The sequence below is a fragment of the Nitrospirota bacterium genome (assembly GCA_016180645.1).
In the GTDB taxonomy this organism is placed as follows: domain Bacteria; phylum JACPQY01; class JACPQY01; order JACPQY01; family JACPQY01; genus JACPAV01.
Genome location: JACPAV010000011.1, coordinates 1 through 57,380, shown reverse-complemented (window position 1 = coordinate 57,380; position 57,380 = coordinate 1). Strand labels below are relative to the sequence as shown.

The window sequence follows — 57,380 nt, the reverse complement described above, 5'->3', positions numbered from 1 at the left end:
TTCCTACAAGACGCAGGACGGCCATCTGGCGATGGTGGCCTTTACGGAAGAGCAGTGGCGCGGCGTCGTGCGGGCCTTGGGGGATCCGGAGCTCGGGGGCCCCGATTTTGAAAATATCGTCCAGCGCATTCGAAACTGGAAACGGGGCGTCGGCCTGGCGGCCAAATGGTTCGAAAGCCGGACGACCCGCGATGCGGTAGAGGCCCTTCGGAAGGAGGGGGTGCCGTGTACTCCGGTCATGGATTTCGACGAAGTGAACCAGGACGTGCAGCTTCAGAGTCGGGATATGCTCCAAGAGGTGTCTCATTCCCGTCTCGGGACGATCCGCATTCCGGGGAATCCCCTCAAGCTGGAGAAGACGCCGCCGTCCGTGGGCCGTGCTCACCCGGATCTGGGCCAGGATACCGGTTCGATTCTGTCCTCCCTCCTTGGCCTTTCCGAGGACGAGATCGCCTCGCTTCGAAGCGAAGGCGTGATTTAGAACTCGCCCGAGAGTGAATAAGCGCTTGCACGTTATTGTGCGCGGCCGGGTTCAGGGGGTCAATTTCCGATGGGCCACGTTGCGTGAGGCGCAGGCCCAGAATCTCACCGGATGGGTGAAGAACAAGGAGGACGGCAGCGTGGAGATCCTGGCCGAAGGGGCGGAGGAGGCGCTCGCCTTGTTTCGAGATTGGTGCCGGAAGGGGCCGCCGGCGGCAAGAGTCGCGTCTTGCGAAATCCGGGAGGAACCATACGCCGGCATCTTCCCGTCGTTCGAGATCCGGTACGACGAGCGAATGTAGGAATGTGATCATGGGGTCATGGAGGAATGGAAACATGTGATCATGGAATCATGGATTCATGTGGGAAGAGCGATGACTACATGACGACATGAACACATGATGACGTGACGCGATGACTCCATAAATACATCTCCACATGGTTACATTCCGCCGAGGGGCTGATCTCCAGCGTTTTCTTGAGGGGCTCGATCCTTTCCGGATCAGGCTCGGGCTGGGTCCTACCCGCCGAGCCTTGGAAAGGCTTGGAAACCCTCATTCCCGGCTGAAGGTGTTCCATGTAGCCGGTACGAATGGAAAAGGGTCAACCTGTGCGCTGCTCTCTTCCATTCTCCGCGCGGCAGGCTATCGAGTGGGGCTCTACACCTCGCCCCATTTCCTGGACGTCCGGGAGCGCATCCGCGTGGACGGCGCCATGATTCGCGGGAGCGTGTTTGCCCAAATGGGGGAGCGCGTGAGGAACGCGCTTCGAAGGCCCTCTCCGTTTGAGCTGACGCATTTTGAATTTCTCACCGTCGCGGCCTTCCTCTATTTCGATTCGGAGGAAGTGGACTTTGCCGTGATTGAGACGGGAATGGGCGGGCGTTTGGATGCCACCAACGTGGTCCAACCCTGCGTCTCCGTTCTGACTCCGATCGGACTGGACCACACCGAATGGCTTGGCCGTTCGCTGGAGGCCGTGGCCGCCGAGAAGGCGATGATCATCAAGCCAGGGGCTCCCGCCGTGGCAGCGGAACCGCGCGTGCCGTTCCGTCGGCGGTCGGCGGCGTGTAGCGTTCCGCTCATGGTCCCGCGGGAGGGACGGGAGTGGCGATACGAAGGGGGTTCATCTCTGACTTTTCGTGGCAGGCGACTGCGAAGCGTTTTCTCCGGCCGATCCTTCGCGGGAAACGTGGTGCTGGCCGTGTCGGCATTGGAAGCGGCCGATCTGCATCTTCCCTGGGAGACGATCCAGCGAGGTCTCTCCCGGTGCTGCTGGCCCGGCAGAGGCCAGTGGGTGCGGAGGCGCGGTAGACCCTGGCTCCTGGATGTGGCCCATAATCCACACGCCGTGCGGGCGCTCCGGGAGGTCTTTCAATCCCGATACCCTCAAAAGGCGCCGGTGGTGGTGCTCTCTCTGCTTCGCACCAAGGATGCGGCAGGTGTTCTGGCCGCTCTGCGGCCGTGGGCGGGCTCGCTGGTACTCACCAGGGCGACCGACGCCGAACGCGCGCATGAGCCGAACACGTTGCGTGCCTTGGCCTCCGATCTGGGTATTCCGGCGGTTGTCGAACCGGATTCCACCCGTGCCTTTGATCGAAGTGGGCTGATCGCACCGGCGAAAGATCCGGTCATTGTGACCGGCTCGCACACGCTCGTGGCGCGGGCCTATCGCCATTTTCGAATACCCGTTCCCATCTTTGTTTGACCCCCTGAGGGTCGTATGCTACATTCCCGCGCCGCCCATGAGAATCCAAACCATGAGTCATTCGAGTTATCCCCGGGTTGGGGATTCCGTGCGCCTTCAAGGCCTTCGACGGACCCACGAGCAGTGGGAGAGGGGGATCAAGACGGTCGAGGACCTTCGAGCCTCCCAGGACTTGGCGGTATTGGAAGCCATCATGGAGCAGGACAAGACGGGACTGGACTTGGCCACGGATGGTCTCATTCGTTGGACAGATCCCATTTCGCACCTATTGAGAGATAGGGACGGCATTGAGGTCAACGGCCTCCTCCGGTACTTTGATACCAACTTCTACATCCGACAGCCGATCCTGAATTCGCGAACCATCAGCGGCGCGTCGCGTCTCAAAGAGGAATACGTGTATGCTCGCTCCCTCACGCACACCCCCGTGAAGCCCGTGGTGATGGGTCCGTTGACGTTGGCTCATCATTCCATCTGGAAGTCCCCCACGTTTGAGAACATCGAAGACGCGGCCGAGATTCTTGCGAAACCCGTAGCCGCGGAGGTCCGCGCCCTGGCGGATGCCGGGGCCGAGTGGATCCAGGTGGAAGAGCCGTCCCTGGCAAAAAAGGACGTGGACATCCGCCGGTACAAAGCCCTGTTCAAACCGATCGTCTCCGCGAAGGGAAAAGCCAAAATCATTTTCGCCGTGTATTTCGGAAACTGCGCTTCTCTCTGGGGGGCGCTCCAGGAGCTCGATGTGGATGTGCTCTGTGTGGATTTTTGCTACAGCCCGAGGCTGGTTCAGGAAATCAAGAGCACGGGGTGCCCGAAAGGCCTGGCCGCGGGGCTCCTGGATGGGCGAAACACCCGACTGGAAAATCCGCGGAAGATCGCCGACCTGTTGAGTGAGATCGCGGCGAAGGTGCGCTCCGGTCCGCTGTTCCTGACCACGTCCTGTGGACTTGAGTTCCTGCCGCGGGACCGGGCCGAGCAGAAGCTGAACCTGATGAACGAGGTTCGAACCCTGCTGAAGGGGACCGACTGATGCCTCCCGAAAAGCTCAAGAAGCTGGGGATTGAGCTGCCCCTCCTGCCCACGACCTCCGTCGGAAGTTTCCCCCGCCCCGAGGAACTCAAGAAAATCAAATCGAAGGCGCTCAAAGGCGAGGTTGACTCCAAGCAGGTGGAGGAAAAGGAGCAGCAGGCCACCGCCGACTGGATCAAGAAGCAAGAGGAGATAGGGATCGACGTACTGGTGGATGGTGAGCAGTACCGCGGGGACATGGTGGCCTACTTCGCCGAGCACCTGCGTGGCATGGAGAAGGGCGGACTCGTGCGGTCCTACGGGAACCGCTACTACCACAAGCCGGTGATTACGGGCGAGGTCCGCTGGGAGAAACCGATTACCGTGGGCTGGTGGAAATTCGCCCAGGGCCTCACGGCCAAGCCGGTGAAGGGGATGCTCACCGGGCCCTACACCCTGACCGATTGGTCCTTCGATGAATATTATCCAAGCCGCCGCGACGCCGCCATGGCGTTTGCGCGCGAGATCCGGAAAGAAGTCGAGGAGCTCATCCGGGGGGGGGCGAAGATCATCCAGATCGACGAGCCGGCGCTCTCCGCGCGCCCCGAGGAGCTCCCGATGGCCATTGAAGCCATGCACGTGGTGACGGACGGCCTACCGGCCTATTTTATCACCCACGTCTGCTACGGAGCATTCGAATTCATCTACCCTGGGCTCCTCAACGTGCCGGTGGACAACTTCGATCTGGAGATGACGAACAGCGGGTTCGACCTGATCGGCATGTTCCGGCGGAATCCATTCTCGAAGGATCTCTCGTTCGGCGTGGTGGAATCCCATTCGCACCGGATCGATCCGGAGGAGGCTGTCTTTAGCCGGATCAAGGCCGCCGTGGAGTCGGTACCGGCCGCGCAAGTCTGGTGCGACCCCGATTGCGGACTCAAGACCCGCACCACGGAGGAAGCGATCGGAAAACTGCAAGTCCTGGTCGCGGCCGCGAAGCGCGCCCGCCGGGAACTGAACCTCACTCCCAGAAAAGAGGGAGGACGTCAATAAACGCGAATGCGCTTCTCCTTGAGGGTCTGGACGGCGGTGTTGATCTTGTCCACCCGGAGGATCAGGGTGTCCCGCTTCCCGTCCGGGGCGACGGCGACGTAGGCATAATCGATGTTCACGCCGGCCTCCGCGAAAATCTTGGCGATCTTCGAAAGCGCTCCGGGCTTGTTAGGCACTTCCACTTCGACCACCTCCTTGATTCCGACCGGAAAGCGGTCCTTCAAGGCATCGTGGGCGGCGTCCAGATCGTCCACCACAAGCCGGAGAAGCGAAATATGTTCGGTCTCGGCGACGCACATGCCGCGGATGTTGATACCTTCGGCCGCGCAGATGTCCGCCACCTCGGCGAGCTGGCCCGGCACGTTCTTGAGGATGAGACTGATTTCCTTCATCGCCCCCTTCGCCTGGCTTCAGGGAAGATGATGGGAGGTCTGATGGAGTTTTTTCATCGGGCGCGCAACATTGACTTTTGCATGGTAGATGAAGGGTCGAGCGAAATCAATCGGATCGCCGGCGATGGATTCCGGCAAGCGAGGTAAATGTGAAAGTACGCGTAGATCGAGCTTTATGCATCGGGGCCGCCAATTGCGTCGGCATTGCGCCGGCCGTCTTCAAAATGGACAAGGAAAACAAGGCCATCGTACTGGACCCCAAGGGAGCCGATGACGATACCGTTCTCAATGCGGCCGAGGCCTGTCCCACTCAGGCCATTGTGCTCGAAGACGATACGGGGAACCAAATCTACCCGTAGACACCGAACTCCACAGGCTCAACTTTCCGTCCCGGGCGAAAGACGCCCACGCTACCCGTCGAGGTGACCCGACGGCCGCCGGATTTCTAGTTCATCCGCTCCAGAATGGTGGCGATGCCCTGCCCGAACCCGATGCACATGGTGGACAGCCCATACCGCGCGTTTCGCCGCTCCATCTCGTGAAGGAGGGTGGTCAGGAGCCGGGCGCCGCTGCAACCCAGCGGATGTCCGAGCGCGACCGCGCCGCCGTTTACGTTGACCTTCTTCATGTCCGGCTGAAGCTCCTTTTCCCAGGCGAGCACAACGGAGGCGAAGGCTTCGTTGATCTCCACCAAGTCGATGTCTTTCATGGCCAGGCCGGCCTTCTTGAGCGCTTTTTGCGTGGCCGGAATCGGGCCGGTCAGCATGACCACCGGATCGACGCCCGCGAGCGTCATCGAAATGAAACGGGCGCGGGGCTTCAGACCGAGCTCCTTGGCTTTTCGCTTCGACATGATGAGGAGGGCCGCAGCGCCGTCGCTGATCTGGCTCGAGTTGGCCGCCGTGACCACTCCCTCGGGCAGGAACGACGGCTTGAGCGACCCCATCTTTTCGAGTGACGCGTCCTTTCGGAATCCTTCGTCCATGCTCACCGTCTGCTTCTGGTCCGTCGGCTGGCCGTTGGGGTCCATGAGAGGCGCCTCGACGGGGAGAATCTCACGCTTGTAGTAGCCGTTCTCCGTGGCCTGCGCGGCCTTCACGTGGCTCTGGTAGGAAAACTCGTCGATCGCCTTGCGATTCAACTTCCAGCGTTGCGCGATGTATTCGGCCGAAATGCCCTGTGGAACGAGCTTGTGATCGAACCGCTCGGAAAGCCGCGAACTGATCGGGATACCATAGTCCGCCACCATCCCGTCCGATCCCATCGGAATGCGGGACATGCTCTCGACGCCGGCGGCCATCATGCACTCGTGCACTCCCGACATCACGGCCATCGCGGCGAAATTCGCCGCTTGCTGGCTGGAACCGCACTGCCGGTTCACGCTTGTACCCGTCACCTCCAGAGGGAAGCCGGCGATGAGGGCCGCATTCCGGGCGATATTAAATCCCTGTTCCCCGATCTGGGTCACGCACCCCATGATGACGTCCTCAATTAACGCCGGATCCACCCCGGATCGGCGGACCGTTTCCTTCATGACATCGGCCACGAGATTGTCGGGGCGGACCCCCCAGAGTTTGCCCTTCTTCTTGCCGATAGGCGTTCGTACAGCTTCAACGATGACCGCTTCTTCCATAGTTTGACCTCCGAGACGGATCGTATCGGCACCAACGCAGTGTGTCAAACTATCTGGGGTATCGAGTTCCAGGTGGGTGACGGCACGGGCGCCCATTGGTCATGGATGGCTTGGGGTGTTGACAAAAAAGCGGCAAGTTGGTACATCTGGCATAGAGACATCACAAGTGAGAAGAGGAGATCCCACAATGCGGGAAGAGTTCAAGCAGTCGTGCGGAGCTAACCTCTTGCTACAAGGAGGAAATCCATGAGCGTAAGTCAGCAGGTCATTGCGGATGTACTAGGGCTTGATCGTACCACGGTCAACAAGGTCCTGAATGGGCACCCGTCCATGATCACCAGCAAGAGTACGGTCGAGAACGTCATCCGCGTAGCCCGCGAAATGGGCTACGATTTTGGGCGTCTGAGGAAGAAATACAAGCGAAAGTTCGAACGGAAACTCGTTCGGGCCAAGGCGGAGATGGAGGTGCTCTTGACCGAGAACGGCCAGGCGTACGATCGCGGCTGGTGCACGATCAACAATCTGACTCCGGACGGCGCCTTGATCTCGAACGTATGGGCGGTGAAGGGAGGCTTTCCTCTCCAGCCGTTCACGCTGAAACTGAAGATCATGGAAACCGATCTCAAAGGGGTGGAGGGTCGATTCGAAATCATCCGGTTCCGCTCGAACGGCGCCATCTCCATCGGTCTGCGGGCGGTCGAAATCAGCGATGAAGACCAGAAGCGGATCAAGGAGCACCTGAAGATTTGAGGTCGGATCGTTTTTCGAAGGGAGGTCACATGAAAGGGCTGAAACTCGCGGGGTCGGTTGGTTTGGGCCTGGCTCTTCTGGCAGGCGGTGTGTCTGCGTCTTGGGCCGAGGCTTGGCCGTCTCTGGGAAAATCGCCCACGAGGGATTCCCTTTCATCGCAGCCTCTCGGTGATTCGCTCTCGGAAGAGTGGAAAGCGGCCCTCAAGGCCACACCGCTGTCTTCGATTTCGTCCGACGGCACTCGAGCGTATGTCGGAACGGACAAAGGACTGGTCGTGGCCGTCGAGCTGGCCACGGGGAAACCGACATGGGCCTTCCAAGCCGGGGACCGGGTTCATTCGACTCCAGCGGTGGCCGACGGGAAGGTCTTCTTCGGCTCGTACGATCGACACTTGTATGCCCTGGAGGCCACGAGTGGAAAACTTCTGTGGAAGACGGCCTCCGGCGGGAACGAAATGAGCTCACCCGTCGTCGCAAACGGCGTGGTGTACATGGGATCGGGATTCCCGAACCAGAAAGTCCTCGCCGTGAGCCTGTCCGGCAAGATCCTGTGGCAGTACGACTTGGGTCAGATGAGCTACAGCTCACCGGCCTTGAGCGGGTCGACGCTCATCATCGCGGCGAACAACGGGTTCCTCACAGGGCTGGATGCGGCCGATGGCCGTTTCCTTTGGAAGAAGCAGACGAAGGGGAGCGTCATGATGGCCTCCCCCTCGGCGAGTTCGCTGGGCACGGTTCTCTTTGCCCCCGGCGGTGAAGATCCCAACGTGTATGCCGTTTCCGTCGAAGGCAAAGGCCTCTGGACGAAACCGCTCGTCGCCCTGGCCAAAGCGGCGCCGACCCGCACGGTGACGATCGACTCTATTCCGGCTTGCGACGATCCCATGGAGAACCAGCGATCGGGCGGTGACTGCGAAAGGGAGAAAGCGAAACGGGCGAAGTCCGGCGCCCCTGCGCGCGCCCCCGCACGGGCCGAAGGGCCCACATCGATTCTGGTGTCCAACCTGGCCATTTCCGGCGACTGGGCATACGCCCTGGTGACGGCTGGGTTGCAGAAACTTTACGCCCTCGATCTGTCCGACGGCTCCGTTCGATGGAGCGTGGATGCCGGGATCCCCAGCACGCCCGCATTTATTTCGAGTCCCGTGGTGGCGGGTGGCCGAGTGTACGTCGGCACCGGGAACGGCGAAGTGGTGGTCGTGAATGCCAACAGCGGAGCGACCGTGCAGAAACTCTCGCTCGACGGCCCGATCAACTCCGCCCCCGCGGTAGCGTCGGGGCGCCTTCTGGTGGCAACGGAAGCCGGCAGCCTATACTCGCTGAAATAGATCTTCCGTAGCCCTCAGCATCACTCCGACCTGCGGGTTCGGGCCTCGGCCGTCTCGGCCACCGGCGCTTGCAGACTCCTCACAGAGGCGCTATGCAGGGGGGCAGAAAGGAATCCACGCGATGGGTACGAACGGTCTCCGCGCAAGAACCCCCTTGGTGATGTACACGGAAATCCCCGGCGCCAAGCTCGAACGTCGGGGCAAAGTGAGGGACATGTACGATGCGGGGAGCCATGTTCTGATGGTGGCCAGCGACCGCATTTCGGCCTTCGACGTGGTTCTCCCGACGGGAATTCCGGACAAGGGATTCGTCCTCACGCAGATCAGTCGGTTCTGGTTCGGGCAGAGCCGCGAACTCATCTCCAATCACCTGGTCTCCACGGAGGTCAAGGATTTCCCGCCCCCGTTTCAATCGCGGTCCGAATCCCTTTCGGGCCGGAGCATGCTGGTGCGCCGGGCGGCGCCGCTCCCCGTGGAATGCGTCGTTCGCGGCTATCTGGCCGGATCCGGTTGGGGAGAGTACACGAAACGGGGGGCCGTCTGCGGCGTGCCGTTGCCGAAAGGCCTGGCGGAGTCGCAGAAACTGGAGAAGCCCATTTTCACGCCGTCCACCAAGGCGGAGAAGGGGCACGACATCAACATCACGTTTGACGAGGCGGTGAAAATCCTGGGCGACCGCAAACTGGCGGAACGGCTGCGGGACGTCAGCATCGAGATCTACACCCACGCCTGTGAGGTTGCGGAGAAGGGCGGAGTGATCATCGCGGATACGAAATTCGAATTCGGCCTCCTCGATGGAAAGGTCATTCTGATCGACGAAGTGATCACGCCGGATTCGTCGAGGTTCTGGCCGAAGTCCGAATATGAACCGGGACGGAGCCAGCGGAGTTTCGACAAGCAGTTCGTGAGGGATTACCTGCTCTCGCTCAAGTGGGACAAGACGCCCCCGGGACCTCCTCTTCCTCCGGAGATCGTGACGAGGACGAGAGAGAAATATCTCGAAGCCTATCGCCTGTTGACCGGCGACTCTCTCTGATCCGCCGACATCCTGCGTCCGAAGACGCGGGCTAAAGCCCGCGCCTACCAGCCTACGTCCTCTCCAATCCCCGGTAGCCGCAGGCTTCATGCCTGCGCTCGAAGACGCAGCCGTGAGCGCTACTCGTCGACCGCCTTCTTCCGCATCCGGTTCAGCAATTCCTTGAATGAATCTTCCGCAATGATCTGGTTGAACTGACCGCGGAATCCCTCGATCATGCCGGCTTCATCGATGACGAGGTCGTAGATCTTCCAGCCGTTGCCGTTTCGATAAAGCCTGTAGACCACCTCCACGTCCACCTGCTCGTTCGAGGGCCGGACATGCGCCTTGACCTCCGCATTGGTACCGTTGACCGTGGGAGTGCCGTACCGGATATTGTCCAGCTTGAAGAGATCAACCTTCCGGTCGGTCACGGAAGCGCGCTCCACGAGGGTCCTGAAGAGCTTCAGAAATTCGCGGCGATCCGCCTCCGGTTGTTTGCTCCAATGCTTCTCGACCGCCAGGCGCCCCATCCGTTCCGTGTCCAGAATCGAGCGGATTCGGGCCTTCAGCAGTTCTTTGTCTTCCGGCGTTCCACGATAGGAAGGTGCATGGACGACCTCCTTGATCTGCTGTTCCCAGTAGCGGATGGTGCCAAGGGGGTCGTCGTCTGCCGTCGCCGTCTGCCCGACCACGAGCGGTATGGCCATCCCAATTGCTGCAAGCAGTTTACGGCTGATCGAATAGAAGGTTCGTTTGTGCAACATAATCGAGACGGGCAAGAGAAGTATAGTACAGGTAGGCTGCCTGGGTGAAGTCCTTCTTCGCATTGAGGTACGCCTGGAAAGCATCGAGCACATCCCGGATCTTGATGAGGCCCAACGTGTAGTTGTTGATCGCGGTGCTCAGCCAGCCCCGGGCGATGCGTACCGCCCGGATGTTGTTCTCCCGTTTTTGCGAGGCTTCCTGGTACTGATAGTAGGCGCGGGTGATATCCGCCTCGGCGAGATCGCGCAAGGTTAGTAAGATGGCTTGGGACTTGGCGCGATCGTGACGCGCCTGGCGGACACGGTCTCGGATCAGCAAGAGATTCAGGGATTGGTTTATTCCCATGGACGCCACGAATCGGCGCACATTGGCCGGATCGCTCAGGTAAGGGTTTCCGATGTCGAATCGATTCGGCGCATATCCGAGCGTGAACCGGCCCGCCAGAAAAAGCTGCGGGAAGAACTCGCTCCGGGCGTTGGTGACCTGGGCCTCTTTCACGCTGAGACCCGACTCGGCCATTTTGAGGTCGGGTCGTCGCGCCGGCGCATCCTTCCATAGATCCTCCAGAGCCGGTAGAGACGGTTCGATGGAGGGAAACTCGTGAGCCACGTCCACCTCCGCTCCGACCGCAATCCGAAGCCCCGCCTTCGCCTGTTCGATGCCGAGGGAGGCCTCGGCCCTCCGGTTTTGCAGCTCGACCTCGAATAGTTTCAGCCGCTGCGTGTCTTCCTGCGAGATCTCGCCTTTTTCCACGAGATGCTGGACCCGGTCCTGGATCTTCCGAAGTTCGGACTCCGTTTCATCCACGATCGCGGAGCCTTGATGGGCGGCAATGAGTGCGAAATAGATCTGGGATACACGCCAGATGATTTCGCGGGACCGAAAGCGTGTCTCGTATTCCGCGGCGGCGACGCCTCCGCGGGCCATGGCCTCCAGGCTTCGGAGCTTGCCGAAGGTGAATAAAGGCTGCGTGGCGGTGATCTCGACGTAGTGTCCGGGACCGATTTCGAACTTTTCAAGTTGGCCGGACTCCGAGGATAGAGCGCGGAGTTCCTCCTCGATCGGCTCGAGCGCCGATAAATTCTCCGGGAGGTCCAATGTTCCCGGATGCATGTCCGGTACGGGGGTCAGTGTATAGCGGACATCGAAGCGAGGAACGAATTTGGCGTGCCGTGCCTCATCGAGCTGGGACCGGCGGAATCCCAATAGTTCCTGACCCTCGGCCAGGACGGGGCTTCGGGTCAGGGCACGCTGAATCACTTCTTTGTAGTCGAGGAGGGTCGGCGTCTCCTGTGCGAAGACCGGGGATGAGCACGGGATGCAGAGAGCGGCGAGCAGGAGGAGCGCTCTCGTGGTCATGCGGGGCGGAGGGTCGAAAAGGACATCGCGGGATTATCGCCGCCCGGAGGGATTTCGCAAGCGAAGCGGAGGGCCTTCCGAGTATAATTGGCCGGTGCTGAGGTCCACACTCTCCGTCAGCGTAGCGACGTTGATCAGTCGCCTGCTCGGCCTCGTTCGCGATGCGGTCATCGCCGCCTTCTTCCCCGTGGGCGCAACCGATGCCTTTTTTGTCGCGTTCCGGTTGCCGAACATGTTCCGGGCGGTCCTCGCGGAGGGCGCGACGCAGGCAGCCACCATCCCGGTCCTCAAGGAACTCCAATTGCAGTCGCGGGAGACCGTCGGGCGCTTTCTGGGCGCCCTGGTCACGTTGGCGGTCCCCTGCGTTGCGGGGTTCACCCTGCTCGGCGTGGCATTCGCACCGCAACTCGTGGATGCCCTCGCCTTCGGTTTCCGGGCCGATCCGGAGAAGCACGCGCTCGCGGTGCATCTGACTCGCTATCTGTTCCCTTTCATTCTGCTGATCACGTTCGTTTCCCTCGTGATGGGGGTGCTGAATACGTACAACCGATTTTTCGTTTCCGCCGTCACGCCGGCCGTGCTCAACGTGGGAATGATCTTGGGAGCTCTTCTGCTTTCCCGGTACACGGCCCTGCCGGTGGACGGTTTGGCCTGGGGTGTTCTCATAGGAGGGGTGGCCCAACTGGTGATGGTTCTAACGGAAGCGAGGGCGATTCGCGTGCCGTTTCAGGCCGCCTGGCAACCGGGCCATCCCGGCGTTCGCCGAGTCGGCACCCTGATGGCGTCCGCGGTGATCGGGAGCACGGTCTACCAACTCCAGGTACTGGTGAACACGCAACTGGGATCGACGCTCGGTACCGGAGCTGTTTCCGCCCTTTACTATGCCGATCGTCTGGTGCAATTCCCCCTGGCCCTGATTGCCATTTCGATGGCTACGGCGTCCCTCCCCATGCTCGCCGAACTGGCGGCCAGAAAGGATCATGCGGGGCTGGGGGAGCTGCTGGATCGGAGCCTCCTGGCCTCTCTCTTCCTGATGATTCCTGCGGCCGTCGGCCTAATCGTGCTGCGGGAGGAGATCGTTCAACTGGTCTACCAGCGGCGGCAGTTCGGCCCGGACATGGCGGCCGGCACGGCGGGAGCGCTCGGCGTGTATGCACTGGGTCTCTGGGCATTCGCATCGACCCGGATCTCATCGCAGGTCTTCTACGCCGTGCAGAAACCCCGGATACCGGTTGCGGCCGCGGCGGCCTCGCTCCTGGTCACCGCTGCCGTCGGCTGGTCGGCGAAGAGCCGGTGGGGGGTGCAGGGCGTGGCCTTCGGCACGGTGGCCGGCTCCGTCGTCAACCTGGCCATTCTTTCACTCGCGAGACGCCGGCTTGTGGGCGCCCCGCGGTCGAGAGCGGTGTTTTGGAGTGAGCTGGTGAAGGTGGCAATTGCTTCAATTGCGATGGTGACCGTCTTGGTGGGAGCCGAGCCGAGATTGGAACCTGTGCTGGGTCTGGCGCCAAGGGTGCTTGCCCTGATTTTCCTCGGGGCCGCCACGTTCGGGCTGGTCGTGTGGTTCGCGGGGAGCCGGACGGCGCGGTCGTTTGCCGAACGGATCAGGCGCGCGTAGGGATGGGCACGAAGTGGTGATCATTGTGGGGCTGGGCAATCCCGGCCGGAAGTATCACCACACGCGACACAACGTCGGATTTCGCGTTGTGGATCACCTCGCGGCCGGCGGGCGAAAATTCAAGAAGAACGCAAACGGGGATCTGGATTTGTCCCTGGAGTGGGAAGGCAGGAAGCTTCTTCTCCTGAAGCCGCAGACTTACATGAATCTGAGCGGGGAGGCCGTAGCCGGCGTGCTTCAGCGGGGGCGGGACCGCGTGATCGCCGTCTGCGATGACCTGAACCTTCCGCTCGGCAACATTCGTGTCCGGAAAGACGGCAGCGACGGGGGCCACAAGGGCTTGAGATCGTTGATCGAACATCTCGGGACGGATGAATTTGTTCGCGTCCGGGTTGGCATCGGGCGTCCTGATCCCGGGCAGGACGTGGTCGACTTCGTTTTGAAACCGCCTAAGGATGGCGAGGATTCGGTGTTTGAGGCCGTGGTCCAGACCGCGGCGGAGGCGGTCCGCCTGATCCTGGCCGATGGTGTCGATGCGGCGATGAACCGCTTCAACCGGCGCGCGACGCAGTGATCCCATAGGGATTCCACTCGTCGTCCCGGTACCGGCTCCCACGAAGTGCCTTTCACCGTCTCCGAAAAGGGCCGCAACGAAGCGGAGGGGACCAATCCTCCAGAACACGGATCGCCTTCTCGCATTTCACGCGATAGGATTCTTGGGAGTCGCCGGGCGACGACAGCCCAGGTGCGGGCGAGGGAGCGGAGGGGGGGGGTCGCGGCCAAAGTTCGTTCCAGGCGGACGATCGAAGCGCGATAGGAAGGTATGTGGAGACTTGCATTCTCCACGGCAGGCTCGAGGGGGCCGTCCAGGATGAAATGGGCCGGGCGGCACTGGAGTGCGGAAAAGCCGGTTCTCCTGAGGAGGCGAAGGAGTTCGCGCTCTTCGTAGTAGCGCGCAAAAAAGGAACCGGGGACGTGGCATCGGCCGGCCTGGAGCACCGTGTCGATTTGATCCAGCGAGAGGTGGCCATCGGAGAGGGCGCCGCCGAGTCGCGTTTCCACGGAAAGAAAGAGCAGTCCCCTTGGGCGAAGGATCCGTCGGATTTCTCGAAGGGCGCGCTCGGCCGATGACACGTACGAAGGTGTTTCAATCGCCAGGACGGCATCGAACGCCCCGTTGCGGAATGGAAGGCTTTCCGCCCGGGCTTGACTCAGGTGAGGCCGGACATCCCGAACCCCCATGCCGTGCCTGCCGGCCGCTCTCAAGTGACCGAAGTCGAAATCGATTCCTGCGACCTTGCAGCCGGAGCGCATGAGAGGGATAAGAAACCGCCCGACCCCGCATCCCACATCCAAGACTCGTGTTCCACGCCGAAGCCGGCGGTAATAGGGAAAGAAGGCTGCCTCGTAAATACGCCTCTGCAGCAGGCGCCGAATACGCAGGGGCGACCGCGGGTTCAGGTAATCCATGAGGAGAGGGTGGCGTTTCCAAGCGCGTTTAGCGAAAGCGGCGTTGCTGAAACAGGGGTCGCCCGGAAAAGAGCATCGAGAGGGCGTATGTTTCATCGGTGTGCAAGTATACACCGACGACAGGACGGTTGAGGGAGCGGGAGCCAAGGTCTGATGCGACGTCAGAAACCGCTCGTGGTGAGCCTGTCGAACCGCGACGGATCGAAAGAAGACTGTTTCCGGGTTGCTTACGCGGCAGGTGCGCCGAAGGTCTGGTCGATCAACTTGCGGATATCTTCCAGCAGCTTGTCAAGTTTCTGACGAGTGGGGTCCCTCACTTCACCCAGCTTGTCGAGCTTGTCTGCGCTTCTTGAGAATGCGCTCTCGATCAATTGCTGGATCTGACTCCTTAAATCATCACTGGGCTTCAGAGTCGCATTTCGTATCTGTTCGAAGGCTTTATTGATTTTCCCCAGCAATCCATCGACGGTATCCGCGCCGTTTGGATCACCGAGGGCGTCCCCTGTTTGCAGTTGGACCTGCGAGAATTCCAGATGGATCTCTTCGTAGGTGACGTAGAAAGCCGTGCCTTGGCCTACCTCCTGGCGAAGCGACTCGAGGGGATCCGCCGCGCCATCCGTTTCAACAGTCTCACCGGGCAACTCGAAAAGCTTGTCCGCAAGTTCCCTGAGATTTCGACCCTCAAGGACCTGCTGCTCGTCGATCTGACCGTTTTGGATGTAGCCGTAGCTGAGCCGCTGGTAGCTGAAGCTGAGTTGCTGTGCGGAAAGGATGCCCTCCATAACTCCACTGATGGTATTCGGCGACCGGCGAAGGGACTTGAGTGCCTACGGGGAGGAGCGATATCCGGTAGCCGCACCCCCGTGCCACGGATGGTACGGGGCCATGAGATGTTGCCGTGCCACGGATGGCACGGCATGTAACATGGCCTTTACGGGTGCGTGTTGTAATTCTTGGTAGGCGCGGGCTTTAGCCCGCGTCTTGACCGCAGGCTGAAGCCTGCGGCTACCTACAACTTCTCGTGCGTCTTGAAGTATTCCTTGAAGATTTTATAGGTCTGTTCCAAAAGAACCCAGTACCGCCGGATCAGGATCTGGCAGAGCGTTTCCCAGAATTTCGAGGCGGCGAGAGGGTCGTGCTTAAGGACGGTCAGAATGTCATGCTTGTGAAGTTGGCCCACCTGGGTGTCTTCCATCGCCCGAACCCTGGCCGAGGTGATGAAATTGTCGATAAAGCTCATCTCCCCGAACGCCTCGGCGGGACCCAGCTCGGCCATCTTGACTTCTTTGTCCCGGACCGTCATGAGAATTTCCACCCGGCCCTTTGCGATGACGAACAGCGAATCGTTCAGGATTTCCTTCTCAAGCACGAGTTCGCCTTCCTTAAATGTCTTGACTTCCACCTTGGCGGCGATTTCTTCAACCGTCTTGGGTGGAAGGTTGATGAAGACGTTCGTGTGGCCGAGCAGTTGAATCATTCCGTCAACCTAGCACAGCGTACGGACCGACTCAATCCTGGGCTTACCAAGCGGATCGTAGGACAAACTCCGACGGTGATCCGGCCGATCTCCATTCCGCCAGTGTCCGTCGTGCAGGTGAATCAACTCCGCCTCGAACGACCGGCTCGAGAGGTTCAAGGAGGGCGGCCTCGGCGGGCGCGAGCTCCATCATGCCGCCTCGCGCCAACTCGAGGAGTTCCTGCGGTCGCATTCGACGGGATCCCGGCCGATCGGCGAAATTCAACAGTCGATTTCGGATGCGAGGTGAGTAGAGCAGCCCCTTGAAGAACGCTACGGTTGCGATTCCGAGCGGGTCCGGCAGGGCATCGATGAATCGGAGCTCGATCTGGGGTTTGACCCGCACATCCGGGTACAAGCTGGTGAGGTGGAGATCCCAGTCGCCGAGGGTGGGACGATGGGGTCGGCCGGTTTGAATCCATTCCCTGAATGTATGGCGGTGGGTCCGGGGAGGACACCAATCACAGAAGATGACCGGGACGTCAAGGGCATACTCGACGTAATCGCGAAGTCCGTGAGCGGAATTCAGCATGAATGCCGGCAAACCGCATCGGGCCGGGTCGGTGTCCCTCCAAATGCCCGAGCGGAAGGAAGACATTTGAGTGAAACGACCTTTCCAGATGGGAGAGTTCGAAAACATTCCGGCCGACCAGCGACTGAGATGGGCCGCCGCTCTCAGGATATCCGATCCCTCGACTTCATCGGCATAGTCGAGGTTCACTTGAATGGAGGCTGTTGCTTTCATCATCCAGTGTCCCAACCGACCGGTGCGGGTGAGATGATCGGCCAAAGCGCGATACCGGGATTTCGGCACGATGGGTAGGTTGTTTGAGCGGCGAAGCGTGGGATGAACTCCTACGGAGAGGAAAAAGAGGTCGATCCCTCGTTTCGCCTCGAGAAGATCCGCCTTGACGGTGGTGTACTCATCGAACAGAGAAAGCAGGCTGGCATAGGGAGCGCTTGAATACTCGACTTGGCCACCCGGTTCGAGACCAATGATGACTTCACCTTTTCGCACCGCAAGGGCATGCCCATCAACATCCACGGGATCCCAGTGAAAGTGCTTCTCCAGACGTTGGAGCAGGGCCGAGGCTCCATGGGGGGCGTCGAATGGGACGGCTTGGCCTCGATGGTCCGCTGTGAGCCACTCGAACTCGCATCCAAGCCGCTTCGGTCGGGAGCCGGTGGCCGCCTTCCGGAAACAGTCGTGCAGTTGATCGGGACTGCGGAGGACGACATTCCGCAGCGGTTGCCGCCTGAGAGTTGTCATGAGAGACTTTCCACGGGAAAAAGCATGTCGCGGATTATCACATTGACCACCGATTTTGGGTATCGGGATTGGTTTGTCGGTTCGATGAAGGGTGTCATCAAATCCATTGCGCCGGCGGCAGATATTGTCGATGTGACGCACGAGATTTCTCCGGGCGATATCCGCGCGGCGTCTTTCGTTCTTGCCGCGGCAATGCCCTATTTCCCCAAGGGAACGATCCACGTTGCCGTGGTCGATCCCGGCGTGGGGTCCGGGCGCCGCGCGATCGCTGTGCGGGGGCAACGGTACACCCTGGTGGGACCGGACAACGGCATCTTGACCATGCCGATGCAGACCGATGGCCCGTGCACGGCCGTCGAATTGACCGATCGGAAATTCTTTCTGTCCGATGGGAGCTCGACATTTCATGGGCGTGATGTCTTCGCGCCGGTGGCGGCTCATCTCTCCCGGGGAGTCTCTCTGGCCCGAATGGGAAAGCCGATGAGCCGGGTCCATCGAGTAGCTGTCCACCGGCCGGTATGGAGGAACGGAATATGGAGCGGCGAAATCGTCTACATCGACCGGTTCGGGAATGCGATTACCAACCTCGAAGGCCGCAAAGCTGGGGGGAAGGACGTGCAGGCGAGGGTTGGGCGCATGCGTGCTGATGGCCTGGTCCCTACATACGACGCCGGCAAGAGAGGGCAGCCCATTGCCCTGGTCAACTCGTTGGGACTGATCGAAATGGCTCTACGGGGGGGAAATGCGGCGAAGCGCTTTCGGATAAGGCCCGGGCAGGCCGTGACGCTCATCCCGAAGCGAGCTATCTGAGTCGGCCCTGCCTGAGAAGCCGAAAGAAATGTCCCCAGGCAAAGATGAGAGGAAACCGCTTCTGCAGCGCGGTGAGTTCAATCCGTTCTCCCTGGCTTCGTTCGATCTTGTCCACCAGGTATCGGGTCCACCCTCGGAAAAGCAGAATGTACTTCACGAGTCGCCACTTCCCATTCCGCCGTGACCGCCGGATCAATTCCTCGGCGAGTATCCGGAACGATTCAACCTGGGGAGTTGGCTGCCATCGGCGTCCATCGGATTTCACGAGTCCGGCGTCGCGGAGTTCTTCCAGCACGACGGCATAGGCCTGACGATAGAATTCGGCCTCCGCGTTGAAGATGGCTTTCACTTTGCCCGCCTCTGTCATCCGAAATTCCGCGCGGTAACTGACATTCAGTGTGGCCGCGGAGAACTCGTCCAATTCGAAAGGGCCGTCAAAGGACGGCAGGGCGAGCGCGGCATTGAGGACCATCGAGCGGGCACACGCCTGGGTCACATGGGCGAGGGCGGCGACTCCGGAGGCATGGATGACCGCGATTCGCTTGGATAGACGGCCGGCGATGGCGAGGTCGCGGGTATCGTAGTCCGTCGCCTTCTCAAAATCATCGGCTGCCAGAACGTAGTATTTGCAGGGCAGCGGGGTGCCGCTCGTGGTGGGGATTGACCCGGAAAGGGCATTGGGGGGAAGAAAAGGATAGAGAATGCGCTGGCCCCAGGTGCGATTCGCGTTCGTTCTTTCCTTGGCCACCACAATGAAGTCAGGAAAGCTGGTAGGTTTGCGCAGGGACGGGGACAAATAGGAGCCGTAGAGCACGACGGCAAGAAGGCCTTCTCCGTAGAGGCCGTGGAAATAGCCCACGAACCGTTGCTTCCATTCGTCCGGAACCTGGGTGAAGGTTGAGTTGAGCAGGTCGGTTAGTTCGGAGGCTGGAGTGGGAAGAGTAGGGATCATGCTAGCGGCACGAACGCACAGGGTTCGACAGGCCCTTCGGCAAGCTCAGGACCTCATGAGGCCCTGAGTCAATCGAAGGGCTCACCACGAACGGCACCTCGTCCGTTCCTCCTGAGCTTGTCGAAGGACGAACGGACACGGGTTCAGAAAAGTGTGTTCTGGCCCTTTTGGGGCGGCGTCTTCTTCAAATGGTCGTACGCCTGCGGAGTCGCCATCCGGCCGCGGGGCGTTCGTTGGAGGAATCCGATTTGAATTAGGTAAGGCTCGTACACATCCTCGATGGTGCGTTTTTCCTCGTGAATCGCCGCAGCGAGCGTTTCCACGCCCACCGGCCCGCCGGCGAATGTATCGATGATGGTGAGCATCACCTTCCGGTCCATCGGATCGAGACCTATGGAATCGATGTCCATCCTTGTCAACGCTTCACGCGCAAGGTGGGCATCGATCGATTTCTTCTTCTGGACCTGGGCGAAATCCCGAATTCGTCTGAGATGTCGATTCGCGATACGGGGAGTGCCGCGGGACCGGTGGGCAATTTCCCGAGCGCCGTCCGGCGTCACCTCCATACCGAGCAGTCCGCCCGACCTCAACGTGATTCGCTCCAAGTCCGCCTCATCGTAATACTCAAGCCGGAACGTGGCGCCGAATCGGTCCCTGAGCGGAGAGGTGAGGAGACCGGCGCGCGTGGTGGCGCCGATAAGCGTGAAAGGGCGCAACGCCATTTTCAGGGTGCGGGCGGCCGGCCCTTGGCCGATCATCACGTCCACCTTCCGGTCCTCCAGGGCGGGGTAGAGAACTTCCTCCACGATCTTGGGAATTCGGTGAATCTCATCGATGAAGAGGACGTCGCGGTCCTGGAGATTGGTCAACACGGCGAGAAGGTCTCCGGCCTTTTCGAGGATGGGACCGGAGGTGGCCGTGAGTCCGACGCCGAGGCCCTGGCTGATGATGTGGGCGAGGGTGGTTTTGCCCAGGCCGGGGGGACCGTAGAAGAGCACGTGATCCAGCGCCTCATGACGCTGGAGCGCGGCGGTCATGTAGACGGTCAGGTTTTCCTTGATGCGGCCCTGTCCGATGAATTCATCCAAGGTGCGGGGTCGTAGCGTGACTTCGAGCCCACGATCTTCCTCCAGCGGCTCCGGGCCGAACTCCGAAGAGGATGAACTCCGGTCGGCGGCCTCCGGAGACGGGCGAACCGTCTTCCGATCGACGTCCTCCTGTGCGCGATCTTTCGGTGGGGTCTTTCGCACGGACGGACTCTACCGCCTCGATCGGGGAACAGGCAAGCCCGTCCTACCGGGTCCAGGGGCGGCCTTCGACGAAATTCGACCGATCCTGGAGCGTAGGGAACGATCCGCCTTTTCAGGCGCCGATCCGTTCGATATAGTCCCGGGATGGTGAAGCGATGTCTTTTCTGGATGGTCATCGTGCTGGGCGCCGCCGGCGGTTTCGTCTATCTGTTTCAAGATCCCGTCCGGACTGCCGTGGGCTCCTGGTTGATTGTGGAAGATCCAGTGGAGACTGCCGACGCGATCAAGGTGATGGCGGGTGACTTCCCGGCCGTTCTCCTCGAAGCCGTCGATCTGTATCGGTCGGGGGAGGGGAAGGCTATCGTGTTCTCCCCCGAAACCCGTCCTGCTGCGTGGGACGAACTCGAAAAGCGCGGGGTGCATGCCCCGTTCTCGGCCGATCTCAACCGGTCCTCCGCACTCCAACTCGGGGTGGCAGAAGAGGATATCTGGGTCCTGGGTCCTCCGGTGCAGACGAGTCGCGAGGAGTTGGGCGTTCTCAAGGGGCTGCTCATCGAACGGGGAGTGCGGCGACTTATCATCGTGGCGACCAAGCCCCATACACGACGATGTCGATTGATTGCGCGTGAGGTGCTCGTACCGGAAATCCAAGTGGCGATAAAGCCCAGCCGGTATGACGACTTCGATCCTTCGAACTGGATCGAGAACCGGTTCTATTTCAAGTCGGTGGTGAACGAGTACCAAAAGCTCGTCAACGACGGGCTCCACATCGTCGTCAGGTAGTCGAAGAGCTAGTTCGACTTCGGCCCTGTTTTCTCTTCAGGCGCCTTCAGGTCTTCAAGCCCCCGAAGGATCTCCTTGATACGGGGAGCTGCCGAGAGATAGATCATTCCCGTCCCGTCGTTCCGGATGTAGACGTGGTCCTTGCCGTCTTTCAAGATCATGTTGCCGATGGTAATCTGCGGGTGGGACTTCTCCTTTTCTTTCATCCGCACCCTGATTTGAGGCGCGCTCAGGCCGTATTCGGATTTCTCGGTCTTCGTGATTGCCTTCCCCTCGGCGTCTTCGAGGAGAATCAGCAGATCGCTGATGACCTCGGCCCTGGCCTGGGTCTTCTCGGGCTTGGTCAGGGTCCATACCCCGTCCACTTTTTCCAGGGCATAGGATTTGGAAGGCGTATCGACCTCCAAGGCGGTCAAATCGAATCGGTTGAAGCGCAGGGGGTGCTTCTCCTTCAGATCATCCAGGCTCTTGTTCAGGTTGTCGAAGGTGTACTTGTCCACTTCGAACACGGTCGCGCGGGATCCCTGCTTCGCGTAGAATCGGTCTTTGTCCTTCACCTTGTCTCCGAAGAGGACGGTTTCCGACGCGACGCCGGAAGCGGTGCTCCACTCCACGGAGTAGGCGGCGGCCGCCTTGACGAGCCCGAACTTCTTGAGATTCTTCGGCGCCTCGTCATCGAAGTCCCTGATGCGCAGATTGACGAGATCCCTGACGACGTTCTTCACCGACTCCTGATCGAGATCCAGAATGGGATCGGCATCCGCGACCCATTTCTCGTTCGTGCGCCGGAGGACGACGGGCTTCGGCGATTTGGGATTCATGAATTCGAGGCGTTGTATCGTATCGCGCTCGGCCCTCACGACCTCCTTGGCGCGGAGGCTGAGAAGGTCGCGGTCGTACACGCTCTTGACGCTGGAGCTGGTGAGGAGGATGCGGGGGCTGCCGGTGACGCGGAGATATTGATTGTATCCCACCTGTGTCTTTTCGCCGATCTGGAATTCCTTCGGCTCCGGTTTCCCTTTGGCTTTGAAGGCCACGCGAACAACGAAGGGATTGAACCCGTACGAGCTGGGATCCGAGGGCGCCTCATCGATCACGCGCTCGAAATTCAGCTCCTCGATCTTGGAGGTCATGCTGCGGACTGTCGCTTCATCGGCAAGATCCGTCACGGGCTTGATGAGTTTCCACGTTTTTTCGCCTTCCTTGACCAGCACCTTCTCGTCTTTGCCCGCCATCTGAACGGTGATCTCCTCCACGTCGTCCGCCTTCAGGTCGAAGAGCTTGGTCTCCTTCGTCTTCTTGTCCTCTTTGCGTTTCTCCCACCATCGGTCGGCGAATATGTAGGCGATGAGGAGGGAGAGAACGGTGACGGCGAATACGATGCGGCGAGTCATGTCAATTTTCTGGAGACGGGAGGACCCAGCTCCCTTCGGGAATAACGTAGAATGGTTTTCCGGAGCCGAGCATTTTGCGGGAGTAATATAGGGCATCCTTCAGGGAGCTGCAAGCCACGAGGCCGGTTCGGAGCAATTCCGTATGCTTGAGCGCCGAGACGAGCAGGACGCGGTACTCTTCGGTTTTCTTCAGGATGGACCATGCGGTTCGGGCGTAGACGTGGAAGTTTTCCTTCAGGTGCGAGTAGAGGATGCTCGAGGATTCATGCGCGAACCACTCGAGAAATTGCGGGTGGCCGAACCCGTCCGGACATTCCGCCAGAAGGATCAGCGTTCCACCGGGCGAGATGGCCCGGACGCCGGACTCGATGGCCTTGTGCGCCTGGATGAGGTTGATGTCCTTCGGGAACCCTCCGCAGGACACGACGGCGAGATCCGCCTTTTCCTGGATCGGTCGCTCGAAGATGCCGCGGTAGAAATCGCATCCTTCCCGGAACGCTTTGGCCACGTCGCCGCTGAATAGGCGGAGCAGTCGGCCGTCCGGCGCGAGAACGGTGTTGACAGCGAAGCAGGGTTTTTGAAGGAGCTTGCCGAGAGAGTGGATCTCTTCGAAAAACGGGTTGCCCTGTGTGCGTCCAAGACCGACGGCGGGGCCTCCCTCGAGCGTCAATTTGTGAAACGCGAGGATCGTGTCGTGTGAGGCGACGCCCGGCACGACGATCTTCCAACCGCCGCTGTAGCCGGCGAGGTAGTGGAACCCGATGGCGCCGGTGAGAAGGATCCGGTCGGCCTCGACGATGGCCCGGTTGACCTCGACCTTGATTCCCTTCGGGGAATGGCCCAGGGAAACGAGATCGCGCGATTCGCGCGCGTTGTGGTTCACCAGGACGCAGTCCGAACCCGTCAGGAGTCCGAGAATTTGCTTCATCTCGGCGATGCGGAGCTCCCGATGCAGGCCGTTCGCGAAGAGCACTTTGACTTTGGATTCGGGAATGCCGGCGGCGGCGGCGTGGCGGAGGATCAGGTGAAACAGTTTGTGAAGTCCGCAATGGCGGGTCACGTCCGGCGCCACGACCAGGAGGTCCTTTCCCCCGGCCAGATAGTGTTCGAAATCTTCGCCGATCGAATGGGGCACGGCCACGGCCCGGCCGTTCGATTCCAGCGGCTGGACCAGCCGCGGGGTCAGCCGCGAGTCCTCCCAATAGAAGGATTTCTTGCCGTAACGGAGTCGAATGCGCATTTGAACCGCGGCAGCATAGCCCCGATTCCGTCCGAATGCCACAACGAGACATTTTCCCTCGTGAGGATCGGCGTGGTATTCTCGCGCGATGCCTGTTCAATCGCTCGATCTGTCCGCATCCGGGGCTTCACGCGCGTCGGCCTTCCACCGCCTGGCGCAGGTGACGACCGGCGGCGCCTTCGTGTTGATTTGTGCCGGAGGGCTGGTGACCAGCACCGGTTCGGCCCTCGCTGTCCCGGACTGGCCGCTCTCATTCGGGCAGTTCTTCCCGCCCATGCAGGGCGGGGTCCTCTTCGAGCATGGCCACCGCATGATCGCCGGCGTGGTGGGCCTCCTGGTGGTCGTGCTGGGATTCTGGATTGGAGCACGCGATTCCCGCGCCTGGGTGAGGGGACTGGCCTACGCCGCGATGGGCGCCATCGTATTGCAGGCGTTCCTGGGCGGCGCGACGGTACTCTTGAAACTTCCGCCTGTGATGTCCGTCAGCCATGCCTGCCTGGCGCAGGGGGTGCTCAGCCTATTGGTTGTCTTGTCCGTTGCGACTTCGCCGGAGTGGATTGATAATCGCCGGATGGAAACTCAAGGAACAAGTCCGACGAGCCGAGGGGCCGAACCTCCCGCCAGTGCCTCGGTACGGAGGGCCGGCCGCTTCAAGGTGAATGCGCCCGTGGTCACCACGGTGCTCATCTACATCCAACTCATTCTCGGCGCGATTGTGCGCCATACGGGGCTGGCATTGGTTCCCCACATGATCGGCGCTGGGTTGGTGGCCGTCGCGGTGTTCTGGTCCGCCGTCGGAATCCTTCGACAATCATCCGGGGTCGCACTCTCACCCGTATCGCGGACGTCCTGTCCGCCGGAAATGTCGAGAGTACGGCCGGCATCACGCCCGGCCGCCCTCCGGCCGCTGGCGTGGACGTCGATGGGGCTTGTTCTCGTCCAAGTGTCACTCGGCCTCACCCTCTATTTTGTCGGACGGTTCATCAGCGTGACCACCGTCCATGTAGCGGTGGGGGCCCTCTTGCTTATGACCTTTGTCGTGCTCAGCCTCAAGACGGCATTTCCAGGGGCGACTACCGGCGGGCAGGCGGCGAACGGGATCCAGGGCCGGTCTTGAGCGGAGTCGCGACGCCCTTGCCCATGGATGGAGTTGCGGTGGATCGGCGACCGTGGACCGACTACCTGACGCTGACCAAGCCCGGCATCAGTTCGATGGTCGTACTGACGGCCGCCATGGCCTTCATCCTCGCGTCTCACGGGGCGGTCAACGTTCCGCTTCTATTGATCACGATCCTGGGAACAGGCCTGTGCTCCGGGGGCGCGAATGCCCTGAACATGCTCATGGAGAAAGCGACCGATGGTTTGATGGCCCGTACGCGCATGCGGCCCCTTCCCGCAGGCCGGCTCTCTTCCGCACAGGCGCTGCTCTTTGGCGCCGCGCTCTGCGTGACCGGCGTGACCGTTCTGCTCGTCGGCGTGAATCTCCCCACCGGAGGGTTGGCCATCCTCACGATCCTGTTCTACCTTGCCGCCTACACGCCGTTGAAAAAAAAGACGTGGCTCTGCGTGGCGGTCGGTGCGGTGCCGGGGGCCGTTCCTCCACTAATGGGTTGGGCTGCCGCGGGCCACGGCATCGGAGCGGGGGCGTGGCTCCTCTTTGCAATCCTGTTTCTCTGGCAATTCCCACACTTCATGGCGCTCTCTTGGATGTACCGGGAGGACTACCAGCGGGCGGGGCTGCCGATGCTGTCCGTGGTGGACCCAAGCGGGAAAACCGTGGCCGCCGTGGGGCTGATCTTCACGGTGGGTTTGGTCGGTGTCAGCCTTGCACCGGGGATACTGAGAAATTCCGGCGTCATCGTGCCGCTCTCCATCGCGGTTCTGGGCCTCGGTTTTCTTGTTGCGGCGGTGGTGTTCTCGGTTCATCGCAGCATCGAACGGGCGCGATGGTTCTTTCTGACTTCCGTCACGTACCTTCCCCTGATTCTTGGAATCATGGCTGCACAGGCAACCCTCTGGGCGGAATAAAGGCCGGCTGCCGGGCAGGTTCATCATGATCGCGGTGAGAGACTTGTCGCACGACTACGGGAAGAGGGCGGCCCTGAATGAGGTCTCATTTGAAGTCGGCGCCGGAGAGATCTTCGGTCTGGTCGGGCCGAACGGGGGCGGGAAAACCACGCTCCTCAGAATCCTGTGCACGCTGCTTCGTCCACGATCCGGCAGGGTGGAGGTGAACGGAGTGGATGTTGTGAGGGACCCTTTCGCGGCGCGGCGATCGATGGGCGTAGTATTCCAATCGCCCGCGCTCGATCAGCACCTGACCATCGCGGAGAACCTCACGATCCAAGGGCCGATGCATGGGGTGACTGGGGTGGCCCTCAAGAGTCGGATCAGGGAGCTACTGGCGGCATTCGGATTGGAGGATCGAGCCGGGGAACGGACCGGTCGCCTTTCCGGCGGAACGCGGAGACGGGTCGAAATTGCCAAGAGCCTTATCCACAAGCCTCGTCTACTGGTACTGGATGAGCCTTCCACGGGTCTTGATCCTGCTGCGAGGGCGGATCTATGGGCCGTATTGAAACGAAGCCGGGAAACTGAGGGAACGACCGTGCTGCTGACGACGCACATGATGGATGAGGCGGGGAAGTGCGATCGGGTGGGCATGCTTGATGCAGGCCGGTTGGTGGCTATCGGGGCGCCTCCCGCTCTTTCGGCGGAAGTGGGCGGGGACGTGCTGGTGATCGAAACGGATGACCCTGCCGGCCTGGGTCGGGCGATCGACGAGAAGTTTGGCGCGAAGGCCCAAGTGGTGGATGGATATGTGAGGATGGAGCAGCCGGCCGGTCACACGTTCATCCCCCAACTGGTGGAGGGACTGCCCGGCCGCGTCCGTTCCGTCTCGCTTCGTAAACCGACGCTGGAGGATGTGTTCGTTCGGCGGACGGGAAAGGCATACCGCCATGAGTCATGAGTGCAGGGTCATGAGTCCTGAGTGTCTGAATCATGAGCAGTGACTTGAGATCCGTTCCTCCCGGGCTTCAACCTCGGGACTCGGGACTCGGAGCTCGGCACTCTGCGATGTTCGTCGCGCGCGCCGCCCTGGCGCTTCTCTGGCGGGAACAATTGCAGTTTTTCCGTCAGAGGAGCCGTGTGGTAGGCGCCCTCCTGACGCCGGTGGTTTTCTGGCTTCTTCTTGGGGCCGGTCTGAGATCTTCCTTCAAACCGCAGGGTGTTCCGGCAGGGGTGGACTTTCTCGAATATTTCTTTCCCGGCACGGTGGTCATGATTATGCTGTTTGCTTCGATCTTCTCCACCATTTCGGTGATCGAGGATCGGAAGACGGGATTCCTACAGGGCGTCCTTGTGGCCCCCGTCCCCCGCGGGGTGATTGTGATTGGAAAAGTTCTCGGCGGAACGCTTGTGGCCACCCTGCAGGCGGGTCTGTTTCTTCTGCTCGGAATGGCCTTTGGCATGTCGGCCGGTGTCGTCGGATTCCTTGCGGCGATCGGGGTTCTGCTCCTCGTAGGTGCCGGCCTGACTTCGCTGGGATTTATTCTAGCCTGGCGGCTAGACTCGACCCAAGGTTTTCACGCCGTCATGAATCTCTTCCTGCTTCCGATGTGGTTCCTCTCCGGCTCATTCTTTCCCGGATCGGGTGGGGCGGGATGGCTCCGCGCCATCATGATGGTCAATCCGTTGACGTATGGCGTCGCGGCTTTTCGGCGTGCCGTCTACTGGAGCGATCCCTTGAGAGCCGGAGACGTGCCGTCATGGGGGGCTTGTCTGGCCGCCCTCGGGATTTTTCTGGCGCTCACGTTCACCGTGGCGAAAATCATGTGTGATCGGAGGACGAATGGGGACCACTAGTCGTGAGTCGTGAGTCGTCAGTCGTCAGTTGTCGGGAGGAGAAAGATGGCCATTTCAGGTGGCGTCCAATGTTGCTTTGCGCTGCGCTGAGTTGCTGGCTGGTCACCGCGGCGTGCCACCGTGCGGTGGATCTTCCGGATTTCGGCGGCGTTCCGGATTTTACGCTGACCGAGCGGAGCGGGCGACCGGTATCCAAACAGGATCTTCTCGGAAAAGCCTGGATTGTGGATTTCATTTTCACGAATTGTCCTGGGCCGTGTCCGCGCTTGAGCGCCCAGATGAAGCAGCTCCAAACTGATCTTCCGGACAAGGTCCATCTACTCTCCGTGTCGGTGGATCCAGAACGTGACACGCCCGAGGCCCTCCGAAAATATGCCACTCGATTTGGCGCCTCGGACACCCGATGGTGGTTCTTGACTGGTCCGCGCGAGAACATCGTGGCGCTCACGCAGGATGGATTTCGATTGCCCATCATGTCCTCCGAAGGCGGTGACGAGATCCTCCACACGACGCGGTTCGTGTTGATCGATCCAAGGGGCAGCGTTCGAGGGTACTACGATGGAGAGGACCCGGAAGCCATGAACGAGCTTCGAAGAGACGCCAGGGCGCTGGCACCGGAATCGTTCCTGGGGATTTGGTGATGTCCGTATCGGATCTGCCTGCGCTCAATGCGACATTGAACGGGACAAGCGCCGTGCTGCTGGGCACGGGCTTCTATTTCATTCGAAGGAAAAAGGTGAGGGCCCATCGGGCCTGCATGATCGGGGCATTGACGGCTTCCGTCCTGTTCTTGATTTCCTACCTCACGTACCACTATTCGGCCGGGGTGACCCGATTCACCGGCACCGGATGGTCGCGCCCTTTTTATTTCGCCCTCCTGGGTTCGCATACCGTTCTGGCGGTCGTAATCGTCCCGCTCGTCCTCATGACCCTGACGCGCGCCTTGAAAAAACATTTCGACCGTCATCGCCGGATCGCGCGCTGGACGCTGCCGATCTGGCTCTATGTCTCCGTCACGGGCGTTCTGGTCTACTTGATGTTGTATCACCTGTTTCCTGCACGGCCCGTAATCTAGAGGCACTGAGAAGTGGAGGACGCGGGCATGAAGCCCGCGGCTACCACGGATGGCCGGAGCGCGCTGGTAGCCGCGCCCTTGATGGGCGCGTCTTTAGCGCCGGCCATGAGGTGTCGATGGCCAGTTGTGAGAGGGCGGGGGGAGTGAGTATACTCATGCAGCGATGTGTGGAATTGTCGGATACATTGGGAACAAGGATTGCCAGCCGATCCTGCTGGACGGTCTGAAGCGCCTCGAATACCGCGGGTACGATTCGGCGGGCGTCGCGATCGTGGATGCGGGACAGGTCGTTCGCGTGACCAAATGCCGCGGCAAGATTGCCGAGCTTGAGGGCCGGCTGCGCGCGGAGCCCCTGACCGGCCGTGTGGGGGTGGCCCACACGCGTTGGGCCACACACGGCGCCCCATCCGACGTGAACGCCCATCCGCATGCCGCCTGCTGCAATGGCTCCAAAAGCACGGTAACGGTCGTTCATAACGGCATCATCGAAAATTACCAGGACGTAAGACGCGAGCTTGCCGGCCACCGCTTCGTGTCCGAAACGGACACCGAGGTGCTGGCGCACCTCGTCGAGTCCGAGCTCAATGGCGCCCGGGACCTCCGGAAGGCGCTAACCTCGGCCGCGAAGAAAATACGGGGGGCGTTTGCGGTCGGCGTTTTGGCCGATTCCCAGCCGGGCGTGATCGTGGCGATGCGACGCGGCTCCCCCCTGGTTCTTGGCGTGGGCGAGGGCGAGAACTTCATGGCTTCAGATATTCCCGCGCTTCTGCCCTACACGAGGAATGTCATCATTCTGGAAGACGGCGACCTGGCTGTTCTCCATGCCGATTGGATTGACATCTTCGACGTGAACGGCAAAAACACGCGCCGCGAGAAACGGGAAATCACGTGGACCCAGGCGATGGCCGAGAAAAGCGGATACCCGCACTACATGCTGAAGGAGATTTTCGAGCAACCGACCGTGATCGCGGATACGCTTTCCGGCCGGGTCGATTCCAAGTCGGGGACGCTCAAATTGGGCGAACTGCGCAAGCTGCCCTTGAAGAGAATCAAGCGGATCGTCCTTACGGCCTGCGGAACCTCCTATCACGCGGCGCTCGTCGGGCGGGCCGTGATGGAGAAACTCACCCGGACTCCGGTGCAGGCTGACATTGCAAGCGAGGGCCGGTATCGTCCGGCGCTGTTCGACTCCGAGACGCTGGTGGTGGCCATTTCCCAGTCCGGCGAGACGGCGGACACGCTGGCCTGTGTGGAGGAGGCGCGGAAGGCGAAATCGCGGATTCTTTCCATCTGCAACGTGGTCGATTCCAGTCTGGCGCGACGCTCGGATGCGGTTCTGTACACGCGCGCCGGGCCCGAGATCGGCGTCGCATCGACCAAGACGTTTACCGCCCAGATCGTTGCGTTGATTCTGTGCGCCTTGGGGTTGTCGGAAGGGAATCGATCGAAGAAGTCGGTCCCTTCCGCCGCAAAGAAAGATCTGATCCGCGGTTTGGTGGATCTACCCGGCCAGATCCGCGCCGTGCTGGATATTTCCGAGAAGATCAAGGAGACGTCCCGCCGCTACCAGATGGGGGAGCACTTCCTCTATCTCGGGCGAGGACTGCTGTATCCCGTGGCCATGGAGGGGGCGCTGAAGTTGAAGGAGATTTCGTACATCCATGCCGAGGCCTACGCGGCGGGCGAGATGAAGCACGGCCCAATTGCGCTCATCGACGAACGAATGCCTGTCGTGGTTTTTGTGGGCTCGGATGAGACCACGGCCAAGATGCTGTCCAACATTGAGGAGGTGAGGAGTCGTGGTGGGAGGGTAATCGCTGTTTCCGCGGGTTTGCCGGAAGCTCTCAAGGGCAAGGCAGAAGCGTATCTGCCCACGCCGCCCGTTCACCCCTGGTTGCAGCCTGTGTTGATGGCCGTGGTGGTGCAGCTTCTCGCGTACCACATCGCCGTCCTGAGAGGCACGGACGTGGACCAGCCGCGGAACCTGGCGAAAAGCGTGACGGTGGAGTGACGACAGCAGGGCGAAGGGCGAAAGGCGATAGGCGCAGGCTGAACGCTCAGATCCCTGCCTTGGCCGGACTTGTGCTGCTACTTTGTGGGGCGGCAAGCGTTCAAGCCGTGGGGGAAGGGAAGTCGGCGGACCGGACGAAAGAAAAGATTTACATTGAGGTCAAGGATCCGACCATAAGCGTTGTGCCTTGCGCGATCCCACCGTTGGCGCAGGCCCCGGCAGGGGTATTGGATGATATACGGAAGAAACTCGCCGAGGACCTCGAATTCTCCGGGCTCCTCAAGCCCATTCCCAATGTTCCTCCTCTGGCGCCGCCCGAGTTGACCGGGGAGTTCCGGTACTCCTGGTGGAGGGATTTGGGGGCCGACGTCGTGGTGGCCGTGGATCTGGACGAGGCTCCCGGGAATCCCGGCTACCAATTCTACGCGTTCGATACGATCCTGGGTGCGAAAATCCTCGAGCGGAAGCTCTCGGGGGCCTGGCAGGACGCCACCAACGAGTTCATGAACGGCCTCGTGGAACGGCTTTCGGGAAAGCCGGGGATCTTCCGGACCCGCATCGCACTGGTGGGGAAGGTATCCGGCGCAAAAGAGATTTTTGTCGGGGATTGGGACGGCCGCAACTTCAAGCAGATCACCCGGAACCATTCGCTCAACCTGGCGCCGGCGTGGGATTCGGATGGGCGACGGCTGCTGTTTACCTCGTACATCCGCCGGAACCCCGATCTCTATGTCTATGAGCTCAACCCGGGGACCATGGAAGTGCTCTCCAGCTTCCCCGGATTGAACTATGGCGCGGAGATGTCGCCGGACGGAAAACGGATCGCGTTGACCATCACCAAGGCGAGAAACTCCGATGTGTATGTTCTGGACATCGACAAGACTTCGATCGAGCGGATCACGGACCACCCGGCGATCGATTCCTCTCCCACGTGGTCGCCGGACGGCAAGATGCTGGCGTTCGTATCCGATCGCAGTGGAACGCCGCAGATCTACACGATGCCCGCGGTGGCGGGTGGCGAGGCAACGCGGCTAACCTTTGAGACGACGCAAAACGACTATCCCGCGTGGTCGCCCGACGGTTCGTTCATTGCGTATTCGGGGTTGGCCCCCGAGGGCCGATTCCAGGTCTATTTGGTCTCCACCGACGGCTGGACGCACAAACGCCTCACCACCGCGAAGGCCAATCACGAATTCCCCTCGTGGGCGCCGGACGGACGTCATCTTGTCTACACTTCCGACAAGAAGGGAAAGGACCATCTTGTTCTGATCATGCGGGACGTGCTGGCGGGGGTGGAGAGGGAGGTGGATCCTTCCGTCCGAATATCGGGCTGGCCGGCCTGGTCGCCCGCCCGAGGTCGATAAGGGCGATCGTGAAGATTCTGATCGTCGACGACGAGAACGAGAGCCGGGCGCTCGTTCGCCGGGCCGTCGAGGCGATGCAGCTGGAGGGCAAGGAAGTTCAAGAGGCGACAAGCGGAGAAGCGGCCGCCGCGCGACTGGTGCAGGGGTCCTACGACGTGGTCATCACGGACCTCGTGATGGAAGGCATGGATGGGCTCAAAGTTTTGAAGGCGGCCAAGGACGTGCGGCGCGACACACAGGTGGTCCTTGTTACCGCGTATGCCACGATCGAATCGGCCGTGAAGGCGATCAAGGCCGGCGCGTTTGATTACATTTCGAAACCCGTGAACCCCGAGGAAGTTCAGCACGTGATCCATCGGATTGTGGAGAGGCAGAACCTTCTGGCTGAACTCGACCGGCTGCGGTTGGCAGTGGAGAGTCAGAACAGCATCGAGAACATTGTGGGAGATTCCGACGGTATCCGGACCCTGAAGAAGATGATCGTGAATCTGGCGGATTCCGATTCGCACGTCCTGATCACGGGCGAGACGGGGACGGGGAAGGAACTTGTGGCCCGTGCGATTCACGGACTCTCGACGCGGAAACAGAAGCTGATGGTCAGCATCAACTGTGCCGCATTGCCGGAGAATCTGCTGGAGAGTGAGCTCTTTGGCTACCGGAAGGGCGCGTTCACCGGCGCCGCAAGCGACAAGCGCGGCCTTCTGGAGGAGGCCAGCGGATCGACCCTGTTTCTCGACGAGATCGGCGAGCTGCCTCTATCCCTCCAGGCGAAACTCCTGCGCGTGCTCGACTCCGGTGAATACCGGAAGCTGGGGGACGTGAGGACGCACAAGGTGGACCTCCGGATCGTGGCGGCGACGAACCTGGACGTTGAGCGGGCGCTGCGCGAAAACAAGTTCCGCGAGGATCTGTACTACCGGCTGACGGTCTTCCATCTCATCATGCCGCCCCTTCGGGAGAGGGTGGTTGATATTCCCCTGCTCGTCCAGCATTTCGTCGGCCAGTACGCCCGGAAATTCGGGAAGCCGGTCGAGGGTGTATCCCCCGACGGGCTTCGATGCTTGGAGCAGCGGGAGTGGGGGGGAAACGTGCGGGAGTTGGAGCATGTGATCGAGAGGGCCGTGATCCTGGCCGTGGGCAATATCATATCGATGAATGAACTCTCGCAGATTGTGGGTATCGACCGCGCCGAGAAAGAGGAGGTCATCCTCCCGCTTTCCGAGGTGGAGAAGAACTGCATCATGCGGGCTCTCCATCACTTCAAGGGGCAGAAAGACAAGACCGCTCATACGCTCGGAATCTCACCGGCCACGCTCTGGCGAAAGCTCAAAGAATACGGAATCCAAGCGTCATCGCCAGCCAAGGTCACCTCCGTGGATTCGGAAGACCGCCAGAACTAGCCGTTTCATCTGTTCTCCCGTAGCGGAGCCCTAAGGCTCCGCTATAAGTCTTGAATTGCTCGTAATATTGATATGGATCCAGGTCCAGGGCGGATCGAGAGCCGTAGTAGCCGAGCAGTTGTTTGCAGCTTCAGGCGCTGACGAGATTCGTTTGCAGCAGGAGATAGGAGACCGTGAAGATCAGGCCGAAGAACGCTGCGAACAGAGCCGGTATCAGATTCATCAAACCCCTCATGTAGTTATTAACAGCAATGTTTGTCCCACTAGTGAGTTTATTTGTTTACAATATATTGAATTCGCATCTCTACTGCCACATTCGGCGGGACTGTTCGCTTTCATGAGCGGATAGTGAAATTGTTTACCGGGTGATGTCGCGGAATTGATCAGATCCGAACGGCGACGCGCGGATCCTTGTTTCGCTGCGCAACCTCAAAGGCTGCGCCACCATCGCTCGTCAGCACCCCCGAAGGAACCCACTCTCCATCCTTGGGCTCAAGAATGCTGACCCGGCAATCCGCAATCTTCGTATTGTAGCAGTAGGCGTGTTCGAGATCGGGATCGGTGTATTCCACGCCGACGAAATTCTCCAGCCGGGAATTGACTTCGATCTCGAAGCGGCGATCCTGCGTAGCGACCGCGAAATTCCATTTCCCGACGTCCCACCGGCTCTTGACGCGCAACGACTCGCCAATACGGTTCACGGTGTACGCTTTCCCGCGATGAACGAGGTGGAAGACGCTGATGACGGGCGTGGGGATTGGGCCGATCTTGATCTGGGCGGAGAGCAGCTCGAGCACGGCACCCGGATCTTCCTTGAATAGGTTGCAGTGGCCCCAGACCCAGCGATAGGCGTGCTTCGTTCCCCAGATGTGCGTTTGTTGTCCCGGCTCGTTCACGAGCGAGTACGTCTGCCCGTCTACCTTGATCGTGCCGCTAAAGCGGCCGTTCATGTGCGGAGAGAGCACCTTCGTTTTCGGAAGCTTGCCCGTGTACATGCCCGGATACGGGAAATGGCGGAAGGTCCCTCCCTCGGAGGTCATTTTGAGGTCCCATTCGAGACTGCGGCCGTTCCCATCAAGCTTTCCCCAGGATTCGTTGTGTTTGAGGACCGCCGAGCCGATCTTGAACTGGTGGGGGTTGCGGCCGATCGAGGCCTCGGCGAAGGGGATCGTTTTCTTGAATGCGGCATTCCGCTTGAAATCATTGCCGTCGAAAAAGATGCCCCAGAGCTCGGCGATGGGATCCCCTTTCCCGGGAAGAGGGGCGTTCAATGTGAACCGGATCCACCAAGCCGTTTTGGTCTTGGCTTGATTGAACTTCAGGTAATAGACCTCGTAGTGGCCCTTCTTTGCCCCGTCCCACACCAACTCATTGTCCTTCTCATCACTCATCACTCATCACGCATCACTTTCTAGAGCGGGATATTGCCGTGTTTCTTAGGCGGGTTGGTGTCGCGCTTGTTCCGGAGCATGTCCAGCGCCGTGTTGAGTTTCACGCGCGTCTCCTCCGGCCGGATGACTTCGTCGATATACCCCAACTCCGCGGCTTTGAAGGGATTGGCAAACTTCGTTCGGTAGTCGCCCACCAACTCCACGCGCTTCTTCTCGGGATCGCCCGCTTCGTCCAGTTCTTTTCGAAAGACGACATTCACGGCCCCTTCGGGACCCATGACCGCGATTTCCGCCGAGGGAAATGCATAGTTCACGTCGCCGCGGATGTGCTTGCTGCTCATGACGTCGTACGCCCCGCCATAGGCCTTGCGCGTGATGACGGTGATCTTGGGAACGGTGGCTTCGCAGAAGGCGTAGAGGAGTTTCGATCCTTGCCGGATGATCCCTCCCCATTCCTGTGCGGTGCCGGGCAGGAAACCGGGGACGTCCACGAATGTGATCAGGGGAATATTGAAGGCATCGCAGAAGCGGACGAACCGGGCGGCTTTTACGGAAGCGTTGATGTCCAGGCATCCCGCCAGATACGCCGGCTGATTGGCCACGACTCCGACCGACCTCCCCTTGAGGTGCATGAAACCGATGACGATATTCTGGGCGTAGCCGGCTTGAACCTCAAGAAACTGCCCGTCATCGCCCACCTTCTTGATGAGATCCCGGATGTCGTAGGGCTTGTTGGGATCTTCCGGCACCAGATTCCGGAGCGAAAGGTCGATCCGGTTGGGAGGGTCCTTGGTCAGCCGATGGGGAGGGTCCTCCATGTTGTTCTGGGGGACGTAGGAGAAGAGTTCTCGCGTGAGGAGCAGGCTCTGTTCGTCGTCGTCCGCCACGAGATGGGCCACGCCGCTTGCCGTGGAGTGCGCCTCGGCGCCGCCGAGACGTTCCTTCGTGACGTCTTCTCGGGTCACCGTTTTGATTACGTCCGGCCCGGTGACGAACATGTAGCTGGTGTCGCGCACCATGATGATGAAATCGGTCATGGCGGGTGAGTAGACGGCGCCGCCGGCGCAAGGTCCCATGATCGTGGAGATTTGAGGGATCACACCCGAGAACATGACGTTGCGGAGAAAGATATCGGCGTAGCCCGCGAGGCTGACGACGCCCTCTTGAATTCTCGCGCCGCCGGAGTCGTTCAGCCCGATGACGGGCGCGCCGACCTTGCCCGCGAGATCCATGATTTTGCAGATCTTCCGGGCGTAGGCGCCGGAGAGGGAGCCGCCGAACACGGTGAAGTCCTGCGAGAAGACGAAGACCAGGCGACCGTCGATCCTTCCGTGGCCGACCACCACGCCGTCGCCGAGCACTTTTTTCTGCTCCATCCCGAAATCGGTGCACTGATGGGTGACGAACTTGTCGACTTCGACGAAGGAGCCTTCATCCACGAGCTTGAGAATGCGCTCACGGGCGGTGAGTTTTCCCGCCTCGTGCTGTTTGTTGATGCGCTCCTGTCCGCCCGCGAGATCCGCTTCTTTTTCGAGGCGTTCGAGGTCGGCGATTTTGTGATCGATGGCCAAAGTTGATGCTCGCTTCTTGAATCGATCCTAGCAGAATGACGCTTTGAGTCAATGAACCGGACCGGCAATTTGAGCTTTCGAACCTCTCTGGCCACCGGAATGGCCAGGCTTGGTAGTCGCGGGCTTTATGCCCGCGTCCGAAGACGCACCCTTTACGGGTGCGCCCTCGGACGCAGGCATGAAGCCTGCGCCTACCCATCTACCCCGCCTGGGGAAAGCTCAAATCGTGACCGCACTTGGTATAGGATGTCTCGATGGGTTCGCTCCGGAACCTCAGTCACTTGAAGAGAGAACAAGAACGACTCGCCCGAGATGTGAGCCTGTGCGATGGGTTGGATCTTTCAAAAGTCCGGACGATCGCCGGGTGCGATCTGACCTTCATAAATTCGTGGAAAACGCCCACGGAAGGAATAGCGTGCATCGTTCGATTGACATTCCCAGCGATGGAAGTGTTGGAGGTGGTCACGGCGCACGCCCGCGTTACGTTTCCCTACGTGCCGGGATTCCTTGCCTACCGCGAACTCCCGCTGTTGCTCAAGGCGTACGGCAAGATGGAGGAGAAAGCGGATGTGTTTCTGATCGACGGCCAAGGGATCGCCCATCCCAGGCGGTTTGGAATCGCGGCGCATTTCGGAGTTGTAACCGGCGAGATGACGATTGGCTGTGCGAAAAGCTGGCTGTGTGGGGAGTACCGTGATCCCTCGGCATCGGGGAGATCGATCGGACTCAGGGACAAGTCGGGCAGGGCGATCGGGACTGTACTGCGTCCGTCCAGCGGGAAGAGTTTATTATTTGTGTCCCCCGGCCATCTCGTATCTGTAGGGACTTCGCTGAAGATCGTGAAGTCATGCTTGAAGGGTTATAGAATTCCGGAGCCTACCCGGCTGGCGCACAATCGTCTCACCGGGATCAGACGCTCCCTGCTGTAGCCGCAGGCTTTAGCCTGCGCTTCGGACGCGGCCTAAAGGCCGCGGCTACCGGAAGGGTGTGTCATCGGACGCGGCCTAAAGGCCGCGGCTACCGGAAGGGTGTGTCATCGGACGCGGCCTAAAGGCCGCGGCTACCGGTGAGGAAAACGGTGCGGCCTAAAGCCCGCGGCTACCCCCTCTGACCCACCGTTTGTAGGGGCGAGGCATGCCTAGCCTCTACTGAACTGGAAAGGCGAGGATTCGGTTGTTTTCGGCGTCGCCCATGAGGAGGGTGCCGGTTCCGGTCAGAGAGAGGCGGGTCATCGGGTCGCCGGGGTTCGTGTCGAACAGGGTTGCGCTGGTGCCGAAGTCGTTCAACGTGAAGTTGGTCTGGCCGATCACGCCCACGGCGTTCTGGGCGGTGGGGGGAGCCGAAAGCGTCGAGATATCGAAGACCAGAATTCGATTGTTGCCGTCGTCGGCGACATACAACCTTTTGGCCGCCGGATCTGCGGCAAGCCCCTCGGGATTCGAGAGGCCGGATTGGGTCAGGGCGGCGCCTCCGGAAGTAAAGTTCGCCTGGCCCAGGACGTTGATCGCATTCTCCGCGCCGTTTGAGATTCCATCGCCCACGTTGAACACGAGCACGCGGTTGTTGTTGGCGTCGCTCACGAAGAGAGTCCCACCGTCCAGCGCGACCCCGCACGGGCCTCCGCCGGAATTGAACTGGGTTTGGTTTGGAGTGCCTGAGCCTGGGCAGAGGTCGGCGAAGGGCGTTCCGCCGGTCGCCCCGATCACGCTCACGGCGGCCTCGTTGGTGCTGAGGATGCCATCCCCGACGCTGTAGACCATCACACGATTGTTGAAGTTGTCGGATACGAACAGCCTGTCATCCGTCGTCACGGAGGGATTCACGGGATCAAAGGCCAACGCGAACGGATAGTTCAGGCCGGTCTGCGAGCAGGCTGTGGCCACGGCGGCGAAAGAAGTCTGGCCGATCACATTCGTGGCCGTCGGGTAGTTGGAGAGAAGGGCCGCACTTACATCGAAGACCAACACACGGTTATTGTTCGAATCGGCCACGAAGAGTTTTCCGTTTTGCTCGTCGATGGCGAGGGCGCCGGGGTAGTTGAGGTCCTGGTTGGTGGCGCTTGCGGGTGCGGGTGAAGCGTTGGGCGCACTTGCCGCATAGAGGGTTGGTTGACCGATGACCGCGTCCGCTTTGTGATCGAGAAGTACGTTGTCCGCCGAAAGATTGAACACCAGAACACGGTTGTTGGACGAATCGGCCACAAACATCCGCGTACGGACCGTGTCGACCACCGCGTGCCACGGGGCGTAGAGCCCCGCGTCGTCCGCGTTGTTCGGATTGCCCTTGGACCAATTGGCGACGCCCGCCGCGCCGGTCTGTCCGGCCAGGTCGACCGCCGGTTCCCCGTCCGTGATGGTGACCGGGTCGTACACGATCAATCTGTTGTTGCTCGAGTCGGCCACATATAGGGCTTGATTGGCGCCGGATCCCACGTGGAGAACATCGCTGGCGTTTCTCTGGCCCGATTGGGTGGTGTTTCCCCCGCTGGCCGTGAAATTGACCTGCCCGAGAACGTTGGCTGCGTTTTCCGGACAACTGGCTGGAGGAGAGACACATGCAATAGGAAGACTGAAGACGGTTGTTCGGCCTTGGATGAGCGTTGCGGTTCCCTCCGAGACGAAAAGTTTTGTCCCGGACGAATTGATGGAGAGACCCCGGGGATCTCTCAGGGTTCCGGCCGATGTGCCGGGTCCGGCGCCGTTCCAAGCCGATTGTCCCAAGAGACCGTCCGCAGTCTCATTGTTGCCGACCATGAATACGTCGTATCGAGTGACCCTGTTGTTGACCGAATCGGCGACGTAGAGCTTGTTGGTAGCGGTGCTCAAAGCGAGTCCCCGTGGGAACTTGAGGCCCGTTTGGGTGGTCGCCTGCGTGGCGGTGGTAAATCCCGCCTGCCCGAACACCCAGTTGGCGCCCGCACCGTTGGTGAATGCCGCGGCGGCGGAGGCTTTGTTGAACATGGTGATTCGATGATTGCAGTACTCGGAGACGAAGAGGCATGAACCGGCGGGGGGTCCCGTCGAGTCGCACTGTTGATCGGTTCGAACCGCAAGTCCAATGGGTTTGCACATGCCGCACGCGTTCGTGCCGGGCGTTTCGTCGGCATTGTTTCCATTGTTGTTTCCACCGCAGACGGGGGCGTCGCCCCGCCAGTCCTGTGTGGAGGCTGTGAGCAATCCCTGACCGAGAACGTTGGCGGCCGCCTCGCCGCTGACGAGGCCGTCGGACAGGTTGAAGATCAGCACCCGGTGGTTGAGGTGATCGGCCACGTAGAGCCACTGGGCAGTGGCCCCGTTGTATTCAATCGTGAGCCCCCGGGGTTCGTTCATCTTTGTGCTGCTGGTTCCAGGGGTGGTGCTTACGAAATCCGACTGTCCGAGAACGAAATCGGGTTGCCGATCGAGGGGCATCTTGGTGGTTGAGTTACAATTGAAAACGAGAACGCGGTTATTCAAGGAGTCGGACGCAAACAGGCGGTCGTTCGCAGTATCATAAACCAGGCCTCCCGGGCCGTCGAAGGATTCGGCGCGGGGATTGTTGGGACCCCCCGCCGTGTAGAAAACGGAGTCGCCTGGGAGGAGATGCCCAAGCACGTCGATGGCGAGGCCGGGTGCCCCGATTTTGATGCCGTCCGACGAATCGCAGCGGACGTTTCCGGCCTTGTCGAACGTCATGACGTTGACGAAGTACTGCGTTCCAGCGGAGAGAGCCAGGGCCGTCTTGGTAATCGAATTCGTGAGGCTGTTTGACGTGGCGGCCATGATCGATCCCGGCGACGCGCCGGTGCAAACGGTCGTCCCAACGGCCACCTCGTACCGGTCCAAGCCGCTGCCCGCATCGCTGGAGGCATTCCACCATGCCGCCAGCTTGGTTGTATCGGACTGGATGTCCTGGTCCAGCGTGTAGCCGGAGAGGCCGTCCCTTACACTCAGTGCCGTTGGGAGAACAGTGTCCACGGTAAAGCTCGACTGAGCGGCACCGCTCACGTTTCCGGCAGGATCCGCGGCGCGGACCTCAAACGTGTGCGCCCCGTCCAGAAGGGGGATGGGCGGTACCACGGGCGAGGTGCAGGCATTGAAGGGGAGGTTGTCCATGTGGCACTCGAAAACGGCTGTCGAGTCGGTCGAACTGAAGGTGAAGGATGGCCGGTTGGCATTCGTGAACGGCGGGGGGCCTGCCGAAAGGGTGATGCCGGGCAGAACCGTATCCACGACCCATGAGAATCCAGCGGGCGTCGCGTCGGGATTGCCCAAAGCGTCCGCGGCGGCCACCGTGAAGGTGTGCGTCCCATCTCCCAGGTTGGTGGCCGTGAACGGTGAGGAACAGGGCGCTGGAGTGCCGGTGTCCAGTTGGCAAAGGAACGAACAGGGGCCAGGGGTCAGGGTTCCGGGCTCAGTGCAGGAGAAGCCGATGGCGGCCGATTTCTGGTTCGTAATTGCCGGTGGGTTATTGTTGATCGTGGTCTCTGGCGGAGTTTTGTCCAGCGTGATTTTGAATTCTGCGGGTGTGGGATCGACATTGCCGTTGGCGTCCTTCGCGCGAGCGCGGAAAGTATACTCGCCATCGCCTTTCGAAAGGGCTGGAGTGGCTGGGTTGGCGCAAGGCCCGAATCCGAACTGACCATCCTTCGCGATAGCGCACTCAAACGTGCAGGCCGATTTCGTGCAGGTCAGGGTGATCCTGAGTTCTTCCTGATTCGTGACGCTCAAGCCGGTCAAATCCGCTCCATGAACCGATTCCACCTTGGCAATCGAAGTGTTGGGCGGCACCTTGTCACAATCGCCGGGACAAGAGATTTCCGTTTCACCGGATTCGCAGATCTTGTTGCCGCATTCCGCTTTTGGAAGAACGGTGAACGAAAGGACGACGGGCGTCTGATCCGTGTTGCCGAGGGCGTCCGCGGCGCGAACAGCCAGAGCGTGAGGGCCTTCTGGAAGGGGGGCCGCGGCATTGTTGAGGATGAATGGACTGGGGCAGGCGGCGGGCAGCTTCTCGTCCAATGTGCATCGATAGACGCAATTCGATTTGGAGCATGAAGTGGCCACGGTGATCGGCTCGCCGACCTTGGCTTGGACCCTATCCAACGTGGCGGTGGTGTCGGGTGGAGTCACATCGATCTTTTCGAGATCGACTTTCACGGTCACGCCGCTGTCCTTCAAGTTCTTTTCGAGTGTTTTCCCGAGTTGCGTGAATGCGGCGACGACCTGTTCTTGGGTTGGGGCGATGGTCGCGTCCGCGGCGGCCGCCAACGCCTGCTCGATACTTCCGGTGGTCGCTTTGGCAGTGGCGACCTCCACGAGACTGGACACGCCGTCGCCGTCGACATCCGGGAGAACAACCTGATTGATCGGGATGGGAGTCTCCTCGATTTGGAATGAGATGGCCGGGGTGGCATCGGTTCCCGGGGGCGCCGATGGATCGGGAGGCGGAGGGACCTTGATGGTTACCGTGGCGGTGACTTCGACGAAGGGAATGTCTTTATTCTTCCGGGAACGGACGCGACTTCGAATATTGTTTGCGCCGTCCCGCGCATGGGCTACGGGAAGTTGGAAAGTGAATTGGTAGACGATGGTGTTCTCGTCGCCGGCCGGTGGTTGCCCGCCGGCCGCGGCTTGACGTGCGGGAGCAGCGCGAACGCCGCCCTGGCTGCTCGCACGGACACCCCCGCGAACACCGCCGCGCACGCCGCTTTGCTCCGATGCGCGGATTCCGCCGCGCACGCCCGCTCGCACCCCGCCGCGGACGCCCTCAGCCACCAATTCATCTCCGGCGAAGACATCGACTTCGGCGTCTTCTTCCACGCCGGTGAGTGCGGAGGCGATTTCAGGAGAAAGGGGGATCCCCACGTCGAGCGCGATGCCCTCGTCAGCCGAGGAAATCTGCGTGGATTGGGTCTGGTCGGATTTTCGGATGCAGGAAGTGGACAACAGCAGCAGGAACGCTATTGCCCCCCAATGTGACAGCTTCAGGCCCCCGCCAAAATTCACAATTCCAAAGTAAGCGTTTCCCCTGCCCATGTCAAACTCCTCCATACTGGAATAACTACACGAACGACGGGATCTTGTCTGTGATGTAAGTCACATGGGACTTGCCCGTGGGTTATCTGGACTTTCGTCCTGTGTACCACTACTATTAGCGTCGCAATTCGGGGCGTGGCGCAGTGGTAGCGTACCTGAATGGGGTTCAGGTGGTCCGCGGTTCAAATCCGCGCGCCCCGACTAAATACGCCAGTGGCATCAACTATGCCGTTGGTAGATCGGCATTTCCCAAACGGCCTATTTCGAGTTGTTCCGGGTCGGTCCGGGTTGGTTCGGGCTATTCGGGAAAAACCTGCGTCAAAGTTGCGGCAATTTCAGGGTTGGTCAGGCGGCGTGCTTCATCCGTCGTTGACTAAACTTCTCCTGCATAGACTGCCAGAGCGGGCTTTTCTCCAAGTCCTTTCTCATAGCATTCTCCCGCTCAAGCAAATCGAGGCCTTGATATTGACGCTCTATTTCCTGCCGTGCGTCGCGCATGAATTCTACTGCTTTGAACGGCTTACTCATTTTCATATTGAGCAACCTCCCTGGGCGTTCGGATCTCGATGAGACCATAACCCTCGGCCACATTGACCGCGTTCACCTAATGTACTTCTTCGCCAAGTCTCTCACCTCCGCGGTGTGTCATTGCATCAACGAAAGATCTGACTCCAGGAGCGGTCCGATAGAGCAGAAGGAGCCGCCTCTCTCCTAGCCTCCGGGGTCGATTCAATCACCCGTGAACGGGTTACGTGGTACGTTGGCAACGTCACCGACTGGGAAAGACTGCGGGATGGAGCGTGGCGTCTTCGGATCGGGCACGAATGTTCGCTCCGTATCATGGTCGAGAAGAGTGAGGCTCACTTGGCGGATTTGTGCGTTGGCCAGCAAGCGGGACGATAGCTCCGCCGAATCCGATGCGAATTGAAGATCAGAGAGGCCTTCCGACAGGAGGTCATTTCTCCTCAGAAGAAGCTCGTCGAGAAAAGAACCGGACACGCTTTCGCTCCCCCGGAGGTCGAGGACAATAGTCTTGCCTCTCAGATCGGACACCTTCTCTCGAACCTTTTGGATCACCTCACGCGCCCTGTCCCTGGTGAGGGTTTTCGGAGCAAGCTCTTCAACTTTCAGCCAGATTCTTTGGTCCATCTAGACCTTGGCCTTGAATTCAAGCTCAATCTGAACGCCGGACAATGCGCTTCTCATATTCCCATGCAGCATTCTATCACCGACGATGGTCATGAAACCATCCCCGGATGTGATTCGGAGGGTGCCGCCTACGGCCTGGGTCGCTTCTCTCACGTTATAGAGTCCCATGCCGCCTTCGTGCTTGGACGTGACCAAGGGCTCGAAAGCTTTGACAATACATTCGGCATCCGTTCTGCTCGCTAGATCGCCATATTTTTCAAGAGCTGCAAGACTCTGCTTGATCCCTATCCCCCAGTCACCCAAGGCAACAACCAGTTTTTCCGTTTGGGGGTAATACTGAGCCGTGAGAACGGCGCGACCACGCTTCGCATGCTGCACAAAATTATCGACGAGTTCGACCACGATTTCACAGATCGCACCTACGGGGAGACGGGGGCTGTTGGCGATGACCAAGGATCGAAGCTTGGCTTCCACATCCTCGGCCGTGTTGCGGTCCGGATCGAGTTCGATGATGTCGTTGAGAGACGTCCAGCGACCAATGCTGGGGAAATCCCTTGTGGTGTCAGGTTCCGGGACGTTGAATCGATCAAAGAATTTGACCCGTGAAAGGTAAGAGAGGGCGCGAGAATTTGTCGGAGAGTTCACGGCTATTAGGTGGGCTCGGCTTCGGTGGTATCTCAGGAACAATCCTATGTAGACGGTCCCAAACGGTTCGAAGAAGTCGATTCTGGACAGGTCGAGCGTGGGAGATTTCCCGTACGGGTTGGCGCGCATGCAGATTTCACCAACTGTCCAGAAGCCAAGACTGGTCACGCTTTCCTAGTGCCAGACTTTCGGGCAGGTTTCAAGATAATGGCCATAGGGGTTTTCCGCACCTGACGGCTGGAGGGAAATCCCGCGCCGCTACCGCAGGTCAGATGGATTCGTTTTCCGGAACCCTCGAAGGATTCAGTCGGGTCTCAACTCCGGCCCGGAGCGCAAACCCATGACAGTGTATCAGTACGTCAACAAGAGACCTGAACCTAATGCGCTATTGACCTTTTTCGGTTGCAGTCGCACAATTCAGATGGGAAGTCCACTAGGGCCCAAAACACCATGGAAGGATAGCCTGTGAGGATCGAAGCAAGGAAGGAAAACTGCAAGGACGATGTCACCCCGGCTATTTCGGTATATCGAGATCAAGCCTATGGATTCGCCGGGAAGATTCTCTCGGAGCTAGCTCACTTCCCGGAAAAACCTCCACCTCTAACCGCAGATGCGGCAACTCGACTGAACGCCGCCGCAGGAACTGCATTGAGCGCAACTTCAAGTCTGTGCATTCAGGGTTATTCACATGTCGCTCCCGTGATCGTACGGAATATGCTGGAAATAGCTCTTGGCTGGAAATTCATCTCCGAAGAAGATCACGCCTTCCGGGCGTTCAAGTTCTTGTCCTTCGAGATTCTACATCTGGCCAAAGAAAAGGGCGATGATGCCGTCGCGAAGGAATTCCTCGATGAATTCTTGAGCCGAATGGGAGGGGCTAGGGACAGATCTCGGGCTGTAGAGTTGGCAAAATCCTTCAATCTCGGAACGAGACCGAGCGGAAAGACCTTCAATTGGAAGTATTGGTTTGCGACCGAAGATACTGACCCGAGAGGGCCATCCGCCCTAGTCAGTCGTTTTTCACGAAGCGCAGAACAATCCTTGAAACTCTACGGAATATTATCCAGGGCGTCCCACGGCACTTTTGGTGGTCAAGCCATGTTCCAAGACGATGGCGGGCGAGTCGTATTGGGGCCTTTGTGCAATCCTCACGGTGCAAATCTGTGGACACTCCAAGCTACGTCTGCCTATCTCGCTCTTGCCAGTTCGATTGCGAGTTTCTTCGGGTGGTCATGGTCAACGGAAGTTGGTGCACTGGGTGCCGCGGGTAGTGTGTTGATGGAAGGCCTCAGAAACGGGCGGTTGGGGAAATACGTGGAAGAATAGTCCCGGCGTATCTACAGGGGCATGGGAGCAAATCTAATTTTCATCAGTTGCGGACAACGCACCGAGGAGGAGAAGAAAATCGGGGCGCGGATAAAAGAGTACATCGACGGTATCGAGGGATACGAAGGGTATTTTGCTGAGAAAGTCAGCTCCCTCCACGGCCTGACGGAAAGCATCCTCGCCAAACTCCAGGAGTGTTCCGGGTGTGTTGCAGTCATGCATTCTCGTGGAATTGTCCGTCAAAACGGTGAATCCGAACACTTCCGTTCATCAATCTGGATCAACCAAGAGATTGCGATACTAGCCTATAGAACCATTGTCGACGGTGATGAAATCCCTATTCTCGTATTCAGTGATCCACAGGTACGGATCGAAGGCATCATGAAGTATCTACATCTGAACCCCAAGACGACTGAAAGGGCCGATGCCATGATCAAGGAGATTGGGACATGGCTGAAAACGCAATCGTTTCCGGTCCGACGGCTGGACGAATGTCATGACCTCCAATCAGGTGGAACGAGCAGGGGGCACGACGGCACGCGCCATGCCGTTTACGTGAAACTAGGCGTAAGGAATCGCACCCGAAAGGAAGCGAGATTCCCGCACGCTGTTTTCGAACCATGCGAGGGATACGCTATCAACAATAGCGGCGTGGATGGGAACGGCACGTGGAATCTCGAACCTGAGCCGGGGAACCGATGCGCCTTTAAGGGTGGCGCGAACGATATCGTCCATCGGGATGAACCACTGTGGGTAGCTCGCATTGCCGTCGGAATCAAGGAGCCGGACAGGGCAATGAAGCCATTGATCGTGAAGTACAGGATTCGCGCTCAAGGGTTTGACGTTGCTGACGGAGAGATTCAGGTGCCTCAGACTGAGATTGTCAAATTCATCGATGAACGAATGCTGCGGCGTACAGGGTAATCAGAGGATTCTTTCAGGGATGCACTGGCGACTCCTGTGACCCTTTTCTGTACACTTCGACCCCGAAATATGGGGTGGAATTCCGCAAACTTCAGCAACCTGCCGAAATCACGCGGAATGAGACTACCAGACGGACGCTTGAGAAACCTGAAGGAAATACCTGCGTCAAAACAGCGACAAAACGATTCTCGGCCAGCTAACCCCATGATTCAACGGAGTATTTTCGCCTGAATTTCTTCATGGGGTTCAGGTGGTCCGCGGTTCACCCCACGGGGGCCATGAGAGGCAAGCGATGTTGATTTGCATGGAATCCGCGCGCCCCGACCACGGATGGTCTGCACCCGAAGCCCCGAGCGAGCCAGGATGGTGAGCAGCGGTCAATGCGGAGCGGTGCGACCAGCCATGGATGGTGCGGTACTCGCCGCAATCCGCCGAGCGTGATGCGAGGCCCAGGAAACGGCGAGTGCCACGGATGGTCTGCACCCGAAGCCCCGAGCGAGCCAGGATGGTGAGCAGCGGTCAATGCGGAGCGGTGCGACCAGCCACGGACGGAGCGGCACTCGCCGCATCAACGCCAGAATTTCCAAGTCAGGATCTCGGCGCTTTCGGCGCAACCGTAGTAGTCGCGGATCTGGTGCTTCTCGCCCAATCCGTCGACAGCCGTCCCCCGGAATCGGCCGCACTTTTGGTGGTACTTCCCGATCGGGCCTAGATTCACGAGTTTCCCGCCTTCAGGATAGAAGGTGATATCCACCAGCCCCTCCTGGTCGGATGCACGCCAAGGTTTCATCAAGTCGCGGGCGTCGTTCTCGAAATGGACTTCCGGAGCCGGCCACAGCGCCTTGCCCACCCATAAGCAGTTCTCGGACCAGTAGGGATCGGGTTTTTGAGGGCTGTGAGCCAGGTCCAGCCCGACCAGCCGACCCGCGGCGTCAAAGCCGGCGAAGTTGAACCAACGATAGCTCAGTCGGGTCGCTCCGCCCGGATGAATCTTGACCTCGTCCAAATTGGCCACGTCGCGGTTCGGATTGAAATCAATGCGCCGACCGTCAATATCCAGCGAACCTTCGATCGGCATTTGTGCCTTGTGGTTGTAGATGAAGCCGCCCTTGGCCACCGGAGATAGCAGCACGAGCGGCTGCGTTTGGCGGAGATCCTCGTGCCAGACCAGTTCGCCTCGGACCTCCGGTTTGTTTCCTTCGGCAAGGATGTCGAGTTTGACGCGGTGGAATCCCTCCTCCAGTCGGTGAACGATTTCGACGTGGAAATCTCGACCATGGAATTCAGTGACATCGCTCCAAGTCGAATTCGCGACTCGCACGCGGTTTCGACGCGCGGGGCGATCGTGGGAGAAATATTCGCCGGTTTGACGGTTGTGGCCATAGACGACGGCGAGAGACGCGAGTCTGGCATCCATGACGATCAGTCCCAAGTACCAATCGGGGTGCGCCATGCCTGCACCCACCCACTCAATCAAGAGTGGGGGAGTCGGCCAACTTGCCCCCAGTCCCTTCAAGAGGCGTGAGTCCAGCAGGTTCATGTGGCGCGGCGGTTCCGTGAACCGGCCGAATTGAATCAGACCATCCTCGACGATTCGGGTTGGAGCCGATTCAGGGATGGCTCGGGCGCCTTGAGTCGGTGGGAATGTGAAGTTTGAAGAACGGGGGCCTATCACCTGAATGAGCCTATCATGATTTGTCCGGCACAACTCCCTTGATACATCCAGCGCGGCGACGACTCCGAACTCGATCGGGAGTGGGGAGTAGACAGGCCCGCCGCATTCGGGAATTTGCACGAGAGGCTTGCTGGGGTAAATTGCGGGTGAATGGACACGAATCGGGTGCGACGGACGTATTCCGTTTTCGCGCGTCTTTACAACATCTGGGGTTGGATGGTGGCCCGGCACGCGCACCGCAAGGCCCTCGAATTGGCCGGGATCCGAGAAGGGGAGCGTCTTGTGGAGGTGGCGGTGGGAACCGGCCTCATGTTCTCCAAGGCCGCCGTGCTCAACCGATCGGGATTGAACGTCGGGCTGGATCTGACTCCTTCCATGCTGGTGCAGGCGAGGAATCGGCTTCACTCGGCGGGCACGGATGGAGCGATCTTCGGGGTAGCGAACATGCTGGCCATCCCGCTCAGGCCCGCCGTGTTCGATCTCATTCTGAATATTTTCGTGCTCGATCTCCTGCGACCGGAGGATATCGCCGCTTCCCTTGCGGAATGCCACCGAGTCCTCCGCGTGGGCGGACGGATCGTGGTCGTGGACCGGGTGAAAGCGGAGACCTGGTATCACAAACTGTTCGAATGGTTCTACCGCCTGTTTCCGAGCTTGTGGGGGGGCGGACGCGGGACTTCGGTTGGTCCCGCGCTGGCCGCCGCCGGATTCCAAGAGATCCGGACTGAGCGAGCGGACCATTGGTCGTTTCCGGTGGAGGTGATTCGCGCGTTCAGGCCGCGGGGCGAGATCTCGTAGGGTTCTTTCTCAGCGGTCGAACCGTGAGATTGTTCCAGGAATCAGTTGTGCGGCTGTTTTACGGTATTGGGTGGGAAGATGGCTGTTGCGTGAACCGGAGGTTGACGGGTGGGGCGCCGGGAACGTGCCGGCTGAGGAAGCTGAAAAGAGCCTTCCATTTGGCTTGCGCGTTTGAGCGCCAGAGCATCGCGTTGAAGCCGTGGATTTCGCCGGGGTAGATGTGCAGTTCGCTGGAGCCACCACGGGCTTGAATCGCGGCGTGGAGGCGGCGGGAGTCGTCCAGCAGGGGATCGGCGGTGCCGACGGGGATGAAGAACGGGGGCAACGGGCGTGAGCCGTCCGGGGGCGGCTCGGTGAAACGCCGCAGAGGATGGGCGAGTGGGGCCAATTCCGGCGCATCGCCCACGTAGGCGTCAGCACACCACTGGAGTTCGCCTTTGATGGCCCAGGACATTTTTCTAGCCTTGTCCGGATTGCGCCAGAAGCGAGGAATGTCATTCAGATCATGGATGCCGTAGATCGGAAGGACCGCGCGGATGTTGGGTTGGCGATCGAAAGCGGCCCGCGCGAAGGCCTCCTCGCGGCGGTGTGTGATGATGTAGGCGAGGGCTGCCGTGAGGTTCCCTCCGGCCGATTCACCGGCGATGACGAGCTGATCCGGATCGGCTCCGTACTCGCGGGCGTGATCGAGAATCCAGAGGAGGGCGGTGCAGACGTCTTCGATGGCAGCCGGGTACCGATGAATGGGTGCGAGCCGATAATTGACGTTGAAGACGACGTATTTTTGTGAGGAGAAGACAAGCGCGAAGATCTGGTGGGTGCTCTTGGAGCAAACGGTGAACCCGCCGCCGTGGATGTACATCAGCGTGGGCAGGGGCTTGTCGGACCTGGGACGGTAGACATCGAGCCGGTGCGCGGAATTTCCCGAACCGGAGTAGGGAATATCCCGGATCAGATCGACGCCATACCGATTTGGATTGGCCTCGGGGTGGAGCCGGTAGCCGACCCACGCGAGAACGCGAGTGAACCAATCAATCAATTTGTGGAGGACGAACAGGAGCCAGTGCTTGATCGTCATGACGGGGTGGGAGTTTAACACGAGTCGATTTCCTTCGCACCGTCACCGCGGGGGTCGGCTTTTCGGTTGGCATCAGGGTGGGTATACTCGCACCATGGCTCGCAAGGTCGTTCACAACGGTCGGGGACTCCGGAAGGTGCCGCGCAGCGCCATTCTGGAGATTCGCGACCGTATCGTGCGGAACTTCAATCCCATCAAGGTGATCCTTTTCGGATCGTATGCCTATGGCAGACCGACAGTGGACAGCGACGTGGATATTCTGGTCATCATGAACAGCCGCAAGCGGCCTTCGCGTAGGCGATATGAGGCGTACAAGGCATGTGACATTCCGTTCACCCCAATGGACATTCTTGTTTTGACCCCGGGGGAGGTCCGGAAGCGTCTAAAGTGGTTCGATCCCTTCCTCGACGAAGTTCTTGCGAAGGGGCAAATTCTATATGAAAAACGGCAGTAAGTACCAGGCTTGGGTCAGCAAGGCCGAGGCCGATTTCAAGGCTGCGGCGAAATTGGTGTCCTTGCGTCAAAAAGGGATGCCTGACATTGTTTGTTTCCACGCGCAGCAGTGCGTTGAGAAATATCTCAAGGGGTTCCTGACGCTGCACAATATCATGTTTCCGAAGACACACGATCTTCGGGAGCTGCTGGACCTGGCGTCCGGCATCGATCCCTTGGTGCAGGTCGTCAGGGATGCTGCCATCGGCCTAAATGTTTATGCGGTGACCGTGCGCTATCCCGGTGATGAAGCGACGCCTGCGGAGGCGAGGGCCGCCGTGAAGACCATGAAGAAGCTCCGGGCGTTTCTCAGAAAGAAACTGGGATCGCGAAGATAGGGTATTCGAGTGGGGAAAGCGGGCGGCCTATCGCCAAGATCGGCCGACGCCATACTGAAGGATCCAACGCTCTGCGAGATGGGTCGAATCCAGTTCATCGTCTCCAAAGGAGCGAAGAAGCGTCAGGTACTTTAGCTGCGACGTCAGTTCCCAATTATCTTTGAAGCGCACCCGAAATCCGAGATGGGCGGTGGAGGGACCGAGGCCGTTTCCGGCGCCTCCTGAGAAGAGCGCCAGCCCTGCCCCCAGGAATACATCCAGGCGGGAAAGGCTTACGAGATAGAGGTTCAATCCCGCCGGCGCCGAAAGGCCCGGGAAAGGGAGAGAAAACGCCGTGTCCTCCTCCTGCCGGCGGTCACGGGTGTCGGCATATCTCAAGTAGTAGACTTCGGTGAATAGCTCCAAAGGCTGGAATCCCCTCCCTCCCAATGTGAGCCAGCCCTGATTGAACTGGGTTTCCGGAGTTCGCCTCCCGGGATCCTTATGCTTTACGGTGACCCCCCCTAGAATGGATACTCGGTAGCGATTCCACGAGGGTCCACATTCCGATTCCAGGCGAACGCTCGAGATCTCCTGCTTGCCGGAATCCGAGCGATCCTCCTTCAGTTCGTACAGGCCCCCGCCTTTGTGATCCAACCAGGCGCCAACGACTCCGCCGGCGTAAATGGATTCCAGGAGGGCGGGGCCATACACCTCCCTGCGCAGACGGATGGTGCCCAAGACGCGTCCATCTTGCAGGATATCGATCGTCGAATCCTCGTGGCGTTCGAAGACAAGACAGGTACCCGGCTCTGCCGGCGCGCCGTTGACCCGGAGGGCTGCACCTTCAGGCAAACCATGAATCGCGAAATAGTCGCGATTGCCGCGAATGAGCCCTGCGCACGAAAAGTGGGCATGGGTCAGGAGGACAAAGGGAAGAACCCACCGCTTCATCAGTTCCGGCGGAAGGGGATGGAGGGATCGACGGGAGTGTACGGTTCCGAATTGAGGGGTTTCGAGGAGAAGAGGTCGTACATGGGGGGGGCGAGTTGGTCGTAACGGCTGATCGGGGCCACACCGAGGATGAGGCCCATCGTGCGATGGAAGGAGGGGATCGAGTAGTGGACGTGGGACGTGTGGCCTCGTTTCACGTGCGGACCGACGACAACGCACGGTCCGCGGTGGGAGTCGATGTGGTCGGCTTGGCCCTGCGTGTCGTCGTTGAAGATGAATACGACGGTTTCATTCCAGAACGGGCTTCGGCTGATGGCTTCTACAACTTGGCCTGTCGCGAGGTCGTTGTCTGAGACCATCGATTCGGGCGAAGGCTTGCCCGGCTCCGTCCTGTTGGTCACGTCATTGGGAAGCCAGAGGATCACGAAAGCGGGGAAGATCCCTTCATTCAGTTCGCGGATGAACTCAGCCGCTTTATCCACGTCGCGCACCTGCAAACTCCACGTGGGGTAGTTGAGATCGATACTCGTGCGGTACGATCCGAAGAAATCGGAGAGGGTGCCGGTCACTTCGCCGTACATTCGGAATCTCAGGCCGGCATCGGCCAGCGCGTCCAGGAGCAACCGGTCTGACGGTCGGGCGGCGGGGTCCGCGCCGGGGACGAAAAAGGCGCCTCCGTCGGGCCGGCCCCACATGGCCGGGGCGTTTTTCTCCGCGAAATCGTTCATCCAGCCTTGCGAGATCCACGTGTGGGCCTGGAGGGCCTGTTCGCCGGGGACGTAGCAGTTGTCGAGGTTGGCGAAGCGGCTCGCGAGGGCGTGGAGATTGGGCGTGACCGTTTCGCCGTAGCGAACGAGGGAGGGATCGGTTCGCGCCGGTTCGGGCATGTCCCCCAGGACGGAATCGTACGTCTTGTTCTCGTGCACGACATAGACGACGTGGCGGAGGGGGGACGGCTGACCCTCGCTGAGAGGGACGGGGCCATCCAGATTTGTGCACGAGTCGCCGATGGGGAAGGCGGCTTCGGCTCGGCTCGCGTTGCGGCGGACTATTTCGGTTAGTGCCGGAAGTTCGGAATCGGAGGGCCGATCGAGAATCGACACCGATCCACGCTGGATGGCGCCGACAAACTCCCGGCCGACATTGGGGCGGGCGACGGCCGATTTCATGTTGGCAACGACAAGCCGGCCCGCGGAGGCGGCCAGCGCGGTTGGGTAGTGACCGACCGGAATCCGGCCGAGGAGGGTGCGCTGTGCGGCATCGATAACGGCGATCGCGTTGTCGCCTGCCGTGGCCGCGTAAACACGGGTTCCGTCGGCCGAGACGGCAACATCCACCGGTGTGATTCCCAGGGGATCGGTGCCGTTCCATTTCAATGAAATCGTTGCCGCAACGGTTTGGGTTGCCGTATCAACCACGCTGACGTCGTCCGAATCGCTGTTTGCAACGTACAGGAGATTTCCGTCGGGATTGAGCGCCACGCCCTCGGGATGTTTTCCGACCTCAACGCGGCCCAAGGTGCGTTTTTCCCGGAGATCGAGAATGGCAATGGAGGAATCGCCCCAGTTCGACACGTAGGCGCGGGAACCGTCGGGCGAGACCGCGATGTCCAACGGGTAGGCCCATGTTTCCAAGTCGGCTATCTTTTCGATCCGTTCCGTGTCGATTAGCGTTACCGTGTGTTTGAGCATGCGTGACACGAGCAGCGTCCGGCCGTCGGGCGTAGCGGCCAATCCTGCCGGGTAGTTTTCGATCGGGATGACCCATGAACGTTCGAAGTTTCCGTTGTAGGCGACCACCTCACCCCCTGCACCCGTAGCGGCGTAGAGTTCCAGCCCGTTCGGATTGAAGACAATGCCGGAGAAAAGATTGGGTTCGGCGAGCGTGGTGATGATTCGGCCGGAGTCAATCTCGATGATCCGAATACTTTGATCAACGGGATTAGCGAGTGTCAGATCCCGCGCCCCGGCATGCGTCACCGCCGCGAATCTTCCATCGGGAGAAACAGCGAGATTGACGGGCATCGTGCCTACTTCAACTTGATCGCCAATTGGACTCAGGAGGCGTCCGGTGAAGGTCTTGAAGATACCCAGCTCGATCTCGCCGGGGGGAGCTTGGGCGATCTCGGAAGGGGTGGGCACGCGGCAGGGGCTTTCGCTTGTGCAGCCGAGGAGGCCAACCACAGCCGTGGCGAGGAGTGGGAGACGTTTCATGGTCGAAGTGGCGCGCCCAATGCACCTGAGACCAGAGGGCCGAATTGGGCGATGAAAGCGTTGAGGGAGGAGAGTGAGGCCGGCCGCAGACCGGATTCATCTTCCAAATAAAGGAAACCCCCAAGCGTGGGGTCAGGGAAGGGGAGGTACGGCAGGGAACTTGGGATACCGTCTGCCTCGATTGAAGGAAACTTGAAGGCCGAGAAAATTGGATCGGTGAAGTGGGGCGCGTCCACGAGCGTCTCGCCACCGCCGCAAATCAGATCGCCGCTGCCGGGAAAATAAGCCGATGTCCCGATGACGGCGCCGGCGAGCGCGGCGGGACATTCCCATTCGAGCAGGAAATTGATCTCGTCCGGTGGACGGTCCGAGCGGGCGAGCGGAAGGAAGGAACGGAGATTGAGCGGGTTTGAGAGGAGGGCGTAGACGTCGAGGCCGATGTCCCGGTTGAGTCCTCCAACGAAAAGGGCCTGCACGATTTGGGTGTCCAGTACCGTCAGGTCCGCCGGAATGGGAAGGAGGCCCGTTTTCAGGAAAGCCGTCACCGCGAACGCGAGCATCGGCGCGAGATCGGACTTCATGGAAAGTTGGACGGGATCATGTTGACGGAGATGGCCGGCGGTCTTTTTGAGTGACGCGTCCAGTTCGGCGGGGAGGGTGACCTGGATCGATTTCGGTCCCGACCCGATGACGAGCGTGTTCCCCAAGGCGGCCGAGCGACGGTGAATGCCGAAGGGGCGCTTGACGGGATCGTCCGCTTCTTCGAGTTTCACCCGGAGGATGTCTTGGATCTCTTGTGTTTGCCGGAGGAGGTTTTCCCGGAGACGGAGGTGGGCCTCCCCACCGTCCGGGGTTCCGTTTTGATCGAGGTCGAGCGCGCTTGGAGTCAGGAAGCCTGGGTAGTCGGGTCGAGTGACAAGAAAAACGAACAGATTCAGGAGTCCCGCAAGCCCGGTGTCCTCCTGTCCTTCGCGCGCCTCATCGAGGGCGCGGAGGATCGTCTGGTTGGCGAAGGAGAAGAGTCCTGCGTAGTCCGTCTTGAGATCCTGGGAGAGGACCAGGCGAAACGCGCCCGAGAAGAAGGATGCGCCGATGCCGGCCATGCGTGCGTCGGAGGCGCGCCATTCGCCGCCGAGATCGGCGATCTCTTTGCCGTTCAGTTTGAAAGGGAGGCGCTCGAAGGAGAGGAGGGTCCCAGGTGACTCGGCCGCCACCGCGAGGTCCACCTCCGTCTCCGTCATCAGAGTCGAGAGTTGATGGAATGTACCCACGAGGAATCCATGGAAGGCATCGTTTTCATCTCGAGTCGGCCGCGGCGGCGTGGTGGCGCGAAGAGGGGCAAGAAACAGGGGGGGCGATGACTTCGGGTGCGATTCATTCCCACCGAGCGCGAGCATCCCGATCCAGTTCCCCAGATCGAAAAGCCAGAGGAATCGGGAGAGTCCGCGGCCGAGTTTTGCGCCGGCATGGCCGGGTTCCGCCGCGAGGACTGCGTCGAACGCTTCTTCAGCTTGGCTTGGAATTCCGCGTTCCAGAAGCCGAGTGCCACGTTTGAGCGCCGGTTCGGACTGTGCGGCATCGTCATTACATGAGGTCAAGGCAGTCGCTACGAAAAGCAGGGGAATCGCGAAGCACCGCTTCCACTCGGATTTCATCGGACCTCGCAATTCTGATTCACCGGGGCGGGTTCCATCGAGGGGTGGACGTTCTGCGGGAAGCAGAGGGGGCCGGAGGTCCGGCCTGGGTTTTGAAAGTTAGTGCGATCTCGGTGGGCGACCCGGCCTGCCTCGGCCGTTGCCTCCCAGTCGCCCATTCGAAAGAGCCTTCTGAAGCAGGAGATTGTTGGCCTTCAGGAGTTTCGTATTGGTTCTAAACAATTCCGTGTTGGTCTTGAGCAACTCGGTGTGAGTGTGGAGGATTTCAGTCTGCTGCCGTTGGGTTTTCAGAATTCCTTCCAAGACACGCGTCAGCATCAAGAATGTCCGGACCATCTCCTTGCGATCTTCGGCGGCTTGTCGGCGGTCTTCAGCCGCGAGTGTACGGTCCTCCCGGCCCTCTCGAATGAAAGCGCGGATATCTTCTGAGAGCGATTGTGCCCACGGGGGCATGACGGCGTCGCCATCGACCATGACGGAAACTGTAACCCTTCCATGGAGGGATTTCAACCTCGCTCCGAGGGGGATCGGACCAGGGAGGGAGAGGGAGAGATTCCCTTTTTCGTGACTCCCCGTGGCCGGCCGGCGAGAAGGGGGAAGATGAATCTCCTCTTTTCTGGTTCAGGAAGCGCGGTGCATCCGGGTGGGAATCTTGAATGTCTTGATCCAGGATGAGAGTTGCGAGCGGTCGACTTTCAATGCCCGGGCCACGGCTCAACACATAGGCGTTTCGGACGGCATTTTCGAGCTCGCGCACGTTGCCCGGCCAGGCGTATCCCGCGAGCAGGCGGAGGGCCCCGCGGGAGATCGACTTCACCGGTCCCGTCTCCATCTGCGGAACCGCTTCCACGAAGAACCGGGCCAGCGTTTGGATGTCCTCTCTCCGTTCGCGCAGGGGAGGGATTTCGATTCGAAAGACATGGAGTCTATGGTACAGGTCTTCCCTGAATTGTCCCGTTTTGACCGCCTGTTTCAGTTCGCGGTTTGTGGCCGAAACGACTCTCACGTCGATTTTCACCTCGCGGTCCGAGCCGATCCGGCGCACGGAGCCTTCCTGGAGAACCCGGAGGAGTTTGGCCTGCAAGGGGAGGGGAATATCGCCGATTTCATCGAGAAACAACGTTCCACCGCCCGCGGCTTCGAAGAGGCCGACCTTGTCCCGGTTGGCTATCGTGTCGATACTTCGGCTGCTCCTCTTGGACCAGGAGATCGAGTTGTCGGCGGGCGGTTTCGAGTTCCGTATCCCGTTCGCCTATCGTTTCCCGAAGCCGCCCGACGGCCTTTTCAAGGTCGCGGTTCAACTCTTCGATTTTTCCTTCCGACTCGCGCAACGTATCGACCTCCGGGGAGGCGATGGGGACCCGTGAAACTCCTGTGGTCGCGCCCGGCCGGATTTCGGCGGCGCCTGCATGAAGTAGCGCCCCTCCCGAGAAACCACCCTTCCTCCCCGAATCCCGTCGCGGGATCTTCAATACACTGAGATCGACTTTTGCCATTCTTTGAAAGGCTTATGTTGGTCATCATGCGTAGGGGAGGGTCTTCAGACCCTCCCGACAAGAGGGAGCATCTGAAGATGGTCCCCTACGAATCGGCATTCTGTCAGAGGCTCTAAGATCGACTTTTGCCATTCTTTGAAAGGTTTATGTTGGTCATTATGCGTAGGGGAGGGTC

General features: G+C 60.0%; 53 protein-coding genes, 1 tRNA gene and 1 pseudogene (1 of these 55 running past the window's edge). 30 read left to right on the top strand and 25 right to left on the bottom strand.

Going from position 1 to position 57,380, the window contains the following annotated elements; all coding sequences use genetic code 11:
- The 5 genes from HYT87_08445 to HYT87_08425 form a co-directional block, all read left to right on the top strand.
- Positions 1-481 carry the final stretch of a CoA transferase gene (locus tag HYT87_08445; GenBank protein ID MBI2059784.1) on the top strand. Its footprint begins 815 nt before the window's first position, so only the last 481 of its 1,296 coding nucleotides appear in the window; its start codon lies beyond the left edge, outside the window; it ends in the stop codon at positions 479-481.
- Between the two features lie 13 nt (positions 482-494).
- The gene (locus HYT87_08440; protein MBI2059783.1) at positions 495-782 is read left to right on the top strand and encodes an acylphosphatase; all 288 of its coding nucleotides are present in this window, start codon (positions 495-497) and stop codon (positions 780-782) included.
- 136 nt (positions 783-918) lie between these two features.
- The gene (locus HYT87_08435; protein ID MBI2059782.1) at positions 919-2,187 is read left to right on the top strand and encodes a bifunctional folylpolyglutamate synthase/dihydrofolate synthase; all 1,269 of its coding nucleotides are present in this window, start codon (positions 919-921) and stop codon (positions 2,185-2,187) included.
- Positions 2,188-2,239: 52 nt separating this feature from the next.
- Positions 2,240-3,211, top strand: coding sequence for a hypothetical protein (locus tag HYT87_08430; protein ID MBI2059781.1), 972 nt, complete (start codon positions 2,240-2,242; stop codon positions 3,209-3,211).
- Positions 3,211-4,242, top strand: coding sequence for a methionine synthase (locus HYT87_08425; GenBank protein ID MBI2059780.1), 1,032 nt, complete (start codon positions 3,211-3,213; stop codon positions 4,240-4,242). The genes HYT87_08430 and HYT87_08425 overlap by 1 nt, the downstream gene beginning before the upstream one ends.
- Here the strand turns inward: HYT87_08425 and HYT87_08420 are convergent.
- The gene (locus tag HYT87_08420; protein MBI2059779.1) at positions 4,236-4,634 is read right to left on the bottom strand and encodes an ACT domain-containing protein; all 399 of its coding nucleotides are present in this window, start codon (positions 4,632-4,634) and stop codon (positions 4,236-4,238) included. The genes HYT87_08425 and HYT87_08420 overlap by 7 nt on opposite strands.
- A 149-nt stretch (positions 4,635-4,783) precedes the next feature.
- Here HYT87_08420 and HYT87_08415 point away from each other — a divergent pair, with 149 nt between their 5' ends.
- A complete protein-coding gene (locus HYT87_08415) occupies positions 4,784-4,993 on the top strand; it encodes a ferredoxin (GenBank protein ID MBI2059778.1) in 210 nt (69 codons plus the stop codon).
- 86 nt (positions 4,994-5,079) lie between these two features.
- Here the strand turns inward: HYT87_08415 and HYT87_08410 are convergent, their stop codons facing one another.
- The gene (locus tag HYT87_08410; protein ID MBI2059777.1) at positions 5,080-6,267 is read right to left on the bottom strand and encodes a thiolase family protein; all 1,188 of its coding nucleotides are present in this window, start codon (positions 6,265-6,267) and stop codon (positions 5,080-5,082) included.
- Positions 6,268-6,513: 246 nt separating this feature from the next.
- On the opposite strand from HYT87_08410, the gene HYT87_08405 reads away from it, so the two are divergent.
- The 3 genes from HYT87_08405 to HYT87_08395 all read left to right on the top strand — a co-directional run bounded on the left by HYT87_08405 (position 6,514) and on the right by HYT87_08395 (position 9,381).
- Positions 6,514-7,017 carry a helix-turn-helix domain-containing protein gene (locus tag HYT87_08405; GenBank protein ID MBI2059776.1) on the top strand — a complete coding sequence of 168 codons (504 nt, stop codon included), beginning with the start codon at positions 6,514-6,516 and terminating at the stop codon, positions 7,015-7,017.
- Positions 7,018-7,046: 29 nt separating this feature from the next.
- On the top strand, positions 7,047-8,345 hold the full coding sequence (locus tag HYT87_08400) for a PQQ-binding-like beta-propeller repeat protein (GenBank protein MBI2059775.1): 1,299 nt from the start codon (positions 7,047-7,049) through the stop codon (positions 8,343-8,345).
- A gap of 121 nt (positions 8,346-8,466) precedes the next feature.
- The gene (locus HYT87_08395) at positions 8,467-9,381 is read left to right on the top strand and encodes a phosphoribosylaminoimidazolesuccinocarboxamide synthase (GenBank protein ID MBI2059774.1); all 915 of its coding nucleotides are present in this window, start codon (positions 8,467-8,469) and stop codon (positions 9,379-9,381) included.
- Positions 9,382-9,500: 119 nt separating this feature from the next.
- Here HYT87_08395 and HYT87_08390 read toward each other — a convergent pair whose 3' ends face one another.
- Complete coding sequence (locus HYT87_08390; protein ID MBI2059773.1) at positions 9,501-10,070, bottom strand: ABC transporter substrate-binding protein; 570 nt, start codon at positions 10,068-10,070, stop codon at positions 9,501-9,503.
- A 19-nt stretch (positions 10,071-10,089) separates the two neighbouring features.
- The gene (locus tag HYT87_08385; GenBank protein MBI2059772.1) at positions 10,090-11,487 is read right to left on the bottom strand and encodes a TolC family protein; all 1,398 of its coding nucleotides are present in this window, start codon (positions 11,485-11,487) and stop codon (positions 10,090-10,092) included.
- 94 nt (positions 11,488-11,581) lie between these two features.
- Here HYT87_08385 and murJ point away from each other — a divergent pair, with 94 nt between their 5' ends.
- Both murJ and HYT87_08375 read left to right on the top strand, forming a co-directional pair.
- Complete coding sequence (gene murJ, locus HYT87_08380) at positions 11,582-13,102, top strand: murein biosynthesis integral membrane protein MurJ (GenBank protein MBI2059771.1); 1,521 nt, start codon at positions 11,582-11,584, stop codon at positions 13,100-13,102.
- 13 nt (positions 13,103-13,115) lie between these two features.
- Complete coding sequence (locus HYT87_08375) at positions 13,116-13,676, top strand: aminoacyl-tRNA hydrolase (GenBank protein ID MBI2059770.1); 561 nt, start codon at positions 13,116-13,118, stop codon at positions 13,674-13,676.
- A 323-nt stretch (positions 13,677-13,999) separates the two neighbouring features.
- On the opposite strand, the pseudogene HYT87_08370 reads toward HYT87_08375, so the two are convergent.
- The 4 genes and pseudogenes from HYT87_08370 to HYT87_08355 form a co-directional block, all read right to left on the bottom strand.
- A pseudogene (locus HYT87_08370) lies at positions 14,000-14,668 on the bottom strand (class I SAM-dependent methyltransferase).
- A gap of 131 nt (positions 14,669-14,799) precedes the next feature.
- Positions 14,800-15,354, bottom strand: coding sequence for a hypothetical protein (locus tag HYT87_08365; protein MBI2059769.1), 555 nt, complete (start codon positions 15,352-15,354; stop codon positions 14,800-14,802).
- Between the two features lie 227 nt (positions 15,355-15,581).
- Positions 15,582-16,049 carry a cyclic nucleotide-binding domain-containing protein gene (locus tag HYT87_08360; protein ID MBI2059768.1) on the bottom strand — a complete coding sequence of 156 codons (468 nt, stop codon included), beginning with the start codon at positions 16,047-16,049 and terminating at the stop codon, positions 15,582-15,584.
- 43 nt (positions 16,050-16,092) lie between these two features.
- A complete protein-coding gene (locus tag HYT87_08355) occupies positions 16,093-17,358 on the bottom strand; it encodes a hypothetical protein (protein ID MBI2059767.1) in 1,266 nt (421 codons plus the stop codon).
- Between the two features lie 33 nt (positions 17,359-17,391).
- On the opposite strand from HYT87_08355, the gene HYT87_08350 reads away from it, so the two are divergent.
- Entirely contained in the window at positions 17,392-18,168 is a 777-nt protein-coding gene (locus tag HYT87_08350; GenBank protein MBI2059766.1) for an SAM-dependent chlorinase/fluorinase, read from the top strand.
- Here the strand turns inward: HYT87_08350 and HYT87_08345 are convergent.
- The gene (locus HYT87_08345) at positions 18,161-19,120 is read right to left on the bottom strand and encodes a hypothetical protein (GenBank protein ID MBI2059765.1); all 960 of its coding nucleotides are present in this window, start codon (positions 19,118-19,120) and stop codon (positions 18,161-18,163) included. The genes HYT87_08350 and HYT87_08345 overlap by 8 nt on opposite strands.
- 143 nt (positions 19,121-19,263) lie before the next feature.
- Positions 19,264-20,253 carry a Holliday junction branch migration DNA helicase RuvB gene (ruvB, locus tag HYT87_08340; protein MBI2059764.1) on the bottom strand — a complete coding sequence of 330 codons (990 nt, stop codon included), beginning with the start codon at positions 20,251-20,253 and terminating at the stop codon, positions 19,264-19,266.
- A 261-nt stretch (positions 20,254-20,514) separates the two neighbouring features.
- On the opposite strand from ruvB, the gene HYT87_08335 reads away from it, so the two are divergent.
- Positions 20,515-21,153 (top strand): YdcF family protein, encoded by a 639-nt coding sequence (locus HYT87_08335; GenBank protein MBI2059763.1) that lies wholly within the window; start codon positions 20,515-20,517, stop codon positions 21,151-21,153.
- A gap of 8 nt (positions 21,154-21,161) precedes the next feature.
- On the opposite strand, the gene HYT87_08330 is transcribed toward HYT87_08335, so the two are convergent.
- Together HYT87_08330 and larA are read right to left on the bottom strand one after the other, a co-directional pair.
- Positions 21,162-22,547 carry a DUF4340 domain-containing protein gene (locus tag HYT87_08330; protein ID MBI2059762.1) on the bottom strand — a complete coding sequence of 462 codons (1,386 nt, stop codon included), beginning with the start codon at positions 22,545-22,547 and terminating at the stop codon, positions 21,162-21,164.
- A 1-nt stretch (position 22,548) separates the two neighbouring features.
- On the bottom strand, positions 22,549-23,829 hold the full coding sequence (gene larA, locus HYT87_08325) for a nickel-dependent lactate racemase (GenBank protein MBI2059761.1): 1,281 nt from the start codon (positions 23,827-23,829) through the stop codon (positions 22,549-22,551).
- Between the two features lie 46 nt (positions 23,830-23,875).
- Between larA and HYT87_08320 the strand changes: the two genes are divergently transcribed.
- From HYT87_08320 to HYT87_08280, 9 genes are all read left to right on the top strand, one after another.
- Complete coding sequence (locus tag HYT87_08320) at positions 23,876-24,904, top strand: COX15/CtaA family protein (protein MBI2059760.1); 1,029 nt, start codon at positions 23,876-23,878, stop codon at positions 24,902-24,904.
- A gap of 38 nt (positions 24,905-24,942) precedes the next feature.
- Entirely contained in the window at positions 24,943-25,815 is an 873-nt protein-coding gene (gene cyoE / locus HYT87_08315) for a protoheme IX farnesyltransferase (GenBank protein ID MBI2059759.1), read from the top strand.
- Positions 25,816-25,840: 25 nt separating this feature from the next.
- The gene (locus HYT87_08310) at positions 25,841-26,758 is read left to right on the top strand and encodes an ABC transporter ATP-binding protein (protein ID MBI2059758.1); all 918 of its coding nucleotides are present in this window, start codon (positions 25,841-25,843) and stop codon (positions 26,756-26,758) included.
- Between the two features lie 107 nt (positions 26,759-26,865).
- A complete protein-coding gene (locus tag HYT87_08305; protein ID MBI2059757.1) occupies positions 26,866-27,654 on the top strand; it encodes an ABC transporter permease in 789 nt (262 codons plus the stop codon).
- Between the two features lie 68 nt (positions 27,655-27,722).
- A complete protein-coding gene (locus HYT87_08300) occupies positions 27,723-28,295 on the top strand; it encodes an SCO family protein (GenBank protein MBI2059756.1) in 573 nt (190 codons plus the stop codon).
- Positions 28,295-28,729 (top strand): DUF420 domain-containing protein, encoded by a 435-nt coding sequence (locus tag HYT87_08295; protein ID MBI2059755.1) that lies wholly within the window; start codon positions 28,295-28,297, stop codon positions 28,727-28,729. Before HYT87_08300 ends, HYT87_08295 begins: the two co-directional genes overlap by 1 nt.
- A 163-nt stretch (positions 28,730-28,892) precedes the next feature.
- A complete protein-coding gene (gene glmS / locus HYT87_08290) occupies positions 28,893-30,740 on the top strand; it encodes a glutamine--fructose-6-phosphate transaminase (isomerizing) (GenBank protein MBI2059754.1) in 1,848 nt (615 codons plus the stop codon).
- A gap of 107 nt (positions 30,741-30,847) precedes the next feature.
- A complete protein-coding gene (locus tag HYT87_08285) occupies positions 30,848-32,104 on the top strand; it encodes a PD40 domain-containing protein (GenBank protein ID MBI2059753.1) in 1,257 nt (418 codons plus the stop codon).
- 8 nt (positions 32,105-32,112) lie between these two features.
- Entirely contained in the window at positions 32,113-33,504 is a 1,392-nt protein-coding gene (locus tag HYT87_08280; GenBank protein MBI2059752.1) for a sigma-54-dependent Fis family transcriptional regulator, read from the top strand.
- Positions 33,505-33,887: 383 nt separating this feature from the next.
- Here HYT87_08280 and HYT87_08275 read toward each other — a convergent pair whose 3' ends face one another.
- Positions 33,888-34,895 carry a hypothetical protein gene (locus tag HYT87_08275; GenBank protein MBI2059751.1) on the bottom strand — a complete coding sequence of 336 codons (1,008 nt, stop codon included), beginning with the start codon at positions 34,893-34,895 and terminating at the stop codon, positions 33,888-33,890.
- Between the two features lie 20 nt (positions 34,896-34,915).
- Positions 34,916-36,460 carry an acyl-CoA carboxylase subunit beta gene (locus tag HYT87_08270; GenBank protein MBI2059750.1) on the bottom strand — a complete coding sequence of 515 codons (1,545 nt, stop codon included), beginning with the start codon at positions 36,458-36,460 and terminating at the stop codon, positions 34,916-34,918.
- A 260-nt stretch (positions 36,461-36,720) separates the two neighbouring features.
- Between HYT87_08270 and HYT87_08265 the strand changes: the two genes are divergently transcribed.
- Positions 36,721-37,395, top strand: coding sequence for an endonuclease V (locus tag HYT87_08265; GenBank protein MBI2059749.1), 675 nt, complete (start codon positions 36,721-36,723; stop codon positions 37,393-37,395).
- 216 nt (positions 37,396-37,611) lie between these two features.
- On the opposite strand, the gene HYT87_08260 is transcribed toward HYT87_08265, so the two are convergent.
- Positions 37,612-42,483, bottom strand: coding sequence for an NHL repeat-containing protein (locus HYT87_08260; protein ID MBI2059748.1), 4,872 nt, complete (start codon positions 42,481-42,483; stop codon positions 37,612-37,614).
- A gap of 129 nt (positions 42,484-42,612) precedes the next feature.
- Here HYT87_08260 and HYT87_08255 point away from each other — a divergent pair.
- Positions 42,613-42,684 (top strand) — tRNA-Pro (locus HYT87_08255).
- Between the two features lie 144 nt (positions 42,685-42,828).
- On the opposite strand, the gene HYT87_08250 is transcribed toward HYT87_08255, so the two are convergent.
- From HYT87_08250 to HYT87_08240, 3 genes are all read right to left on the bottom strand, one after another.
- A complete protein-coding gene (locus tag HYT87_08250; GenBank protein ID MBI2059747.1) occupies positions 42,829-43,017 on the bottom strand; it encodes a hypothetical protein in 189 nt (62 codons plus the stop codon).
- Positions 43,018-43,212: 195 nt separating this feature from the next.
- Positions 43,213-43,632 (bottom strand): DUF4325 domain-containing protein, encoded by a 420-nt coding sequence (locus tag HYT87_08245; GenBank protein ID MBI2059746.1) that lies wholly within the window; start codon positions 43,630-43,632, stop codon positions 43,213-43,215.
- Entirely contained in the window at positions 43,633-44,445 is an 813-nt protein-coding gene (locus HYT87_08240) for a sensor histidine kinase (protein ID MBI2059745.1), read from the bottom strand. It lies immediately after the preceding gene.
- 297 nt (positions 44,446-44,742) lie between these two features.
- On the opposite strand from HYT87_08240, the gene HYT87_08235 reads away from it, so the two are divergent.
- Complete coding sequence (locus tag HYT87_08235; GenBank protein ID MBI2059744.1) at positions 44,743-45,603, top strand: hypothetical protein; 861 nt, start codon at positions 44,743-44,745, stop codon at positions 45,601-45,603.
- A 21-nt stretch (positions 45,604-45,624) separates the two neighbouring features.
- Positions 45,625-46,527, top strand: a complete 903-nt coding sequence (locus HYT87_08230; GenBank protein MBI2059743.1) for a hypothetical protein — start codon at positions 45,625-45,627, stop codon at positions 46,525-46,527.
- Between the two features lie 568 nt (positions 46,528-47,095).
- Here the strand turns inward: HYT87_08230 and HYT87_08225 are convergent.
- Positions 47,096-48,202, bottom strand: coding sequence for a DUF2804 family protein (locus tag HYT87_08225; protein MBI2059742.1), 1,107 nt, complete (start codon positions 48,200-48,202; stop codon positions 47,096-47,098).
- A gap of 150 nt (positions 48,203-48,352) precedes the next feature.
- Here HYT87_08225 and HYT87_08220 point away from each other — a divergent pair, with 150 nt between their 5' ends.
- Positions 48,353-49,000: a methyltransferase domain-containing protein gene (locus HYT87_08220; GenBank protein ID MBI2059741.1), complete on the top strand. Its 648-nt coding sequence runs from the start codon at positions 48,353-48,355 to the stop codon at positions 48,998-49,000.
- Positions 49,001-49,058: 58 nt separating this feature from the next.
- Here the strand turns inward: HYT87_08220 and HYT87_08215 are convergent, their stop codons facing one another.
- A complete protein-coding gene (locus HYT87_08215) occupies positions 49,059-50,099 on the bottom strand; it encodes an alpha/beta hydrolase (protein MBI2059740.1) in 1,041 nt (346 codons plus the stop codon).
- 73 nt (positions 50,100-50,172) lie between these two features.
- Here HYT87_08215 and HYT87_08210 point away from each other — a divergent pair, with 73 nt between their 5' ends.
- Both HYT87_08210 and HYT87_08205 read left to right on the top strand, forming a co-directional pair.
- Positions 50,173-50,532, top strand: coding sequence for a nucleotidyltransferase domain-containing protein (locus HYT87_08210; GenBank protein MBI2059739.1), 360 nt, complete (start codon positions 50,173-50,175; stop codon positions 50,530-50,532).
- Positions 50,516-50,908: a HEPN domain-containing protein gene (locus HYT87_08205; GenBank protein ID MBI2059738.1), complete on the top strand. Its 393-nt coding sequence runs from the start codon at positions 50,516-50,518 to the stop codon at positions 50,906-50,908. Before HYT87_08210 ends, HYT87_08205 begins: the two co-directional genes overlap by 17 nt.
- Positions 50,909-50,935: 27 nt before the next feature.
- On the opposite strand, the gene HYT87_08200 is transcribed toward HYT87_08205, so the two are convergent.
- The 5 genes from HYT87_08200 to HYT87_08180 all read right to left on the bottom strand — a co-directional run bounded on the left by HYT87_08200 (position 50,936) and on the right by HYT87_08180 (position 56,952).
- Positions 50,936-51,841, bottom strand: coding sequence for a hypothetical protein (locus HYT87_08200; protein MBI2059737.1), 906 nt, complete (start codon positions 51,839-51,841; stop codon positions 50,936-50,938).
- The gene (locus HYT87_08195; GenBank protein MBI2059736.1) at positions 51,841-54,054 is read right to left on the bottom strand and encodes a bifunctional YncE family protein/alkaline phosphatase family protein; all 2,214 of its coding nucleotides are present in this window, start codon (positions 54,052-54,054) and stop codon (positions 51,841-51,843) included. Before HYT87_08195 ends, HYT87_08200 begins: the two co-directional genes overlap by 1 nt.
- Positions 54,051-55,709, bottom strand: a complete 1,659-nt coding sequence (locus HYT87_08190) for a hypothetical protein (GenBank protein ID MBI2059735.1) — start codon at positions 55,707-55,709, stop codon at positions 54,051-54,053. The genes HYT87_08195 and HYT87_08190 overlap by 4 nt, the downstream gene beginning before the upstream one ends.
- Before the next feature lie 99 nt (positions 55,710-55,808).
- On the bottom strand, positions 55,809-56,045 hold the full coding sequence (locus HYT87_08185) for a hypothetical protein (protein MBI2059734.1): 237 nt from the start codon (positions 56,043-56,045) through the stop codon (positions 55,809-55,811).
- Positions 56,046-56,079: 34 nt separating this feature from the next.
- Positions 56,080-56,952, bottom strand: coding sequence for a sigma-54-dependent Fis family transcriptional regulator (locus HYT87_08180; GenBank protein ID MBI2059733.1), 873 nt, complete (start codon positions 56,950-56,952; stop codon positions 56,080-56,082).
- Here HYT87_08180 and HYT87_08175 point away from each other — a divergent pair.
- Positions 56,864-57,076 carry a hypothetical protein gene (locus HYT87_08175; GenBank protein ID MBI2059732.1) on the top strand — a complete coding sequence of 71 codons (213 nt, stop codon included), beginning with the start codon at positions 56,864-56,866 and terminating at the stop codon, positions 57,074-57,076. The genes HYT87_08180 and HYT87_08175 overlap by 89 nt on opposite strands.
- Positions 57,077-57,380 lie beyond the last annotated feature (304 nt).

Excerpts from the sequence above, each read along its gene's own strand:
- HYT87_08435 (MBI2059782.1), top strand. The coding sequence starts at position 919 with ATGGTTACATTCCGCCGAGGGGCTGATCTCCAGCGTTTTCTTGAGGGG.
- HYT87_08430 (MBI2059781.1), top strand. The coding sequence starts at position 2,240 with ATGAGTCATTCGAGTTATCCCCGGGTTGGGGATTCCGTGCGCCTTCAA.
- HYT87_08425 (MBI2059780.1), top strand. The coding sequence starts at position 3,211 with ATGCCTCCCGAAAAGCTCAAGAAGCTGGGGATTGAGCTGCCCCTCCTG.
- HYT87_08420 (MBI2059779.1), bottom strand. The coding sequence starts at position 4,634 with ATGAAGGAAATCAGTCTCATCCTCAAGAACGTGCCGGGCCAGCTCGCC.
- HYT87_08410 (MBI2059777.1), bottom strand. The coding sequence starts at position 6,267 with ATGGAAGAAGCGGTCATCGTTGAAGCTGTACGAACGCCTATCGGCAAG.
- HYT87_08405 (MBI2059776.1), top strand. The coding sequence starts at position 6,514 with ATGAGCGTAAGTCAGCAGGTCATTGCGGATGTACTAGGGCTTGATCGT.
- HYT87_08400 (MBI2059775.1), top strand. The coding sequence starts at position 7,047 with ATGAAAGGGCTGAAACTCGCGGGGTCGGTTGGTTTGGGCCTGGCTCTT.
- HYT87_08395 (MBI2059774.1), top strand. The coding sequence starts at position 8,467 with ATGGGTACGAACGGTCTCCGCGCAAGAACCCCCTTGGTGATGTACACG.
- HYT87_08390 (MBI2059773.1), bottom strand. The coding sequence starts at position 10,070 with ATGGCCATACCGCTCGTGGTCGGGCAGACGGCGACGGCAGACGACGAC.
- HYT87_08385 (MBI2059772.1), bottom strand. The coding sequence starts at position 11,487 with ATGACCACGAGAGCGCTCCTCCTGCTCGCCGCTCTCTGCATCCCGTGC.
- HYT87_08365 (MBI2059769.1), bottom strand. The coding sequence starts at position 15,354 with ATGGAGGGCATCCTTTCCGCACAGCAACTCAGCTTCAGCTACCAGCGG.
- HYT87_08360 (MBI2059768.1), bottom strand. The coding sequence starts at position 16,049 with ATGATTCAACTGCTCGGCCACACGAACGTCTTCATCAACCTTCCACCC.
- HYT87_08355 (MBI2059767.1), bottom strand. The coding sequence starts at position 17,358 with ATGACAACTCTCAGGCGGCAACCGCTGCGGAATGTCGTCCTCCGCAGT.
- HYT87_08345 (MBI2059765.1), bottom strand. The coding sequence starts at position 19,120 with ATGATCCCTACTCTTCCCACTCCAGCCTCCGAACTAACCGACCTGCTC.
- HYT87_08335 (MBI2059763.1), top strand. The coding sequence starts at position 20,515 with ATGGTGAAGCGATGTCTTTTCTGGATGGTCATCGTGCTGGGCGCCGCC.
- HYT87_08330 (MBI2059762.1), bottom strand. The coding sequence starts at position 22,547 with ATGACTCGCCGCATCGTATTCGCCGTCACCGTTCTCTCCCTCCTCATC.
- HYT87_08320 (MBI2059760.1), top strand. The coding sequence starts at position 23,876 with ATGCCTGTTCAATCGCTCGATCTGTCCGCATCCGGGGCTTCACGCGCG.
- HYT87_08310 (MBI2059758.1), top strand. The coding sequence starts at position 25,841 with ATGATCGCGGTGAGAGACTTGTCGCACGACTACGGGAAGAGGGCGGCC.
- HYT87_08305 (MBI2059757.1), top strand. The coding sequence starts at position 26,866 with ATGTTCGTCGCGCGCGCCGCCCTGGCGCTTCTCTGGCGGGAACAATTG.
- HYT87_08300 (MBI2059756.1), top strand. The coding sequence starts at position 27,723 with ATGTTGCTTTGCGCTGCGCTGAGTTGCTGGCTGGTCACCGCGGCGTGC.
- HYT87_08295 (MBI2059755.1), top strand. The coding sequence starts at position 28,295 with ATGTCCGTATCGGATCTGCCTGCGCTCAATGCGACATTGAACGGGACA.
- glmS (MBI2059754.1), top strand. The coding sequence starts at position 28,893 with ATGTGTGGAATTGTCGGATACATTGGGAACAAGGATTGCCAGCCGATC.
- HYT87_08275 (MBI2059751.1), bottom strand. The coding sequence starts at position 34,895 with ATGAGTGATGAGAAGGACAATGAGTTGGTGTGGGACGGGGCAAAGAAG.
- HYT87_08265 (MBI2059749.1), top strand. The coding sequence starts at position 36,721 with ATGGGTTCGCTCCGGAACCTCAGTCACTTGAAGAGAGAACAAGAACGA.
- HYT87_08260 (MBI2059748.1), bottom strand. The coding sequence starts at position 42,483 with ATGGGCAGGGGAAACGCTTACTTTGGAATTGTGAATTTTGGCGGGGGC.
- HYT87_08250 (MBI2059747.1), bottom strand. The coding sequence starts at position 43,017 with ATGAAAATGAGTAAGCCGTTCAAAGCAGTAGAATTCATGCGCGACGCA.
- HYT87_08245 (MBI2059746.1), bottom strand. The coding sequence starts at position 43,632 with ATGGACCAAAGAATCTGGCTGAAAGTTGAAGAGCTTGCTCCGAAAACC.
- HYT87_08230 (MBI2059743.1), top strand. The coding sequence starts at position 45,625 with ATGGGAGCAAATCTAATTTTCATCAGTTGCGGACAACGCACCGAGGAG.
- HYT87_08220 (MBI2059741.1), top strand. The coding sequence starts at position 48,353 with ATGGACACGAATCGGGTGCGACGGACGTATTCCGTTTTCGCGCGTCTT.
- HYT87_08210 (MBI2059739.1), top strand. The coding sequence starts at position 50,173 with ATGGCTCGCAAGGTCGTTCACAACGGTCGGGGACTCCGGAAGGTGCCG.
- HYT87_08205 (MBI2059738.1), top strand. The coding sequence starts at position 50,516 with ATGAAAAACGGCAGTAAGTACCAGGCTTGGGTCAGCAAGGCCGAGGCC.
- HYT87_08200 (MBI2059737.1), bottom strand. The coding sequence starts at position 51,841 with ATGAAGCGGTGGGTTCTTCCCTTTGTCCTCCTGACCCATGCCCACTTT.
- HYT87_08195 (MBI2059736.1), bottom strand. The coding sequence starts at position 54,054 with ATGAAACGTCTCCCACTCCTCGCCACGGCTGTGGTTGGCCTCCTCGGC.
- HYT87_08190 (MBI2059735.1), bottom strand. The coding sequence starts at position 55,709 with ATGAAATCCGAGTGGAAGCGGTGCTTCGCGATTCCCCTGCTTTTCGTA.
- HYT87_08185 (MBI2059734.1), bottom strand. The coding sequence starts at position 56,045 with ATGGTCCGGACATTCTTGATGCTGACGCGTGTCTTGGAAGGAATTCTG.